This is a genomic window from Rhodococcus yunnanensis NBRC 103083 (assembly GCF_001895005.1).
Lineage (GTDB): Bacteria > Actinomycetota > Actinomycetes > Mycobacteriales > Mycobacteriaceae > Rhodococcoides > Rhodococcoides yunnanense.
Genome location: NZ_BCXH01000012.1, coordinates 56390 through 112787 on the forward strand (window position 1 = coordinate 56390; position 56398 = coordinate 112787).

General features: G+C 64.9%; 56 protein-coding genes (2 of these 56 cut by a window edge). 26 read left to right on the forward strand and 30 right to left on the reverse strand.

Features of this window, described 5'->3' with window-relative positions; genetic code table 11:
* From fdxA to RY1_RS18655, 3 genes are all read right to left on the reverse strand, one after another.
* Positions 1–273: the 5' portion of a ferredoxin gene (gene fdxA, locus RY1_RS18645; RefSeq protein WP_072805526.1), read on the reverse strand. 51 nt of this gene lie to the left of the window's left edge; only the first 273 of its 324 coding nucleotides appear in the window; the start codon lies at positions 271–273; its stop codon lies beyond the left edge, outside the window.
* A gap of 145 nt (positions 274–418) precedes the next feature.
* Positions 419–1195 carry a hypothetical protein gene (locus tag RY1_RS18650; RefSeq protein WP_072805527.1) on the reverse strand — a complete coding sequence of 259 codons (777 nt, stop codon included), beginning with the start codon at positions 1193–1195 and terminating at the stop codon, positions 419–421.
* A 2-nt stretch (positions 1196–1197) separates the two neighbouring features.
* A complete protein-coding gene (locus tag RY1_RS18655) occupies positions 1198–3792 on the reverse strand; it encodes a bifunctional FO biosynthesis protein CofGH (RefSeq protein WP_174565428.1) in 2595 nt (864 codons plus the stop codon).
* Between the two features lie 73 nt (positions 3793–3865).
* Here RY1_RS18655 and RY1_RS18660 point away from each other — a divergent pair, with 73 nt between their 5' ends.
* The 3 genes from RY1_RS18660 to RY1_RS18670 all read left to right on the forward strand — a co-directional run bounded on the left by RY1_RS18660 (position 3866) and on the right by RY1_RS18670 (position 6584).
* Positions 3866–4354, forward strand: coding sequence for a PH domain-containing protein (locus RY1_RS18660; RefSeq protein WP_072805528.1), 489 nt, complete (start codon positions 3866–3868; stop codon positions 4352–4354).
* A gap of 116 nt (positions 4355–4470) precedes the next feature.
* Positions 4471–5901: a PH domain-containing protein gene (locus tag RY1_RS18665; RefSeq protein ID WP_245819761.1), complete on the forward strand. Its 1431-nt coding sequence runs from the start codon at positions 4471–4473 to the stop codon at positions 5899–5901.
* Complete coding sequence (locus RY1_RS18670; protein ID WP_072805529.1) at positions 5889–6584, forward strand: uracil-DNA glycosylase; 696 nt, start codon at positions 5889–5891, stop codon at positions 6582–6584. Before RY1_RS18665 ends, RY1_RS18670 begins: the two co-directional genes overlap by 13 nt.
* On the opposite strand, the gene RY1_RS18675 is transcribed toward RY1_RS18670, so the two are convergent.
* From RY1_RS18675 to typA, 5 genes are all read right to left on the reverse strand, one after another.
* Positions 6511–6963 (reverse strand): hypothetical protein, encoded by a 453-nt coding sequence (locus RY1_RS18675; protein WP_072805530.1) that lies wholly within the window; start codon positions 6961–6963, stop codon positions 6511–6513. The two genes, RY1_RS18670 and RY1_RS18675, sit on opposite strands and share 74 nt — an antisense overlap.
* A 28-nt stretch (positions 6964–6991) precedes the next feature.
* Positions 6992–7150, reverse strand: coding sequence for a hypothetical protein (locus RY1_RS30160; RefSeq protein ID WP_169914754.1), 159 nt, complete (start codon positions 7148–7150; stop codon positions 6992–6994).
* A 51-nt stretch (positions 7151–7201) separates the two neighbouring features.
* Complete coding sequence (gene mshB / locus RY1_RS18680; protein WP_072805531.1) at positions 7202–8086, reverse strand: N-acetyl-1-D-myo-inositol-2-amino-2-deoxy-alpha-D-glucopyranoside deacetylase; 885 nt, start codon at positions 8084–8086, stop codon at positions 7202–7204.
* Positions 8062–9765 (reverse strand): ABC transporter family substrate-binding protein, encoded by a 1704-nt coding sequence (locus tag RY1_RS18685; RefSeq protein WP_072805532.1) that lies wholly within the window; start codon positions 9763–9765, stop codon positions 8062–8064. Before RY1_RS18685 ends, mshB begins: the two co-directional genes overlap by 25 nt.
* Positions 9766–9843: 78 nt before the next feature.
* Complete coding sequence (gene typA, locus RY1_RS18690) at positions 9844–11781, reverse strand: translational GTPase TypA (protein WP_072805533.1); 1938 nt, start codon at positions 11779–11781, stop codon at positions 9844–9846.
* 186 nt (positions 11782–11967) lie between these two features.
* On the opposite strand from typA, the gene RY1_RS30165 reads away from it, so the two are divergent.
* Complete coding sequence (locus RY1_RS30165; protein ID WP_169914756.1) at positions 11968–12144, forward strand: hypothetical protein; 177 nt, start codon at positions 11968–11970, stop codon at positions 12142–12144.
* On the opposite strand, the gene RY1_RS18695 is transcribed toward RY1_RS30165, so the two are convergent.
* Entirely contained in the window at positions 12110–12520 is a 411-nt protein-coding gene (locus RY1_RS18695) for a (deoxy)nucleoside triphosphate pyrophosphohydrolase (protein WP_072805534.1), read from the reverse strand. The genes RY1_RS30165 and RY1_RS18695 overlap by 35 nt on opposite strands.
* Positions 12521–12534: 14 nt before the next feature.
* Here RY1_RS18695 and RY1_RS18700 point away from each other — a divergent pair, with 14 nt between their 5' ends.
* A complete protein-coding gene (locus tag RY1_RS18700; RefSeq protein WP_072805535.1) occupies positions 12535–12828 on the forward strand; it encodes a 4a-hydroxytetrahydrobiopterin dehydratase in 294 nt (97 codons plus the stop codon).
* Here the strand turns inward: RY1_RS18700 and RY1_RS18705 are convergent.
* Positions 12770–13972 carry a mannosyltransferase gene (locus RY1_RS18705; RefSeq protein WP_084727557.1) on the reverse strand — a complete coding sequence of 401 codons (1203 nt, stop codon included), beginning with the start codon at positions 13970–13972 and terminating at the stop codon, positions 12770–12772. The genes RY1_RS18700 and RY1_RS18705 overlap by 59 nt on opposite strands.
* A 291-nt stretch (positions 13973–14263) precedes the next feature.
* Between RY1_RS18705 and RY1_RS18710 the strand changes: the two genes are divergently transcribed.
* Together RY1_RS18710 and RY1_RS18715 are read left to right on the forward strand one after the other, a co-directional pair.
* Complete coding sequence (locus RY1_RS18710) at positions 14264–15088, forward strand: Rv1157c family protein (RefSeq protein WP_072805537.1); 825 nt, start codon at positions 14264–14266, stop codon at positions 15086–15088.
* A 25-nt stretch (positions 15089–15113) separates the two neighbouring features.
* A complete protein-coding gene (locus RY1_RS18715) occupies positions 15114–16313 on the forward strand; it encodes an MFS transporter (protein WP_072805538.1) in 1200 nt (399 codons plus the stop codon).
* Between the two features lie 66 nt (positions 16314–16379).
* Here RY1_RS18715 and RY1_RS18720 read toward each other — a convergent pair whose 3' ends face one another.
* The gene (locus tag RY1_RS18720) at positions 16380–17099 is read right to left on the reverse strand and encodes a DUF1906 domain-containing protein (RefSeq protein WP_072805539.1); all 720 of its coding nucleotides are present in this window, start codon (positions 17097–17099) and stop codon (positions 16380–16382) included.
* Between the two features lie 227 nt (positions 17100–17326).
* Between RY1_RS18720 and RY1_RS18725 the strand changes: the two genes are divergently transcribed.
* A complete protein-coding gene (locus RY1_RS18725) occupies positions 17327–17905 on the forward strand; it encodes a TerD family protein (protein WP_072805540.1) in 579 nt (192 codons plus the stop codon).
* 113 nt (positions 17906–18018) lie between these two features.
* Positions 18019–18837: a hypothetical protein gene (locus RY1_RS18730; protein WP_072805541.1), complete on the forward strand. Its 819-nt coding sequence runs from the start codon at positions 18019–18021 to the stop codon at positions 18835–18837.
* 4 nt (positions 18838–18841) lie between these two features.
* Here RY1_RS18730 and RY1_RS18735 read toward each other — a convergent pair whose 3' ends face one another.
* Both RY1_RS18735 and RY1_RS18740 read right to left on the reverse strand, forming a co-directional pair.
* Positions 18842–19846 carry an NAD-dependent epimerase/dehydratase family protein gene (locus RY1_RS18735; protein WP_072805542.1) on the reverse strand — a complete coding sequence of 335 codons (1005 nt, stop codon included), beginning with the start codon at positions 19844–19846 and terminating at the stop codon, positions 18842–18844.
* Positions 19846–21240, reverse strand: a complete 1395-nt coding sequence (locus RY1_RS18740) for a WS/DGAT/MGAT family O-acyltransferase (protein ID WP_072805651.1) — start codon at positions 21238–21240, stop codon at positions 19846–19848. The genes RY1_RS18735 and RY1_RS18740 overlap by 1 nt, the downstream gene beginning before the upstream one ends.
* 58 nt (positions 21241–21298) lie before the next feature.
* Between RY1_RS18740 and RY1_RS18745 the strand changes: the two genes are divergently transcribed.
* The 3 genes from RY1_RS18745 to RY1_RS18755 all read left to right on the forward strand — a co-directional run bounded on the left by RY1_RS18745 (position 21299) and on the right by RY1_RS18755 (position 24260).
* Positions 21299–22603, forward strand: coding sequence for a WS/DGAT domain-containing protein (locus RY1_RS18745; protein ID WP_072805543.1), 1305 nt, complete (start codon positions 21299–21301; stop codon positions 22601–22603).
* 87 nt (positions 22604–22690) lie between these two features.
* The gene (locus RY1_RS18750; protein ID WP_072805544.1) at positions 22691–23332 is read left to right on the forward strand and encodes a GPR1/FUN34/YaaH family transporter; all 642 of its coding nucleotides are present in this window, start codon (positions 22691–22693) and stop codon (positions 23330–23332) included.
* Positions 23333–23405: 73 nt separating this feature from the next.
* On the forward strand, positions 23406–24260 hold the full coding sequence (locus RY1_RS18755) for a PE-PPE domain-containing protein (protein ID WP_072805652.1): 855 nt from the start codon (positions 23406–23408) through the stop codon (positions 24258–24260).
* Here RY1_RS18755 and RY1_RS18760 read toward each other — a convergent pair.
* The 4 genes from RY1_RS18760 to RY1_RS18775 all read right to left on the reverse strand — a co-directional run bounded on the left by RY1_RS18760 (position 24257) and on the right by RY1_RS18775 (position 27226).
* Positions 24257–24718: an SRPBCC family protein gene (locus RY1_RS18760; protein ID WP_072805545.1), complete on the reverse strand. Its 462-nt coding sequence runs from the start codon at positions 24716–24718 to the stop codon at positions 24257–24259. The two genes, RY1_RS18755 and RY1_RS18760, sit on opposite strands and share 4 nt — an antisense overlap.
* A gap of 13 nt (positions 24719–24731) precedes the next feature.
* The gene (locus RY1_RS18765; RefSeq protein ID WP_072805653.1) at positions 24732–25097 is read right to left on the reverse strand and encodes a VOC family protein; all 366 of its coding nucleotides are present in this window, start codon (positions 25095–25097) and stop codon (positions 24732–24734) included.
* 154 nt (positions 25098–25251) lie between these two features.
* Positions 25252–26163: an alpha/beta hydrolase gene (locus RY1_RS18770; protein WP_174565429.1), complete on the reverse strand. Its 912-nt coding sequence runs from the start codon at positions 26161–26163 to the stop codon at positions 25252–25254.
* 208 nt (positions 26164–26371) lie between these two features.
* Positions 26372–27226, reverse strand: coding sequence for a helix-turn-helix domain-containing protein (locus tag RY1_RS18775; protein ID WP_072805547.1), 855 nt, complete (start codon positions 27224–27226; stop codon positions 26372–26374).
* A 100-nt stretch (positions 27227–27326) separates the two neighbouring features.
* On the opposite strand from RY1_RS18775, the gene RY1_RS18780 reads away from it, so the two are divergent.
* Positions 27327–27920: an NADPH-dependent FMN reductase gene (locus RY1_RS18780; protein ID WP_072805548.1), complete on the forward strand. Its 594-nt coding sequence runs from the start codon at positions 27327–27329 to the stop codon at positions 27918–27920.
* 3 nt (positions 27921–27923) lie between these two features.
* Here RY1_RS18780 and RY1_RS18785 read toward each other — a convergent pair whose 3' ends face one another.
* Positions 27924–29801 (reverse strand): alpha-amylase family protein, encoded by a 1878-nt coding sequence (locus tag RY1_RS18785; RefSeq protein ID WP_072805549.1) that lies wholly within the window; start codon positions 29799–29801, stop codon positions 27924–27926.
* A gap of 96 nt (positions 29802–29897) precedes the next feature.
* Between RY1_RS18785 and RY1_RS18790 the strand changes: the two genes are divergently transcribed.
* Entirely contained in the window at positions 29898–31064 is a 1167-nt protein-coding gene (locus tag RY1_RS18790; RefSeq protein ID WP_072805654.1) for a winged helix DNA-binding domain-containing protein, read from the forward strand.
* A gap of 57 nt (positions 31065–31121) precedes the next feature.
* On the opposite strand, the gene RY1_RS18795 is transcribed toward RY1_RS18790, so the two are convergent.
* On the reverse strand, positions 31122–31775 hold the full coding sequence (locus RY1_RS18795) for an MspA family porin (protein WP_139279916.1): 654 nt from the start codon (positions 31773–31775) through the stop codon (positions 31122–31124).
* A 366-nt stretch (positions 31776–32141) separates the two neighbouring features.
* On the opposite strand from RY1_RS18795, the gene RY1_RS18800 reads away from it, so the two are divergent.
* Positions 32142–32678, forward strand: a complete 537-nt coding sequence (locus tag RY1_RS18800; RefSeq protein WP_072805551.1) for a VOC family protein — start codon at positions 32142–32144, stop codon at positions 32676–32678.
* A 149-nt stretch (positions 32679–32827) separates the two neighbouring features.
* Positions 32828–33082: a hypothetical protein gene (locus RY1_RS18805; RefSeq protein WP_072805552.1), complete on the forward strand. Its 255-nt coding sequence runs from the start codon at positions 32828–32830 to the stop codon at positions 33080–33082.
* An 18-nt stretch (positions 33083–33100) separates the two neighbouring features.
* On the opposite strand, the gene RY1_RS18810 is transcribed toward RY1_RS18805, so the two are convergent.
* From RY1_RS18810 to edd, 8 genes are all read right to left on the reverse strand, one after another.
* Complete coding sequence (locus RY1_RS18810) at positions 33101–33613, reverse strand: hypothetical protein (protein ID WP_139279917.1); 513 nt, start codon at positions 33611–33613, stop codon at positions 33101–33103.
* Entirely contained in the window at positions 33610–35061 is a 1452-nt protein-coding gene (locus RY1_RS18815; protein WP_072805554.1) for a hypothetical protein, read from the reverse strand. Before RY1_RS18815 ends, RY1_RS18810 begins: the two co-directional genes overlap by 4 nt.
* Positions 35062–35084: 23 nt before the next feature.
* A complete protein-coding gene (locus tag RY1_RS18820) occupies positions 35085–35372 on the reverse strand; it encodes a WXG100 family type VII secretion target (protein WP_072805555.1) in 288 nt (95 codons plus the stop codon).
* Entirely contained in the window at positions 35369–35674 is a 306-nt protein-coding gene (locus RY1_RS18825; RefSeq protein WP_072805556.1) for a WXG100 family type VII secretion target, read from the reverse strand. The genes RY1_RS18820 and RY1_RS18825 overlap by 4 nt, the downstream gene beginning before the upstream one ends.
* Positions 35675–35823: 149 nt before the next feature.
* A complete protein-coding gene (ychF, locus tag RY1_RS18830; protein ID WP_072805557.1) occupies positions 35824–36903 on the reverse strand; it encodes a redox-regulated ATPase YchF in 1080 nt (359 codons plus the stop codon).
* Positions 36904–37036: 133 nt separating this feature from the next.
* Positions 37037–37345: a CD225/dispanin family protein gene (locus tag RY1_RS18835; protein WP_072805558.1), complete on the reverse strand. Its 309-nt coding sequence runs from the start codon at positions 37343–37345 to the stop codon at positions 37037–37039.
* Positions 37346–37365: 20 nt separating this feature from the next.
* Entirely contained in the window at positions 37366–37992 is a 627-nt protein-coding gene (eda, locus tag RY1_RS18840; protein ID WP_072805559.1) for a bifunctional 4-hydroxy-2-oxoglutarate aldolase/2-dehydro-3-deoxy-phosphogluconate aldolase, read from the reverse strand.
* 55 nt (positions 37993–38047) lie between these two features.
* Positions 38048–39889: a phosphogluconate dehydratase gene (edd, locus tag RY1_RS18845; protein ID WP_072805560.1), complete on the reverse strand. Its 1842-nt coding sequence runs from the start codon at positions 39887–39889 to the stop codon at positions 38048–38050.
* A 143-nt stretch (positions 39890–40032) separates the two neighbouring features.
* Here edd and RY1_RS18850 point away from each other — a divergent pair, with 143 nt between their 5' ends.
* The 6 genes from RY1_RS18850 (at position 40033) to RY1_RS18875 (ending at position 47093) form a co-directional block, all read left to right on the forward strand.
* Positions 40033–41214 (forward strand): ROK family protein, encoded by a 1182-nt coding sequence (locus RY1_RS18850; protein ID WP_072805561.1) that lies wholly within the window; start codon positions 40033–40035, stop codon positions 41212–41214.
* 137 nt (positions 41215–41351) lie between these two features.
* Entirely contained in the window at positions 41352–43637 is a 2286-nt protein-coding gene (locus RY1_RS18855; protein ID WP_072805562.1) for a carbon starvation CstA family protein, read from the forward strand.
* 1 nt (position 43638) lies between these two features.
* Positions 43639–43809, forward strand: a complete 171-nt coding sequence (locus RY1_RS18860; RefSeq protein WP_072805563.1) for a YbdD/YjiX family protein — start codon at positions 43639–43641, stop codon at positions 43807–43809.
* A 64-nt stretch (positions 43810–43873) separates the two neighbouring features.
* Entirely contained in the window at positions 43874–45319 is a 1446-nt protein-coding gene (locus RY1_RS18865; protein ID WP_072805564.1) for a DNA-3-methyladenine glycosylase 2 family protein, read from the forward strand.
* Positions 45316–45813: a methylated-DNA--[protein]-cysteine S-methyltransferase gene (locus RY1_RS18870; RefSeq protein ID WP_072805565.1), complete on the forward strand. Its 498-nt coding sequence runs from the start codon at positions 45316–45318 to the stop codon at positions 45811–45813. Before RY1_RS18865 ends, RY1_RS18870 begins: the two co-directional genes overlap by 4 nt.
* Before the next feature lie 89 nt (positions 45814–45902).
* Complete coding sequence (locus tag RY1_RS18875) at positions 45903–47093, forward strand: AI-2E family transporter (RefSeq protein WP_072805566.1); 1191 nt, start codon at positions 45903–45905, stop codon at positions 47091–47093.
* Here RY1_RS18875 and RY1_RS18880 read toward each other — a convergent pair.
* Both RY1_RS18880 and RY1_RS18885 read right to left on the reverse strand, forming a co-directional pair.
* Positions 47024–50068 (reverse strand): AAA family ATPase, encoded by a 3045-nt coding sequence (locus RY1_RS18880; protein ID WP_072805567.1) that lies wholly within the window; start codon positions 50066–50068, stop codon positions 47024–47026. The two genes, RY1_RS18875 and RY1_RS18880, sit on opposite strands and share 70 nt — an antisense overlap.
* Entirely contained in the window at positions 50065–51258 is a 1194-nt protein-coding gene (locus RY1_RS18885; RefSeq protein WP_072805655.1) for an exonuclease SbcCD subunit D, read from the reverse strand. Before RY1_RS18885 ends, RY1_RS18880 begins: the two co-directional genes overlap by 4 nt.
* A gap of 91 nt (positions 51259–51349) precedes the next feature.
* Between RY1_RS18885 and RY1_RS18890 the strand changes: the two genes are divergently transcribed.
* Together RY1_RS18890 and RY1_RS30005 are read left to right on the forward strand one after the other, a co-directional pair.
* Complete coding sequence (locus tag RY1_RS18890) at positions 51350–52516, forward strand: DNA recombination protein RmuC (RefSeq protein ID WP_072805656.1); 1167 nt, start codon at positions 51350–51352, stop codon at positions 52514–52516.
* Between the two features lie 17 nt (positions 52517–52533).
* Positions 52534–53538, forward strand: a complete 1005-nt coding sequence (locus tag RY1_RS30005; RefSeq protein WP_308418022.1) for a DUF6542 domain-containing protein — start codon at positions 52534–52536, stop codon at positions 53536–53538.
* On the opposite strand, the gene RY1_RS18900 is transcribed toward RY1_RS30005, so the two are convergent.
* A complete protein-coding gene (locus tag RY1_RS18900) occupies positions 53539–54549 on the reverse strand; it encodes a 4-hydroxy-3-methylbut-2-enyl diphosphate reductase (RefSeq protein ID WP_072805569.1) in 1011 nt (336 codons plus the stop codon).
* Positions 54550–54649: 100 nt separating this feature from the next.
* On the opposite strand from RY1_RS18900, the gene RY1_RS18905 reads away from it, so the two are divergent.
* Positions 54650–55213, forward strand: coding sequence for a lipid droplet-associated protein (locus RY1_RS18905; protein ID WP_072805570.1), 564 nt, complete (start codon positions 54650–54652; stop codon positions 55211–55213).
* An 11-nt stretch (positions 55214–55224) separates the two neighbouring features.
* On the forward strand, positions 55225–56398 hold the 5' portion of the coding sequence (gene xseA, locus RY1_RS18910) for an exodeoxyribonuclease VII large subunit (RefSeq protein ID WP_072805657.1). Its footprint extends 47 nt past the window's final position; 1174 of the gene's 1221 nt are visible here — the first part of the coding sequence; its start codon is at positions 55225–55227; its stop codon lies beyond the right edge, outside the window.

The following is a 56398-nucleotide window of genomic DNA, read 5'->3' on the forward strand; positions in this document are numbered from 1 at the left end:
GGTCTTGCCGAGCTTCGCGGCGCCACCGGGTGAGCCGAGGTCGTCGAAGAAATCGACGTTCGCGCTCACGTATCCGCTCCACTGATCCGGAACGTCGTCCTCGTAGAAGATCGCTTCGACAGGGCAGACCGGTTCGCACGCACCGCAGTCGACGCACTCGTCAGGGTGGATGTACAGCATTCGACCACCCTCGTAGATGCAGTCCACCGGGCATTCTTCTATGCACGCCTTGTCGAGCACATCCACGCACGGTTCCGCAATCGTGTAGGGCACTGCTGCTCTCCCTCCCTTTTTCGACAATCGACGCCGAAGCATTGGTTCCGCCTCGGGCGCCCTGAGCATCCTAGTATCGCGTCGAAGAATTCCGACAATCAGCGCAGGGTGTCCTCACTTGCGCGAACTCGACCAGTCATTCGGGTTACTCCGACACAGCAGAGCCTACGTGTCGCACAGGCCTCGCGTTGTCCGCGACCCATCGTCGACCCTGTTCGGCAGCGCGCGACAAGGCGCCGCGCTCTCCGAAGTAGCTTGCGATGCCGCCGACGAGGGGTACCGCCGCGAGCACCCGGTAGACACCCCGGCTGTGCGGACGTTTCGCCAGCTCGCCGGACAACTCGCGCAGTACCGTCGCGACATCCCACATGGCGTGGAGCAGCGCGAAGGGTCCGCAATCACGACGACTCGTCGGCTTCTCCTCAGGTTCTGGCTCGGGTTCTGGCTCGGGTTCTGGCTCGGGTTCGGAGAGATCGATCTCACGGTTGCACAGCACCGACGCGAGGAGTCGGACGTGGTCGCCTCGCCCGGTCACGCCACTCTCGCGTGCCACGGCGACCAACACCATCGACTGGTTGGCGAACCCGAGCAGATCCTGCAGCGGAAGCCGATTGACCAACACTCCGAAAACGCCGGGAAAGGCGACTGCGACGGTGTTCAGTGCTCCGATCCGGGCCACCCACCATTCCGAGCGCGCGGCGGCGTTGAGCTTCTGCCATGCCTCCGTACCGGGGAAATCGGTGGCGTTCAACGCCGCAGCGAGCGCGTCGAGCACCTTGTCCACGGCCGTATCGGTCTCGGTGGGCCGCCGAAACGTCCGTTTCTTCAGACCGACCGGATCCCGCTCGGACAGTACGTCGAGGACAGGATCGATGATGGCGACGGCCCGGTCGAGAGCCGTCGCCACGGTGCGATCGTCCATGCTCAGACGAGCCCGAGTGCCGGCGCCCGCCGGAGTGGTGGAGCCTGCGTGGACTGATCACTCTCGACAAGCCCGTAGGTGGTGGTGCGTTCGCGGGCGGGGCGGCCGATACCGTTCGCGATCTCGTGGAGTTCGGCGACGGTCTTCTCCGACCCGTTCTGACTGCCTGCCATCCGCGAGATGGTCTCCTCCATCAGGGTGCCGCCGAGGTCGTTCGCGCCGCCGTTCAGCATCGCCTGCGTGCCGGTGATACCGAGCTTGACCCACGAGGTCTGGATGCTGTCGATCCGGCCGTGCAACATGATGCGCGCCAACGCGTGCACCGCACGGTTGTCCCGATTCGTCGGACCGGGACGCGAGGCCCCCGCCAAGTACAGCGGCGAGGACTGATGCACGAACGGCAACGGCACGAACTCGGTGAACCCACCGGTCTTGTCCTGAATCTTCTTGAGCACGTTCATGTGCCCGACCCAGTGCGACGGATTGTCGACGTGGCCGTACATCATCGTCGAGCTCGATCGGAGCCCTACCTCGTGCGCGGTGGTGACCACTTCGATCCACTCGGCGGCGGGCAACTTGCCCTTCGTCAGCACCCACCGGACCTCGTCGTCGAGGATCTCCGCTGCGGTGCCGGGGATGGTGTCCAGACCCGCGGCCCGCAGTTCGGTGAGCCAATCCCTGATGGACTGCCCACCGCGAGAGGCCCCGTTGACGATCTCCATCGGCGAGAACGCGTGCACGTGCATCGACGGCACACGCTCCTTCACCGCGCGCACCAGATCCGCGTAACCGGTGACAGGCAGCTCGGGATCGATACCGCCCTGCATGCACACCTCCGACGCACCGGACACGTGCGCTTCCCATGCCCGGTCGGCGACCTCGGCTGTGGAGAGCGTGAACGCATCCGCATCACCCTTGCGCTGCGCGAACGCACAGAAACGGCACCCGGTGTAGCAGATATTGGTGAAGTTGATGTTCCGGTTCACCACATAGGTGACGGTGTCGCCGTTGACCTGCTTACGCAGATCGTCCGCCAACGCGGCCACCGCGTCCATACCCGGACCCTCGGCCGTCGCAAGTGCCAGATACTGCTCGTCGGACAGACCTGCCGGATCCTTCTCCGCTGCCTTCAGCGCCGCCACCAGGTCCCGATCGACGCGTTCGAGACCGGCCAGATCACGAACCTGCTCACGAATCGATTCCCAGTCACCGAACGCATTCGCCAGATCGCTTCGCGTTTCGGTGTTGCGGCCCTCGGTGTCGATCTCGGTGTTCAGATCCACCCGGCCCGACGACACCCACTCCTCGTCCGGCTCCTGCCACGGCAGACCCACCGGCAGCACGTCCTCGCGCGCCATGCCGGTCTCCGGATCCGCCAACGCCTTCACGTGCGCCGAGATCCGCGGATCGATCCACGGCGCGCCGGCAAGGATGTACTGCGGCTGTGCCGCCGTGCGCTCCACCAACCGGTAGCCCGCGGCCGCGCTGAGCTCGGCCAGGGTGTCCAGGTTCGGCCACGGACGCTCCGGATTGACGTGATCCGGTGTCAGAGGCGAGACGCCACCCCAGTCGTCGACACCGGCGCCGAGCAGCGCGGCGGTCTCCTCTGCTTCGACCAGATTCGGAGGAGCTTGAATCCGCATCGCGGGCCCGACAAGAATGCGGGTGACGGCGATCGTCGCCAGGAATTCCTCCATGCCTGCGTTCGGCGCACTGCGCATCGCAGTGTCCTCCTTGGCGAGGAAGTTCTGCACGATGATCTCCTGGACGTGCCCGAACGCCTTGTGCACCTTGCGGATCGCCATGATCGATTCGGCTCGATCACGGATCGTCTCACCGATCCCGACGAGCACGCCGGTGGTGAACGGAATGTTCAGCCGCCCGGCATCGGTCAGCGTGCGCAGCCGAACCTCCGGATCCTTGTCCGGGCTGCCGTAGTGCGCCTGGCCCTTCTCCTCGAACAGCCGGCGTGAGGTGGTCTCGAGCATCATGCCCATCGACGGCGCCACGGGCTTGAGTCGCGAGAGTTCCTGCCAGGACATCACGCCCGGATTCAGATGCGGCAGCAGCCCGGTCTCCTCGAGCACCCGGATGCTCATCGCCCGCACGTAGTCCAGCGTCGAGTCGTAGCCGCGCGAGTCGAGCCATTCCTTGGCCTCGGGCCACCGCTCCTCCGGTCGGTCACCGAGAGTGAACAAGGCTTCCTTGCACCCGAGTTCGGCGCCCTTGCGCGCGACCTCGATGATCTCGTCCGGATCCATGAACAAACCATGGCCCTCGGCTTTGAGCTTGCCCGGCACCGTCACGAACGTGCAGTAATGACATTTGTCCCGGCACAACCGGGTGATCGGAATGAACACCTTGCGCGAATAACTGACCGTCTTCGGCCGCCCGGCCTCGAGCAAACCCGCGTCACGCACGCGGGACGCCGACGACATCAGATCAACCAAGTCGTCGCCACGTGCGTGGAGCAGCACGGTGGCTTCGTCGACATTGAGACTGACACCGTCACGCGCACGACGCAGCACACGACGCATGGCAGAAGCAGCGGGAGCTTTTTCGGATCGACGGACAGGTGCAGCGGGATCAGGCAGCATGGTCACCAGTCGATCATGCTCCTCCGACACGAGTGCGTGCCACCGGGAGGTCGGTACCACTAGGTTTGTAGCCATGATCACGATGACGGACCCAGCGTGGCGTCCGAGTTCCCGTGCACCTCGGCTGTGGGCCATCAACGCGGCCCTCGTCTGGATTCCGCTGTTCATCGCGCAAATTGTCTGGGCAGTCCTCGACGGCCGGTGGACCACATGGCCGCACACCGTGGTGTTCGCCGCGTCGGTGGTGCTCGCGGCGCTGCACATCATCGTCGTGCCGCTGTGGCGATACCGGGTGCACCGCTGGGAGATCAGCGATACCGCCGTCTACACGTTGACGGGCTGGTTCGACCAGGAGCGACGCATCGCGCCGATCTCGCGGATACAGACGGTCGACACCGAGCGCGGCCCGATCGACCGTCTGCTCGGATTGGCGACGGTCACGGTGACCACGGCCTCGTCCGCTGGAGCGGTGAAGATCACCGCATTGGACAAGGACGTGGCGGACAAGACGGTGGCGCAGCTGACCGAGATCGCCGGACGGACGCAGGGCGATGCAACATGATCGAGAACAGCGACGTGACCGAGAACAGCGCTGTGACCGAGAACAGCGCCGTGGCGGTCGAGACCAAGCTGCTCGTCGAAGAGGAACAGCAGCCGTGGTTGCGCCTGGACAAGCGGATGCTCCTCGTCCATCCGGTCAACGAGGCCGTCAAGGTCCTTCCGGTATTGCTCGTGTCGTTCATCGTGGGAAGCCAGTCCGGTAATCACTTCTGGGGTCTGATCGTTCTCGCGATCGTGGTCGTGTTCGCGGTTCTGCGGTGGTTCACCACGAGCTACCGGATCGGTCCGGTGCACGTACAACTTCGAACGGGTGTCTTCCAGAAGAAGCTGCTCTCGGTGCCCCGCAGCCGCATTCGATCCGTCGACATCGAAGCCGGCGTCCTGCACCGGGTTCTCGGTCTGTCGATTCTGCGTATCGGGACGGGTCAGCAAGCGGGCAAGGGTGAGAAGTTCGAGCTCAACGCGCTGGACGCTTCGATCGTGCCGCACCTGCGGGAGGAACTCCTGCAGCGAGTCACCCGGAGCGCCGCCGAACCGGGCACGCCGCCGCCCGACGAGATCGAGATCGCGCACTGGCAGGCGTCGTGGGTGAAGTACGCGCCGTTCTCGTTCACGGGAGTGGTGACCATCGCAGCCGCCGTCGGCGTGCTCTTCCAGTACGGTCTCGGCCAGCGTCTCGCCGAGTCGTCCGTGGTCACCGACAGCATCGACTCCGCCGAGCGATTCGGACTCGTCGTCGTCATCGTCGTCGGACTGGTGATACTGCTGATCGTGGCGAGCGTGTTCGCCTGCGCTCGCTACCTGATCGCGTACGGCAACCTCACTGTCACCGACGACGGAACCAGGCTGCACGTGGCCCACGGCCTTCTGCGGACCCGGTCGACGACGCTCGATCGCAAGCGGCTTCGCGGCACGTCGCTGTCCGAGCCGTTGCTTCTGCGCAGCGCGCGAGGCGCCAGGCTCGACGCCATCATGACCGGCGTCAGCGCCGAGAAGAAGGAATCGTCGATGCTTCTCCCGCAGGCACCCGCGGACGAGGCCAGGCGGATGATGACCGTCGTTCTCGGCGACGCCGGCTTGCATGCGGACGCGCAGAAGCCGTTGGGATCGCACGGACCGGTTGCACGGCGTCGGCGATACACCAGAGCCGTCGTGCCGGTTCTGCTCGCGGCCGTTGCACTCGCGATCGCGGAGGCGTTCGGCGCCCCGATCCCGCCGCTCGCCTGGGTGGCCGCGGCGATCCTGCTGGCAGGGGCGGTCTTCGTCGCATGGGATCGAAACCGGGGACTCGGTCACGCTGTACTGCCGGGCTGGTTGATCACGCGGCACGGTTCGCTCGATCGCAAACGCCACAGCCTCGAAGCTGCCGGCATCATCGGATGGACCGTCCGCCAGACGTTCTTCCAACGTCGAGCAGGGGTCGCGACGATCGTCGCGGCGACGCCTGCGGGCGTCGGCCACTACGAGGTCATCGACATTCCGATCGAACAGGCCTGGGCGCTCGTCGAGGCGGTGACGCCGGGAGCAGGCGACAAGTGGTCGTCGTAAGAGACATTCACCGACTCGACTCGGCCGTTGCGTCGTGTCGGGCATGTCCTCGGCTGGTGCGCTGGCGCGAGAAGGTCGCAGCCGAGAAGAAGCCGCAGTTCGAGGAGCAGACCTATTGGGGCAAGGCCGTTCCCGGGTTCGGACCGGCTGACGCACCGATGCTGATCGTCGGTCTCGCCCCGGCGGCGCACGGCGCCAATCGGACCGGTCGGATGTTCACCGGTGATCGCAGCGGAGACGTACTCTTCGCTGCCCTCCATGCCGTCGGGCTCGCGAGCCAGCCGACCGCGACGCACATCGATGACGGCCTCACGCTCCGCGGCGTCCGCATCACCGCACCCGTCCACTGCGCTCCCCCGGACAACACACCGACGATCACCGAACGAGACCACTGCCGGAAGTGGCTCGACATCGAACTCGGGTTGTTGAAGCCGACTCTGCGTTCCGTCGTCGTACTCGGTGGTTTCGGGTGGCAGTCACTGCTGCCGGTACTGGCGAGCAACGGCTGGGCGGTACCGCGTCCGCGCCCGAAGTTCGGCCACGGTACCCGAGTGGACATGGGCACCATCCGATTGTTCGGCTGCTTTCACGTCAGCCAGCGGAACACCTTCACCGGGCGGTTGACTCCGACGATGGTCGAGGATGTGCTGCGGGCTGCTGGGTCCCATGCGGGACTGCTGTGAGGGCCTGCAACCGCCACGTGAACAGAAGTATGCCGGGCGGGACCGCTCCACCGATCAGCAGAAGTGCCGTACGCCAGTCGGCGAGCAGAAGCACATCGCCGCCGGGCCCACCGAACATGCACAGCAGTATTCCTGCGCCCCAGCCGATCAGCGGGGACGCGATGGCAGCAGGCCGAACGGCCACCTTGCGCGCGGCGAACAGCAATGCCACGTTCGCGGCGCCCGCGATCAGCGCACTCGCAGGAAACGGAACCGGACCGAGGTAGGCCGGGAGAAACAGGACCGACAGGATTCCGCACAGAAAGCCGTCGAAGACGAGCACCGCGAGCGTTGCCCTCGAGACGAGGACGACGGTATTGGACGCGGCCTTCGAGATCATGCTGCCAATACTGACGTATCGATCGCGATCAGGAGACCGGAGGGTATCCCAACGACGTCAGCAGGTTGCTCAACGCTGTCGCGATATCGGTCAGTCCTGATTGGTAGAGCATTTCCTGACGCGGGAAATCCGGCATCAGCGAGTTCACGAACGCGACGATGGCGTCCTGCACGATCCAGTTGTACATCCCGTGTGATCCACCCTACTCATCAGTATCGAAGTGATGTAGGTCATAGTGTCACACGCCGGAGAACAAATCACGCTCGCGTCCGTGTTCGTCCTGTTCCCCCGGTTCGCCGCGTACGAGAACGTACTGCTCGTCGGCCAGAATGGGCTGCACGATGTTGTTCGACAACGCGTACTCGACCCCCGACGGCGCAACGGTCACCTGAGTCGCGTGTGCCGTCAACGCCGCACGTTTGCGGTCGAAGACGCTGCGCACGTCGATCGACGTCGTCACGATCTCCTCCGCGACACTCGGTAGTTCGCCCGGCTCCGGCAGACGCCACCCCTCGGGGACGTCGGCGATCGCGGCAACACCGTCGCGCAGCTGCTCCGCACCGGTGACGGTCCAGTAGAACTTCGATGGAGTCCACGGCGCCCCGGCGCTCGGATAGCGATCCGACCCCGAGACATCGAATGCTTCGGTCACGAGCGAGTGCACCTGCTGATGATCAGGATGGCCGTACCCGCCCTCGGGGTCGTACCCGACCACTACGTGCGGACGGACGTCGCGAATCACCGACAGCATCGCCGTCAACGCCTCGTCGCGGTCGGCATTGACGAATGCGCGTGGATTCGCGGCAGCAGGCGTGCCCGCCATCCCCGAGTCGCGCCACCGTCCTGCACCACCGAGGAACCTCGGCGCCCGCACACCGAGAACGTCGAGGGCCCTGTGTAATTCGAGAATGCGATAACCGCCGAGCTGATCGGCCTCGTCGGCGATCAGATGCGCCAACTCCTCGCCGATGACCTCACCCTCTTCGCCGAGCGAGCAGGTCAACACCGTCACCTCGACGCCTGCGCGGGCGTAGTGCGCGATCGTTCCGCCGGTCGTGATGGTCTCATCGTCCGGATGTGCATGCACGAGCAGCAATCTCACTTGACCTTGGTCCTCATCCATCCAGCTGCGTCACCGAAGATCCCGGATTCGATCGGGCCCTCCAACGACACACCTTCCACGCCGGTGCCGACGGCAACGACGGACGAATCCTGCATGATCGGAAGAACTGCCGCAAGCGACCACAACTCGGGTTCGGCAACGGCCTTCAGCTCACCGGTCGAGAACTGTCCTGTCAGAGCGCGATTCACCGAATCCGTCAACCCTGGAACGCACAGCCCCGATGTGTTGATCGGAACCGTGGCCGCGTTCTCGGATTCGGGTACAGGTAGCGCCCCCGGGCAACCGAACCGCGACGCCATGACGGTGGCCGCATCGAGTCCGACGCTCGTCCATCCCACGATTGCGTCGACGTCGCCGTCGGTCAGCGCTTTTCCGTAGAGCTCCTCGGGCGCGAGCGGGGTGACGGTCGCGTCGATGCCTGCGCTCGCGAGCTCGTCGGCCGCGGTGTTCGCGACGGCGAGCGCCGTGCTGTCCCCCTCGACCGCGCCGATCACGAATTCGACGGGCACTCCGTCCTTTCCGAGAACACCCTCGGAGATCGGGACGTACCCGGCACGTCCGAGAAGGTCGAGCGCTGCAGGGCGACCGAGGGGTGCGGGCGCAGTCGGTGCGTACCCGGGGTCGGACGGAGACGACAGTTGCGCGCGTGCAGGATGGTCGGCAGAGCCACTCCCCGCCGCCACCGTCGACAGCAATGCCGGATCCAGCAATTCCAGAATGCCTTTTCGCACAGCAGGATCGGTGAGCATGGGGACACGCCCGTTGAGTGTGAGATCGAGAACCCGAGGCTGGAATCTCGCGTCGGTGCGGACCCCGGGGATAGCGGCGAGTTGCGCGGCGGTCGCCGAACTCGCTCGAACCTGAGCTACCTGAGCGTCTTTCGAGCGCAACGAGTCGGCGAGTTGTGCGGCAGTACCACCGCGGCGAAGAAGTATCTGATCGGGCAGAGCGGGCTCGTCCCAGAAGCGGTCGTTGCGCTCGAGGAGAATCTCGTCGCGGCCCTGATCGATGGACTTGATACTGAAGCGTCCACCGGAGACGGGGACGTTCTCGGCCAGTCCGCGTTGGAAGCCGCCGGGTGAATCCTTGAGCAGGTGGCTGGGCACCAGATCGGTGAACAGTCGCTGCCAGTTCGCGTAGGGCTCGCGCAGTCTGACGTCGACGGTCTTGCCGCCCCCCGACGATGCGACGTCGTCGATGAGTGCGTACCCCGCGGGGTCGATGACCCCGGGCTGGGAGATCATCTGCTGCCACAGATAGCGGAAATCCTCGGCGGCGATCGGCGCGCTGTCGGACCACTGCGCCTCGTTGCGGAGTTGGTACCGGATCGTGAAGGGGCTCTGCGAGGTGACCTCGGCCGAGATCAGCACGGAGGAATCCGGCGTCCAGATGGTTCGGGACGGGTCGAGCGCATCGAGAACCGGCCGAAAGGGGCTCGGCAGAACCAGCGTGCTCACCGCGGAGTTCGCGGGCGACTGGTCCGAGAGCAGATGTGGGTTGAAACCGATTCCGACGTCGTCGATGGCCACGACTACGGGATCGCCGGTCTCCACCGGAGCTGCCGGAGTGGTCGTGACAGGTGTTTCGACGCTCTCCACCGGCGGCGGCGGGTTGGCCGTGCACGCTGCGAGGATCAAAGCGAGGATTCCGATACTCACGGTGTGCAGACGCCGCAACATGCTCCTCCTACGTCGAAGCCCGTGCGTGCGCAGTTACGTCGCGACGTAACTGCGCACGCACGGGCGCGCTGGCGAAATTTACAGAGCAGCCTTGTCACGCGACTTGCTCCGCGAACGCTCACGGGCGCGCTCGTTGGAATCCAGGTGCACCTTACGGACGCGGACGACCTCCGGGGTCACTTCCACGCACTCGTCGCCTGCACAGAACTCCATGGCCATTTCGAGGTCGAGCTTCTTCGGCTTGGCCAGGGTCTCCATGACGTCGGCGGAGGACTGACGCATGTTGGTCAGCTTCTTCTCGCGTGTGACGTTGATGTCGAGGTCTTCCTGACGCGGGTTGATGCCCACGACCATGCCCTCGTAGGTGTCCGCACCCGGCTCGACGAAGAACGTGCCGCGGTCGGCCAGCTGGATCATGGCGAACGGCGTGACGCTTCCCTGACGGTCCGAGACGAGCGAGCCGGTGTGGCGCGCGCGGATCTCGCCTGCCCACGGTGCGTAACCGTGGAAGACGGCGTTGGCGATGCCGGTGCCGCGGGTGTCGGTGAGGAAGTCGGTGCGGAAGCCGATCAGGCCACGCGAAGGAACGATGAATTCCATGCGAACCCAGCCTGCGCCGTGGTTCGTCATCTGGACCATCTTGCCCTTGCGCGCGGCAAGCAGCTGGGTGACGCTGCCGAGGAACTCCTCGGGAGTGTCGATGGTGAGCTCTTCGAACGGCTCGTGCAGCTTGCCGTCGACCTGGCGGGTGACCACCTGGGGCTTGCCGACGGTCAGCTCGAAGCCTTCACGACGCATCTGCTCGACGAGGATGGCCAGCGCCAGCTCGCCACGACCCTGGACCTCCCACGCATCGGGGCGGCCGATGTCGAGGACCTTGAGCGAGACGTTACCGATGAGCTCCTGGTCCAGACGGCTCTTGACCATGCGCGAGGTGAGCTTGTGTCCGCTGACGCGTCCGACGAGCGGGCTCGTGTTGGTACCGATCGTGACCGAGATGGCCGGCTGGTCGACGGTGATACGGGGCAGTGCGACCGGGTTCTCGAGGTCGGCGAGGGTGTCACCGATCATGATGTCCGGGAATCCCGCGACGGCCACGATGTCGCCTGCGACACCCTTCTCGCCGGGAACGCGCTCGACGCCGATCGTGTTGAGCAGCTCGGTGATCTTGGTCTTCTGGACGACGGGCTCGCCGTCCACCTCACGCATCCAGCTGACGGTCTGGCCCTTGCTGAGCTGACCGTTGTGGATACGAACGAGTGCGAGACGACCGAGGAAGGCCGACGCGTCGAGGTTGGTGACGTGGGCCTGCAGCGGTGCGTCGACGTTGCCCTTCGGCGCGGGAACGTAGTTGAGCAGGACCTCGAAGAGCTCGTCGAGGTTCTCGGCGTCGGGAGCGTGGCCGTTCTCGGGCTGCTCCTTCGACGCCTTGCCCTCACGGCCGGAGGCGTAGAGAACGGGGAGGTCGAGCGCGAGCTCGGCGGCTTCGGAAGCCTCGTCGTCCAGGTCGGACGCGAGGTCGAGCAGCAGGTCGTGGCTCTCGGAGACGACCTCTTCGATACGCGCGTCCGGGCGGTCGGTCTTGTTGACGACCAGGATGACCGGCAGCGACGCGGCGAGCGCCTTGCGCAGCACGAAGCGTGTCTGAGGCAGCGGGCCCTCGGATGCGTCGACGAGCAGGACGACGCCGTCGACCATCGACAGGCCGCGCTCGACCTCACCACCGAAGTCGGCGTGGCCGGGGGTGTCGATGACGTTGATGACGGTGATCGTGCCGTCGGCGTTTCGTCGGTGAACGGCCGTGTTCTTGGCCAGGATGGTGATGCCCTTTTCTTTCTCCAGGTCACCCGAATCCATCACACGATCGATCGCTTCGGCGCGCTCCTCGAAGGCGCCTGACTGCCGGAGCATGGCGTCGACCAGGGTGGTCTTGCCATGGTCGACGTGTGCAACGATGGCTACGTTGCGGAAAGTGGTGGTGCTGTCGATGTTGTCTGCACTGCTTGGGGCGCTCACGCGAAAAATTCTCCTGGGTCGAATGCGGGCTCTAGTTCGCTAGCGGGCTTATGTCGCTAGAGAAGCGCGCTGCACCGCGAGATTCTCGCGACTGATCGAGTTTACCCGTAGCCGGAGGGTGACCTGCACCACGCAGTACTCTTGGCCAGAAGTTCACCGAGAAGTTCGAGAATCCGGAGCAGGTACATGGGCAAGATCAAGGCCAAGAACGTGTCGGGTCTCAAGCCCAAGAAGAAGTGTTGCCGCAAGAAGACGCGGTGCCTCAAATGCCCTGTCGTCATCATGCGGATGAAGAAGCTCGAGGATCAGGGCGCGTCGGGCAAGGAGCTCAAGAAGGGTCTCGAGAAGGCTCGTGCTGCCTGAGCAGTTCGCTCAGCTCGGGCACCCACGCACGGTCGGCGTCGACCAGGTCCGCCTCGACCAGTCCGCGGGCATCCACCCAGCGTAAGCCTGAATGATCAAGGGGCACCGGCGTTCCCGACACCAGCTCGACGCGATATGCACGCAGCACTCGGCCGACGGAGAGCTCTACATCTCCCGCCAACGGCTCCCCCACCGACGTCTCGACGCCCAGCTCCTCGCGCAGCTCGCGCTCGAGCGCGTCTGCCGGACTCTCACCCGGTTCGACTTTGCCGCCCGGCAGTTCCCACAGCCCTGCCAGCTCGGGCGGTCTCGTCCGCTGAGCCAGAAGAAGCAATCCATTCGAGACGATTGCGCCTGCGACGACGAGTGTGTTCATGCCACCATCGATTCATGAGTGAACGAATTCTGTTGAACTCCGAGATCGACGATGCTCTCACCGGGCTTCCCGAATGGACACTCGACGGGTCGGAGATCAGCCGCACCGTCGAGCTTCCGACGTTTCCAGCGGCCATCGAGTTCGTTTCCCGCGTCGCGGATGCGGCGGAGGCAGCCGATCACCATCCCGACATCGACATTCGTTGGCGAAAACTCACGTTTCGGCTCTCGACGCATTCGGCCGGTGGTCTCACGAAGAAGGATGTGCACCTGGCGCACGCGATAGATGCTCTGCTTCCCGACGACTGAACCCGAGGTAGATGGTCCAGGCGTACACGAGCACCGCACCGAGGACGTCGACGGTTCCCAGCCAGGCGAGAACGGCTGGTCGTGAGACGAGCCAGATGGAGTCCTGGAAGAAGCTGAGTATCCAGGGAACTCCGACGAGGGTCGTCGCGAGCCAGTACCCGGCGACGATCCTGGTGCCGAGCCGATGCCGATCCGGTCCGTGCAGCAGCCACACCAGCAGCGGCATCACCCATACCCAGTGATGCGACCACGAGATCGGCGAGATCAGCAGACCCAGAAGTTGCACGACGAGCAGCGTGCCGAGCCGGTCGCCCGGCCGCAGCGCGCGCCACGCGAAGAACGCGAGCGCGCCGACCACCACGACGCCTGCGATCCAGACGAGTCCGGATCCGACGTCGTGGCCCGCGATCCGGCTCATCGCACCGCGCAGCGATTGGTTCCAGACGGAGCCGACGGGGCCGATGCGGTCCGCGTCGCCCAGCAGCGTCGTGAAATAGGTGCCCGCTTGGTGACCGAGGACGAGGTAGCTGATTCCGACGGTGGCGACGAACGCGACGGCCGAGAACCCGGCGGCCTTCCACCGTCTGGTCGCGAGGAAGTACAGACCGGTGATCGCAGGTGTGAGTTTGATGCCTGCGATGAACCCGACGAGACCGCCTGCCAGCCACCAGCGGGCACTGCGAATCGCGACGAGCGCGCCGAGCGCAAGGAATACGTTGACCTGCCCGTAGTCCAGCGTGGTGCGTACGGGTTCGGTCCACAGCGCCAGTGCCGTCCACGCCATTGCGATGCGAGTCCAGTCCCGATCGGCAGCCACGAGCTGGAGGCTGAACTTGATCAGCAGGAACATCGCCCCGATGGTCGCGAGCTGCCAGCACACGCCCACGAGGGTGAACGGCAGGTAGTGGAGAGGGAAGAACACGAGCGCCGCGAACGGTGGGTACGTGAACGGCAGCGGAAAGTCCGGGGTCTCCTCGGAGTACGTGAAGTCGTAGAGATCGTCTCGGAGCAGCGCGGCCGAACCGTCGACGTAGACGTGCAGGTCGACGAGATTCATGCCGTTCGGGGTCAGGAAGGCCCATGCGAGCCGCGCCACGACGGACAGCAGCAACAGAACGGGGGCAACTCGAACCATCCGGTTCATGTCGTGTCTGCTCCCGTTCGCGTGGTGTCCTCGTGTCGCCTCGGTTCGAGATCGACGCGGCGAGCCTATAGGGAACCCCTGCGTGGTTCACAAAATCACTTCACATATCCAAGGCTCTCGAATGATGCATTGTCACAAATAACATTTGCATCACCTTTAACACCATTCACTCCTGCAACAGGCTAATCTGCCACGGAGCGTAATGGCGGCACCGGCTGTACAAGGGAGGGTCCGATACATAGAGTGACCCCTCGAGCCAGGAACCGCTTAGCCGCGAGCTCGACTATCAGGATGGGGAAACAAGTGCTTCGTTTCGGGGTAAAGCGCAGGGCTGCTGCTCTTGTCGCTGTTGCAGCTGCCGCCGCTCTCGCTATGCCGACCGCCGCGTCGGCCGAGCCGGCGCCGCCCGCAGCCGAGCTGCCACCGCTGATTCTTCCCATTCCCGATCAGCCGCTTCCCGACTACGCACAGATCGAGGCACTCGCGTCCTTCGCTCCGGCAATTCTGGGCGCAGTAGCAGGACCGACCGACGTCGCGGCAGGCCCGCAGGCCGACCTGCTCGGCCAGGCTCGTGCACTTCTGGCCAACTCGGCACTGCCGGACCAGGTGAAGTCCACTCTCGAATCCGTCATCACGTTCCTCGACGGTTCGGGCGGCGGCGGACCGGAACTCCCTCCGGAGGCAGGCCCGGCCATCTCGCAGTTCCTCTACCCCACCATCGGTAAGGGCTGCATCTCGGACACCGCCGATTCGGTCGGCAGTGCACTGGCCGTTCCCGGCCCCGCGACACTGCCACCGCCCGGACCAGGCGCAGGGCAAGCCGGCTTCGTCTTCACCGCACTAGGCACCTCACCGATCGCCGAGACCCAGGAAGCGCCGCTGACCGTCACGTGGCTCAACCTCGACAACCGTCGCACCGGCACGCAGGATCTGACCGGAGCGTCACGGATCAACCCGGACGGCCCGGCCACGATCTCCGCCATCGCCGATACCGGCGCAGGTCGCGTCCTTGCCGTCATCTCCGGCTCCATCACGACGCAGTCGAAGGAAGATCCTTCCGCCGCGCCGCGCACGTGCAGCTTCCTTCCCACTATCGGAACCTTCTACGTCGCCTGAGTTCGTACGTGAGTAGGGTCTGCTCGTGAGCAGACCCGCCGCGTTCGTAGCGATCACCTATGCATTTGCCGTAGTCATGATGGGCACCACGATGCCCACTCCGGTCTACTCGCTGTATCAAGCCGAGTTCGGATTCTCGGTTCTCGTCGTCACTGTCATCTATGCCGCGTACGCGATCGGCGTTCTCACGGCGCTTCTCGCCTTCGGTCGGTGGTCCGACAGTCTCGGGCGACGGCCGATGCTCCTGGCGGGGATCGCTTTCGGCGTCGTGAGCGCGCTTGTCTTCGTCTTCGCGGGTTCTCTCACAGAGCTGTTGATCGGACGCGTTCTGTCCGGGTTGTCCGCAGGCATCTTCGTCGGGACCGCGACGGTGACACTCGTGGAGATGGTGCCGGACAAGTGGCGGGCACACGCTCCCGCGATCGCCACCGCCGCCAACATCGGCGGACTCGGCCTCGGACCGCTCGTTGCCGGTCTGCTCGTGCAGTACCTGCCCCAACCACTGCATCTGACGTTCGTCGTCGACATCGCTCTTCTGCTGGTTGCCGCCGTCGCTGTCGTGCTGGCTCCGGAGACCGTCCGCGTCGCCGCAGGGGCTCGTCCGCACATGCAGCGACTCTCGATCCCCGCCCCTATTCGCGGCACATTCCTTCGCGCGGTGATCGGTGGCTTCGCGGGCTTCGCCGTTCTCGGCCTGTTCACCGCCGTCTCCCCCGGCTTCATGAGCGGGGTGCTCGGTATCGACGACCATGCCGTCAGCGGGACCGTGGTGTTCCTGATGTTCGCGAGTTCGGCTGCGGCACAGATCGTACTGCGGGGTCTCGGCACCTCGTTTGCTCTGCGCGCGGGGTGCGTCGTGTTGGTCGCAGGCGTCGCGGCCTTGTGCGCGTCGCTTCTACTCGCGTCGTTGCCGCTACTGATCGTCAGCGCTGTCGTCTGCGGTATCGGACAGGGCATCACGTTCAGCAAGGGAATGGCGGCCGTGACGGCCGAGCTACCCGCAGATCGACGTGCCGAGGTGACGTCGACGTTCTTCGTCGTCCTCTACATCGCCATTTCGGTGCCGGTCATCGGGGCGGGCGAGGCGGCGAATGCCTGGGGACTCGTCACCGCTGGCGTCGTCTTCTCCGTCGCGGTCGCCGTGCTGGCGGCAATTGCATTCGTGTTGTTGCAGATCGAATCGAGAACTTCTCGTCAGGAACCGAACGAATCCGATATCGCCTGATAGACGTACGCGGCAATTGCATAAATTACATCGATGAGATTCATGGCGCTTTTCTTTCGGAGATGATCAGGCCAACGACCATTGGCCGTAGTCGGGCTTCAGAATTACGTTGATATCGACGTTGATTCCGTCGACTTTTCCTTTGTCGATCTGGACCTGGTGCAGATGCGCTTTCGGGTGCCGAAAGCCTTTCGGAGTTCCCCAGTTGTGCTGCCAGAACCACTGCCCGAGACCGGCGACGGACGCCAGTTCGATGGTCGGCGAATTCGCGTAGATTCCGGTGTTCTCCGGTCCGACGACCGATTCCCAGCCGAGGATGTACGGCGCGATCATCGTCGCGAACTGGACGGCGGTCGGGTTGTCGTCGATGGAGGCGTAAATGGGCCTTCCCTCGGGCCCACCTGCGGCTCGGTGCAGTTCCAACCCACGCGTCGCGTGCTTGACCCCGGCTGCGTACCCGCCCTTCCAATCCGACGTCTCACCCTTGCCGAACTGGTAGTTGGACACCACCTCTAGCCCTGCCTCGGTCAGCGCGTCGGCCTCGTCACGCTCGATCGGCTTGCCGAGCATCCATTCGGCGCCCGGCCTGCGATCGGACACGTACCGGATGGCTCCGAGATGACCTGCGGCACGGATCGATTCCGGCGACGGCACCCCACCCGAGTAGTCGATCAGCGTTCCCAGTCCGTCGGCGTGCGCGGATTGCGCGCTCAAGGCGGCCAAGCCGACAGCGGCGGCCGAACCCACCGCGGCGTATTTGAACAGTTCGCGTCGCGATACGTGCACGATTTCGCCCCCAACATTGTTTTCTTACGGCGTGATTGTTCTCTTACGGCGTGTCGCCGGCTACTTCGGCGCCGACGCTGATATTTTCCGTGGTTTGCGTATTCCACCACAATCACTCCCGTACCGCTAGTCACACCTGCCTCGGGAGCCGCATACGTACTCGATGAGAACACCCTTCACCTACTGTGGATGACACACGTCGGCACAAGCGAAGGAGAGTTGAGAACATGGGCGTCACCCTTGCGAAGGGCGGAAATGTCTCGCTGTCGAAACAAGCACCGAATCTCACCGCAGTCTCGATCGGACTCGGCTGGGATGTACGCAGCACCACCGGTGGAGATTTCGACCTCGATGCCAGCGCCATCGGACTCGACGTGAACAAGAAGTCCGTCAACGACCTCTTCTTCGTCTTCTACAACAACCTCCGTTCACCGGACGGCGCCATCGAGCACACCGGCGACAACCGGACCGGCGAAGGAGAGGGCGACGACGAGAGCATCGACATCGACCTGGTGGCGCTCTCCCCCGACGTCGACTCCATCGTCTTCCCCGTCTCGATCCACGACGCCGACGCACTGGGACAGAACTTCGGCCAGGTCGTCAATGCATTCATACGGGTGGTGGACAGAGCCGACAATCGCGAGCTCGCTCGATTCGATCTGTCCGAGGACGCATCGACCGAAACCGCGATGGTGTTCGGTGAGCTGTACCGCCGTGGTCAGGAATGGAAATTCCGCGCGATCGGCCAGGGATATGCGTCCGGGCTCGAAGGAATTGTTCGCGACTACGGCATCAATATCGGATAGCGCATTGCGTATCGATTGAATAACCGAGGACTTCTCGACTTGAGAATGTAACGGAACATGTGGTCGGATCACCTCATTCGTAACATTCGCCTCATGAGTCACAGGAGTCACACATGTCTCGTCGGTTCAGCCGCGTAGCGGGAACAGTCGCACTGTCCTGCGCAGCTCTGCTCGCTCTGCCGGCAACGGCGACAGCAGATCCGGCGCCACTCGATCCACTGTCGACGGCATTGTCGACTCTGCAGGCTCAGGGCACTGCCGCAGCGGACCCCGCACTGGCAGCAGCAACCGCCATTGCAGATACGCGCACCGACGTCGCCGAGACCACGGATTCCAATCCGCTCGCCGCGCTCGACGCTGCGAACGAGGTCCTCACCAGCCTCGGTATCACTCCGTTCTTCTACCCGACGGCGTCGATCAACTGCGCTGCCGTGCCTGGCCTCCCGCTCGATATCGCTCCGGCCGTCGCAGGCGCGGCGGGTGGGCCGTGGCCGAACGTGAAGCTCCCCGCGCTTCCCGCGCCGCTGCCTCAGCTGCCCGCATTGAACGCCGTCGAGAAGGGCGAGACGATGTTCGCGTTCGTCCCGGCCGGAATCGTCGACGACTCGGCGAACAAGTCCGGAATGCAGGTCGCGTGGTTCAACGTCAACACGCTGAAGGGCGGATTCGCCGACATGGGCGGAGCGACAACCACTCTCGTGGAGTCGATCATCTCCAACAGTGGTCTGACGGGGATACCTGCAGATCTCGCCCGCCAGGCGCTGGGCAACTTCGTCGCCGGCCTTCCCGCTGCCGGTGCGCGCCTCGCCCCGGTCGAAACCGGTTCCGGCACAGTGCTCGCCGCGGTCTTCGGCAACGTCACGCACAACACGCCTGCAGGCGAGAAGAGCTGCTTCTTCTTCCCGACGGTCGGTCTCGTGAACGTGGCCTGACTCTTCACAGCCTCCCGACATCTCGAAGACCCGCCACCGTCGCAGCGAATGTATCGTTCGGTTCTCGAAACCGAACGTTCAATTCGCGGGCGGTGGCGGTGTCGTCCGAGCACGGCATCTGCGTGTAGTACTGCATGGCCGCCTCCGATATCGGTGACCGAGACACCGGAGTATCGAACGGCAGCACGGCATCGATGGCATCGGACGCCTTACCGAGGATGCGAAGTGTCATGTCGGGCACCGGAATCGGCACCACTACCGAATCCGACGCGCCGCGCAGAAGCTCGGCGATGGTGGCCGTCGACAGCCGCGTTCCCCCGACCATGTAGCGGCGGGGTCCGAGTCCCGGTTCCAGCGCGGCGGCATGCACCGCCGCGAGATCACGGACGTCGACGACGGTCCACGCCGCACTCCGCCCCGGAAGGACCCGCATCTTCAGTGCGGCTTCGACACCTTCGGCAGCCTCGCCGAACTGATTGCCTGCCGGCGGCCCGAGAACCATGCCGGGATACGTGATCACCACCGGGGCACCGCCGTCCTGCATGCCGCGCGCATAGAGGTCGACCTGCGCCTTCGATCGACCGTATGCATCGGTTCCGCCGACCACCGGCAGATCCGCCGTCAGCATGTCCAGACCGGGGTGAAACAGCGCCGTGAAGCTGGAGACGTGGACGATCGGGTCGAGTCCCATCGACGCCGCAGTACCCAGAACGTTCTCTGCGCCTGCAAGATTGGTCGTCAGCATCTCCTGTGCCCGGCCGGGATCGGTGGCGACGACGGCAGCCGCGTGCACCACACTGTCGCACCCACCCATGGCACGTTCGATCGATTCCTTGTCGGTGATGTCGCCGAGGCGAAAGTCGCCGATCGCGACACCGATCGAGGTGGCACTCGTCTCGAGCCTGGCAGGATCGCGTACCAGGAACCTGACATCGTGGCCTGCGTCGGCGACGGCTTTGGCCGTCCAGGCGCCGACGAACCCGGTGCCGCCCGTGATCAGAACGCGCATCAGATCTCCCCCGCTCGTGTCCGTGCCGCTTCCAGCAGTTCGTTCAACGACGTCTCCATGGCATCGGCCAGCGACTGCAGGTCCGGGGCCTGCTCCCGGCACGCGATCAGCCCGACGTCGAGACGGCCGTCACCGGACATCACCGTGATGTTCAGCCCCGCGCCGTGCATGATCGGCCCGAGCGGATACAGACCGGTCACCCGCGCACCGAGGAAGTACAGGGGCATCGGCGGACCCGGCACGTTCGAGACGACGAGATTGTGGACGACGGGATGCCGCTCGGCCAGATCGAGCGCCGCATATGCCCGCATTGCGACGGCGAACGTTGCAGGAGAAGCGAACTGGGCCCAATCCTGCAACAGCGTGGCACCGATTTCCCTGTTGTGATCCTTGCCGACCTCGTGACTTTTCGAGATGGCCCGCAGTCGCTCGACGGGATCTGCGATATCGGTGGCCAGTGACGCGAACATGGCGGAGACCTGATTGGTACCGGGTCTTCCGCTCGTGTCGTGCACCGACACCGGAACGACGCCGATGAGCGAGTCGTCCGGCAGCTCGCCGATACCGTCGAGATAGATCCGGAGCGCTCCGGCGCACATCGCCAACACGACATCGTTGACCTTGGCGCCGAACGCGTTCTTGATCTCTTTGACATCTGCGAGCCGAAGTTGCGCGAATGCGACGACGCGATGCGACGTCAGCGTCCCGTTGAACGGCGTTCGCGGCGCGGCGAACGGCGCGGGCATCGCCTCACCCCGACGTGCGCGCCCGATCCATCCGGTCAGAATCCGCGTGGTAGCGGGCAGGATCGTGGCCAAGTGCAGTGGCCGACTCGCGAACGAAATCAGGCTTCCCACAGCGAGATCGAAGGTGTTGACCGAACCGACCCCGTCGACAGGAGCAGGCGCAGGTGCGCCGGGATCGAGACTGCACAGCTGCGAGATGATGTTCGCGCCGGATACGCCGTCGACGGTGGAGTGGTGCATTTTCAGGAAGATCGCCGTACTGCCGTCCGCCGTACCGTCGAGCACCCACAACTCCCACAGCGGCCGCGAACGATCGAGGGCCTGCGCGGCGAAATGTGCGCATGCAGAGGCGATCTCGGTGCGTCCTCCGGGTGCAGGCACCGTCATGTGATGGAAGTGTCGATCGATGTCGAAGTCTTCGTCCTCGATCCACACGGGATGCTCCAGGTTGAAGACACTGTCGTACAGCTTCTTACGGAGCGCGGGAATGGCTTCGATACGCCTGCCGAGTTCTGCTTTCAGCGACTCGGCGTCGTACCGGACGTCGCCACCCACGGGCTCGAGTACGACGACGCCGCACACGTTGAGCGGCTGGGTGGTGGTCTCCAGATACAGAAAGCTTGCGTCGAGTCCGCTCAGCCGCTCCATCCGCACAATATTAGAACCTGTTGCAGTTGAGCGCTGTCGATTCGGCTATCCTGAACCGATGCCAGGACGTCTGCATCCGACCGACGCACAGACCTACTGGATGTCCTCCGTCATCCCGAACGACCAATTCGCGCTGTTCTGCTTCGAGACGTCCAGTTCGGCCACCAGCGTCTCCGCGGACCTGATCGGCAGAGCCCGCGGCATCGCCGACCTCGGTCTGCGTATCCAGGACTCGCACTTCGGCTACCCGCGCACCGCCCCGGCGCCGGTCGGCCTGGACCGCGTCGTCGATCATGGATGTCCCGGCGAGTGGAGATCATGTCTGACCGCGGTGGCTGCGCTGTTCGCGGACCAGGTCGATCCCCGCGAACAGCCGTGGCGGATTCATCTCTTCGAACAGGTGACCGGCGCTCCTCGCTGCACCGAGCCTGCCCTCGTCGTCGTACTGCAGTTCTCGCACGCCCTCGGCGACGGACAGCTCGTGTCGGCTCTGGCCCGAAGTATCCTCGGGGACCACGACCAGCGCGCACCCTCGATCGCGCCGCATCGGCGGCCGAACCCTGCGGAATTCGTGACCCGGGCGCGCCGAGCCCGCGAGTTCGACCATCTTCTTCGCGACGACACCGCCGCAGGCCGCGTGCCACCGCAAGCCCCGGGTCGACCGAGAACGCGTGTCAACATCGCGCCCCGCGGTACCACGTCGGTCAGAACCATCGTTCGAGATCGGACCGAGTTGGCGCGCGGTGCGACGACGGTGACCGTCGGCGCGCTGACGGCAGTATCCAGTGCACTCTCGCGCTACCTCGTACAGCACGGCGACACGGTTCCAGGCGAGCTCGGTGCCGAGGTCACGATGGCCATGGGCGGTGATCGCCGCGCGCGCAATCACTTTCGCAATGCCGGAGTGGATCTCCATCCAGAGATCGACGACCTTCGGATACGAGCGTCGCGTATCTCCGCATCCCTCGACGCTCGCCGTACACGCGCCGACCATCCCGCGATGGAGGCCCAGGCTCGTGCCGCGGAGATGGTGCCGGCACTTCTCCTGCGCTGGGGAATCCGCCAGTTCGACGCGACCGCGATACCCGAGACCGTCACCGGAAACACCGTCGTGTCCTCCGTCGCGCGAGGCCCCGCCGATCTGACGCTCGGCGGTGGGCCCGTGCGGTTCACCGCAGGATTCCCAGCGCTCTCGCCCGTCATGAGCCTGACCCACGGCGTCCACGGCATCGGCGACGTCGTCACCATCGCCATCACATCGGCGAGCTCCGCAGTGCCGGACCCGGACGTCTACGAGCAGCTGATGCACGACGCCGTCGACGACGTCGCCCGCGCGCTGCGCAGGACAGCGCGCTCCGGTTAGCTCTCCCCTGCCCGTTCGGGCTGTTTACGGCGAGCTGCGGCCTGGAAACCGCGCCGGGGGCGGAAGCGAGTTCGTAGCTTTGCGGCCATGACAACCACAGACGCACCCACGAACGCACCCCTCGCAGAATCGCCTGCCCCTGCCGGTCCCGGATCACCGGTAGCCGATCCGGCGTTGATCGGGGTACCCACGTTCCTGGTCGGTTCGATCGCACTGGGACTCGTGCTCACCGGCTACGTGCCCGCCGCCGCTACCGGCGCGTCGATCCCGATCATTCTGGCTGCCACGGCAATCGGCCAACTCGTCGCTGCCGTGTGGGCGGCGAGCCGGGACCAGAACGCCGTCGCCAGTGTGTTCGGCATCTTCACCGGATTCTGGCTGAGCTATGCCCTGCTCGTCCTCGGTCTGACGAACGACTGGTTCGGCATCGTGGCCGACGACGCCGTGGCAACGCAGAAACTCTTCCTGCTCACGTGGCTCGTCGTCATCGTGCTGCTGACCGTCGCGAGTCTGCGCTTGCCGCTCGCATTCACGGTGCTGTTCGCGCTGATCGACCTCGCCCTGCTCTTCGTTTTTCTCGGCACCTCGAACGCCAGCACGTCGCAGACGTCGATCGGCGGATATTTCGTCTTCTCGTTCGTCGTGGTCGGCGCGTACCTGTTCCTCGACGCGATGAGCCGCTCGACGGGTGGGCGCGGGCTGCCCCTCGGCCGCGCGATCGTCCGGTAGTCACCGGACTTGCCAGAGTCTTCTCAGGGTCGGGCAGGCGTCCGTCTCAGCTTTCCCGGCCATGATGGTGTCCATGACACAGGTGACGGTTCTGGCAGTGGGTGGCACCGGGGAATCGCATCCCGCCGATCACCGCACTGCCGTCACCGGACTTCTGAGCCGCGTGACCGGGCCTCTGGACAGTCGATTCACTGCACGGTGGGTCGGTTATCCGGCGTCGTACGGGCCTGTCGCGATCGGCGGGTTGAGCTATTGCCAGAGCACCCGAGTCGGGGTGAGGCGGCTGATCGCCGCCATCGATTCGACCGACGGCCCCGTCGCACTGATCGGCTATTCGCAGGGGTGTTCGGTCATTCGCGAGGTGCTGGGCCGAATGGCATCGGGCGAGGTGAGGCTGCCGTCGGTCGTCGCGGCCGGACTGATCTCGGATCCACAGCAACCTGCAGGGTCGGTGCCCGGGTGCGAGGGCAGCGGCGTCGCAGGCGTCGGGCCGAAGATTCCCGACGACGTATCGGTGATGTGGATCGGCCATCCGCAGGACATGATCTGCAACGCCAGCGAGGACAGCTACATCCGCGACATCGCCGATCTGACCCGGTTCATGTCCTTTCGGACCACGAAACTGTGGATCCGTCAGCTGTGGACGCTGCTGCGCAGCAATGAATTTCAGAACGCCAGGAAGACCCGGTTCACTCCCCGGCAGTGGCGCCGAGACTGTCGGCGTGTGCGCATCGCGACGGCAGAACTCAAAGGCTACCTGCCCCGCACGTTGGCATGGCGCAACGTGCGGGTGTCGAACCCTGCAGGTGACCGTCACATCGCTTATGCGACCGAGCCTCTCGACGCGAGCGGCTTGACCGGCTGCCAGATCCTTGCCCAGTGGCTGCAGGTGCAGGCCACCTTCGGGCAGTACGAACTGGCCGCCTAGCTCTTCTCCGCCTGCGTCTTCAGCTGTGCGAGGCCCTTCTCGAAGTCCTTCCCGACGACCTTGTCCATCGGGAAGATCTTGCCCACCAGGCTGAAGAGCAGGTTGTTTTTTCCCGTCATCGCCCAGGTGACCTCACTGCCCGAGGCGCCGGGGTCGATGGTGAAGGTAGTGACGTTGGTGGCCTTGAACGGCTTGGTGAACACGAGGGTCAACTGCACGAGCTGACCGGGCTTCGATTCGGTGATGGTCATGTTGCCCGCACCGGCCTTGCGGTTACCGGACCACGAGTACGCTGCGCCGACACCCGCGTCGGGACCGGTGTAGGTGCGCTTCAGATCCGGGTCGGCGTCCTCCCACGGTGACCAACTGCGCCAGTGGTGGAAGTTGTCCAGCAGTTCGTGAATCTTGTCGGGAGATGCGGAAATCACGGTCTTACGTTCGACGAGGAAGCTGCTCATGCGCGAATAGTAATCAGTGGCACCGACACAGGCAGAAGATGTGCCCGACGGGATCGCGAAACACCGTGAACCCTGGGTGGTTCTCGTTGCCTTCGAGCTTCGTCGCGCCGAGCCCGAGCACATGTTTCTCGCTCGCCTCCATGTCGTCGACGACAAAATCGAGGTGAATCTTGATCCCGTCCGACGGCCAGTCCAGCGGGGTGAAGTCCGGTGCCTGCTGGAAGGCGAGCCGCAGCTCACCCGGGCCTTGCAGCACAGTCCAACTCGTGTCGGTGTCGGCGAGCTTCCAGCCGAGCACCTTGCCGTAGAACGTAGCGAGCGCTTCGGTGTCCGGGCAATCGAGGACGGTGTAGTCGACGTCGATCTTGGGTGCGGTCATGACCTCCACCCTGACGGCATCGCGAGTCCGTGGCAACCGTTGGACACGTTCGACGCGCCATCGATGCGGGACTGACGGCCGACCCCGAACGCATGAATGGCGCATTCAAGCTGTCTGTCAGCTTGAATGCGCCATCGATGCGAAAGAGGGGTGCTTACTGACCCAACGCCGGAGCGAATGTGGTGAACCACGCCTCGTGCAAGTGCTGTTCCCAGAAGTTCCACCAGTGCGTGCCGGTGCCGGTGATGCGCACCTCCGGGGCGATGCCTGCCGCACGCAGCGCCGCGACGTAGGCGCGGCTGCTGATACCGGATGCAGTCTCGAGTGGAACCATCTGCGCGAACTTGACGGGGTCGAAGCTTGCGCTGACGGGATTGACCGTGGGGTCGGTCAGTGGCGATCCGGTGCCCGCCGAAACGAACACCGACGTGTTACGCAGCGCGCCGACGTTGAGCAGCGGGTCGTTGGCGAGCCACGTCGCCGACGGCCATGCACCCCACATGTTGCGTGCGTTGCCGCCCATTTCGCCGACCGAGACCTGAATACCCTGGGCGTAACCGGGGCTGCTCGCCGACGGGTAACCGCTGAACGACGCGACCGCCTTGTAGAAGTCCGGGTGGTGGGCGGCGAGGTTGAGTGCGGAGGTGCCGCTCATCGACAGGCCTGCGACTGCGTTGTTGACGCCGTCGCTGCCGAACTGGTCGGCAATGACCGGGGGCAGCTCCTGCGTCAGGAAGGTCTCCCACTTGACGACACCCAGCTTGGGGTCTGGCTTCTCCCAGTCGGTGTAGAACGTTCCGCCGCCGCCGAACGGGATGACGACGTTGACGTGCTTGTCGGCGAAGAATTGCTCCACGTCGGTCTCGATGAGCCAGCCGTTGTTGTCGTCGGGTGCGCGCAGGCCGTCGAGCAGGTAGATCGTCGGAGCGGGTCCGTCGCCGGCAGCTTTGAGGACCTTGACCGGAATGTCCTTGTTCATCGCATTGGAGTGGACGTAGACGAGCGCGGATTCCGCCTGCGCTATGCCCGTGCCGACGAATGTGGCGGCGAATGCCGTGATCAACATGGTCACCACTCCCAGCACGAGGCTGGAGCGCAGCCTGCGGAGTGACCCGGTTGGGCTGGAGCGCAGCCTGCGGAGTGACCCAACTGAGCTGCGGGCACGAGAAAGCATGTGAAATCCCCATCGTCCGAATCCGACCGACCGTCGGGTGGCAGGGTAACAGGGAAGTAACGCCTGCGCCTATCCGTCGGTGCTCGGGACGGCAGCGAAGTCAGTTCACAGCACGAAGCGGCAACGACGCCTGCGCACGCAGGGTACGTATTGCCTCAGCGGATCGGTCGTCGGCGGGAAGCAGTACGACGAGCTGTTGATTGTCGGCAGCGGGTAGCTCCAGCACCTCACGATCCAGATGCAACGGGCCGACATCGGGATGTGTCCACGTCAATCGCCCTCGTTCCGGCACGCTGTTGCCGTTGAGCCTGCGCGTCAGCTCGTCCCCCGCTTCGGCGGACAGCTCTTCCAGCAGCGAAGCTGATGGTTCGGACAACTGGACGAGTGACGCGGATCGATCCGTCCACAGATCGAATGCGCACTCGTCGGCGAGCGAATTCCACTCGGGAAAGACCGTTCGGGCGCGCTCGTCGACGAACACGAACCGGGTCAGGTTCGGCCGGCTGTTGTCGAGAAGGCCGCAGGGGCCCGCGACGAGATCGAACGTGTCCGTCCAGGCGAGCAGGTCGCCGATTCTGTTGGTCAAGAACGCGATTCCCGGTTCGAGAAGCCGGATCATCGATGCAACCGCAGGCCGAACCGTGAGCAGTGGATCGACGGCGCGGCCGCCTGAGCATGCACCGGCGGTGATCTTCGTCAGATTCCTGAGGTGTTCACGCTCACCTGCATCGAGATCGAGCGAATCGGCAAGTGCCCGAACGATCTGCGGCGACGGGTTGCGATCACGCCCCTGTTCGATGCGGATGAGGTATTCGACGCTGATCCCGGCAAGTGCCGCCAACTCGGATCGGCGCACCCCGGGGACGCGTCGCCTACCTCCACCGGTCAAGCCCAACGACTGGGGCGACGTGCTGTCTCTTCGGGCGCGCAGGAAGTCGCCCAGCGGCGTACTCATCCCCCTACGTTACGACGCACGACCGCCGAGTGGGTAGCCCTCGCGGTACTACCCAATCCGCGGTCTTCCTGTGCGTCGTTCCGAAGCCCACGATGACGATATGACAGAAGAATTGAGACTCGTGATCGTCATCGGCAGCGTTCGCGACGGCCGGTTCGGACCCGTCGTCGCCGAATGGATCGCCGAACAATCGAACGCACACGGCGCCTTCGCCGTCACGGTCGTCGATCTCGCCGAGTTCGACATCCCGCTCGCGCTGCCCGACAGCTCGCCGAAGCTGGAGGGTGACTCGTACCCGAGGCCGGACGCGATGGCGGGGCTGACTGCGCTTCTCGAGTCCGCAGACGCGTTCTTATTGGTGACGCCCGAGTACAACCACAGTTTCCCTGCCTCGCTGAAAGCTGCGATCGACTGGCATTTCACACAGTGGGCAGCCAAACCCGTCGGGCTGATCAGTTACGGCGGAGCCGCAGGAGGCAGGCATGCGTCGGCGCACCTCGAGAACGTACTCAGCGAACTGGGCGCAGTGACGATCCAGCAGGGTTTGACGTTCGCCAACTACTACACCGCCTGGAAGGACGGTAGTCCTGTCGATTCCGAATCCGCCGGATACGCCAAGGCGATGCTCGATCAACTGACTTGGTGGGCGCGGGCCCTCAGCCGTGCACGGGCAGAGAGCGCGTACCCGTTCTGAGGCTCAGACGATCCACCAGGCCGCATACGGCGGGAGCCAGGTGAGACCGTCCTCGTCGGCTACGAGTTCGTGTTGGGACAGGACCTCGCGGGGCGCAAGGCCCGATTCCACCAGCCGCGAGTACGGAAACGAACGATAGCTGCCCGTGACGTTGAAGATCCCGACGAGGGTGCCGCTGGGGTGCCGCCTGGCGACGACGAGGAGACCGTCGTCGACGTCGGGCAGTACCTCCACGGGGGCTTCGGCGTGCAGCATCGGCAGACCTGCACGGACTCGCGCGATGCGGGCGATTCCGTCGAACACCCGCTGCGCGTCGCTCCCCTGCTCGAAGCGTCGGGCCCGGTCGGCGTCGGTGACGCGAGGACGGTGCACCCACCTGTTGTCGTCTTCGTGGCCCGGTTCCGCGGCCCAGTCCGGGTCGCCGGGCGATCCCAGTTCGTCACCGCTCCACACGACGGGAATGCCGCCCCACACCGCGACGATCGCATGTGCCAGGAAGATTCGCGCGAATCCGCCGTCCGGATCTCGGCGCGAGTGCCCCAGGCCGCTCAACGCTGCAGTAGTGCCGCTGATTCGGCGATCACCGGTGTCCCTGTTGTACTGGAAGACCACGCCCTCGGCCCACGATCCGTCGAATTCGCCTGAGTACCAGTCGGACAGAAAGCGTCGATGGCCTTCGCCGGTGATGCCGCGGTCGGACGCGTCACCGTCGTCGATGGCCCATCCGATGTCGTCGTGACACCGAATGTAGGTGACCCACGTTCCATTGGGCGGCGTCGGCGGCAGTGAACCGAGCGCGTGGCGCGCCAAAGCCGCACTGCCGGAGGCCAACATCGACCAGACATGAACCATCAGGCTGTTGTGGTACGCGATGTCCGACACTCGCCCGGTGTGCCGGCCGAGCCCGAGATAGGGCAACAGATCACGAGGCCCGACGATGGCCTCTGCCTTGAACAGCGTCGCCGGAGCCGCCATACGAGCCGTGGCGCGCAGCGCCTGGGTGATGGCGTGTACCTCGGGTTGGTTCTGGCAGTTGGTGCCGAGCCGCTTCCACAGGAATGCGATCGCGTCGAGCCTCAACACCTCGATGCCCAGGTTCGCCAGATGCAGCACGATATCGGCGAATTCGAGCAACACCTCGGGATTGGCCCAGTTCAGATCCCACTGCCATTCGTTGAACGTCGTCCAGACCCATTCTCCGAGTTCGGAATCGAACGTGAAGCTGCCAGGCGCGAAATCGGGAAAGACCTCGGGCAGTGTGCGCTCGTACGCGTCCGGGGTGTCGCGATCGGCGAAGATGTGAAAGTAGTTCCGGTACCGGGGATCTCCCGCGCGCGCACGCGTCGCCCACTCGTGTTCGCGGGCAACATGATTGAGGACGAGGTCGACGACGGGGCTGATACCGCGTTCGCGAAGCGTTGTCGCAAGATCACGCAGATCGTCGTTCGTGCCGAGATCCGGCCGTACCGCGCGATAGTCCATGACGGCATATCCGCCGTCGTTGTCGCCGGGGCGCGGTCTCAGAAGCGGCATGAGATGCAGGTAGGTGACCCCCAGATCGCCGAGGTGGTCGAGCCTGTGGGCCAGGCCCTTCAGCGTCGAGGAGTACCGATCCACGTAGCAGGCGTACCCGAACATCTCCGGACGCTGAAACCAGTCGGGCTGCAGCAGGCGGCGCTCGTCCAGCCGGTGCAGTTCCTCGGAGCGTGCGACGAAGCCTCGGGCAGCGACGTCGACGAGCGCCGCGGCAACCGCGTCGGGATCGGGGTAGAGCGCGGTGACCGCGTCGTGTAGATCCGGCCACCAGCGTTCGAGACGCAGCTCGAACGTCTCCCGGCGATGGGCAGGCAGATCCCGCAGAATCTCACGCGGCGTATGCATGAGTGCATCATGGCACGGGCAGGTGCAGTGTGGTCGTGACCTTCGCGGCGAGCATCGAAAGTGCGCGGCTGCTCACGCACCGGGCACAATGGCCCCGTGAAGATCACCGATGCGCAGCGGCGAGCCCGTCTCGTCGGACGTCATTTCGCCGACGCCTCGTCCCCCGAGGACGTCACGGCCTCCGTACTGGCGTTGCATGCGACCGATCCGGCGACCGTCTACCTGTCGGTGCTCGCACGCGCACGATCACTGTCGTTCGAGGATGTTCGGGCTGCGATGTACGACCGGCGATCGCTCGTGCGGTTGATGGCGATGCGTCGGACGTTGTTCGTGCTGGCACACGACGACGTTCCCGTCGTGCATGCGGCGGCCAGCCTCGGCGTCGCGCGGACGATGCGAGCCCGGTTGATCAAGGAGGTCTCCACTCTTCCGACCGAGCCTGTTCTCGACGACGTCCACTCCTGGCTCGCGGAGGTGGAGAAGGAGACCGAGGCCCGGCTGCGGTCCGTCGGATCGGCCACCGGCGCAGAACTTTCCGCCGCTGTCCCCTTGCTCAAGACGGCCATTCTGCCGACGACCGACAAGGCCTACGACGTCAGGCGGTACGTCACCTCGCAGGTCCTGGTGATGATGGCCGCCGAGGGAAAGATGATTCGCGTCGAACCTCGGGGAGCCTGGACTTCCCGCCGCCACGCGTGGGCGCCGATCCAGGAGTGGTGGCCGGATGGAATCCCGCAGGTCGACGAAGCCGACGCGCGCCGAGAATTGGCACACCGGTGGCTCGAAGTGTTCGGACCCGCCACGTTCGACGACCTCCAGTGGTGGACGGGGTGGAACAAGACGCAGACCAGGGCCGCACTGGCCGGGCTCGACACCGTCGATGTGGATCTGTCGGTCGGTGACGGAATCATGTTGGCAGAAAGCTCTTTCGACACCGAAGTATCGGGTGTGATGCTGCTGCCCGCGCTCGATCCGACGCCGATGGGCTGGAAGCATCGCCACTGGTACCTCGGCGAGCACAAGGCGCCTTTGTTCGACACCTTCGGCAACATCGGCCCCACCATCTGGTCCGACGGCCGCATCGTCGGCGGATGGGCCGTCACCCCGGCCGGCGAAGTGGCCACAGAGTTGTTCGAGGACATCGGGCCTCAGCGCGACGAGGTCGCCGCCGAGGCCGGGCGGATCACCGATCTGCTCGGCGGCACACCTGTCGTACCGTCCTTTCCGACGCCGTTGGAGAAGCGGTTACGCGGCAAGAAGTAGATGTGTACCCCTCCGTTGTCGTACAACGAAGGGGTACAACTCGATGCTATGACCAGATCAGATGACCACCGGAGCGCCGTAGGTGACGGTGATGTCGTCGGACGATGCCGTGGACGTCGTCAACTTCGCGTACGGACGCACGGTCACGATGCCTGCTGCACCGTTGATCTGCAGGTGGACATTGTTGAGGTTGACGTCGGCGTCCTTGCCGGTGAACTCCTTCTTCTGAATGGCGACCTCGGTGACCGGACCCGGCTTGATCGGGATGGACGCGGTGCCGCCGAGGCCCGGGGTCACGCCGACGGTAGGCGCACCGGTCAGCAGATTCTCCGACAGCGGGAACGACAGGCTCGGAGTGATCCCCAGCGTCAGACCGCTGGAAATGTCGAACTGAAATCCGAACTCGTACCCCACCTCGAGGGTGCTCTTGGTGATCTTGTCGTCTCCGGAGCCCGAGATTTCGGCGTGGTTGAGTCCGCTGACGAAGAGGTCCTTGTCCCACGGCGTCGAGTTCAGTGGCACAACACTGTTCACGACCGTGTCGGATTGGGTGACCGTCAGGTTCCAGCCGTTTCCGCTGACTCCGGTGTTCGAACTGTCCACTGCTGCTGCCGCAGGACCAGCACCCAGAAGGGCCGCTGCTGCGACCGCGACGGACGATGCGACCACCGTACGCGCGAGGTGTCGTGATGAGAGAGTCTTCGATGACATGGAACAGATCTCCTTGATCGCGACGAAACCGACCTTGTAGAAGGATGTTTCGTCGTGCGGGCATGAGGGATCCACGAAGAGAATCGTGGAATCGAAATGGCTGGAGTTTCGAGAGGACCCTCCTGACCGAGCACATCCAATCACGCACCGAACAGGGGCGACAATATTTTGATTCACGATGATTTGGATGACGCGTTCTTTTGCCCCGCTTGACTTTCGAGCGAATCTCTCGGCGGCGAGTGCCCGGAAAATCGTGCAGAAATCAACTTCTGGGCTGCGCGATTCAACCGCGGATTCAGGACCGAAGTCGACCTGAATCCGATCTACCGTGGCCACAAACGAGAGTCGACCGCGAAAGGACCGCACATGCCCTCCGAGAACAACGCCGCTCCGACCGGCTACACGAGCGTCGCCCCCTGGGTCGTCACCGACGACACCGGTGCATTCCTCGACTTCGTCACGCAGGTGTTCGACGGCGAGGAACTCGGCCGCGTCGCCACCGAGGGTGGCGCGATCGGTCACGGGGAGATCAGAATCGGCGACACCATCGTGCTGGCATTCGACCGAGCTCCGGACTGGCCCGTCATGCCGAGCTTGCTTCGCGTATGGGTACCCGACGCGGCCGCCACCGTCGACAAGGCTGTCGCGTCGGGCGGGCGTGTCGTCACCGAGGTCGCCGACAGCGCTTTCGGCCAACGCGGCGGACGAATCAAAGATCCGTTCGGCAACATCTGGTGGATCGTGACCCACGTCGAGGACGTCCCGGAGAATGTGATGTGGGAGCGTCTGCAGGAACCCGTGTACGCCCGGCAGATGCGCATCGCACAGGAGACATTCGATGCCGAGATGACCGGGCGGAACGAGGGGCGGAGCAGCGCACCGATGCCGAGCGTCAGACGTTGAAGCGGGGGCTCATCGCGGCAAGCAGACAGCAGCGAGTCTGCGGACCTCTGCTCTATGTACCTCTTCGGCTTCCGGGCTGGGATGGACGTCCGCGAAGTCGTCCGTGAGATCCGCGCCCTCAACCCGTCGATCGCGCAACCGTCGAAGCCGTGCCCCTCATCGTCGATGTGGACACACGGAGCGCCATCGGCAACCTCGAGGTCACGTTCCACACGCTCGACTCACTCCTGCAAGAGATGTACACCCAGGTGTTGTCTTCCAGGCGGTTCACGATTGGATCCGACAGTCAGGCCAGCGAATACCTCGCCGGGCTGAGGTCTCTCCTCGGACATGTCATCGAGGTGGGCCGAATCAACGTCGCGCGCCTTCCACCTTTGAATCCCGATCCACTCGAACGAGATTGACGTTTCTCCCCGGTCCGTTCAGGTCCGCGCAGGTCGACCGGCGTCGACCCACTCTTGCTCTGCCCGGAGGGCGTGATCGAAGACCCTCACGATCTTGTCGCCGGTTCGCTGCGCAAGCGCCACCTGAAGGAGCTCAGTGGGGACGTAGAAGCCCGATCTGAACGGGGCGTCGATCGCCTGTATCGCGCCCGATTTCGGCGGGAGTTGAGGAAGCGCAACCCATTGCCCACCGGTGTGTCTGCGAATTGTCTCGCCAATGAAGTAGACGAATCTCATCGCGAGCGTCAAATTGTCGGAGTTGAACGCTTCGCGCCATCCCGGAAACCGTTCCAGCGCAGCACTTTCTGCGATCACGATTCCCTCGCGGGTATAAAGATGCGGCTTCAGCTCCGGCACGTCGGACACGATGAATTCGAGCTCGATCGCCGCATCCTGCATCTTCAACCAGGAAATGAACCGGGGATCGGACTGTGCGTCTCGATACTCCGGCGTCTCCCTGATCGGGCCGTTCTTCGAACTCGCCACTGTCATCCCCCTCCACCGAGATATTGATACGTGAATTGACCAGGATACTTCGCCGCGAGCGCGTCGAGCCGCGCAATCTGAGCCGGTGAGATCGGATCGCGAAGGTTGTACTGGACGTTCCAGCCGTTGAGGAGCGCTTCTTCGTCCTTCTCGAGCTGAACGTAATCGATCCGCCCGGACTTGTTCTCGACGAGCAGCTGCACCGCTGGATCCGTGTTTGCATAGTCCCAGACACGGTCTTCAGCGATCGACGGATCCCGATACTGCGCGACAAAGCCGTTCTCCTCGTTGTACCCGAGCAGCTCACCGACCTCGATGTCCCACTCGGAGCCGTTCCCGACGTTCGCCATCAGCTGGTCGTACTTCTTGCTCCATTCCTCCATGGAGAGGTCGCCGCCGTTGGCGAGGTATCTCTCCCAGGCATCCTGCTTCCACTTCGGAAAGACCGGCGACGTCTTGATCGTGCCGTCCTCGTCGATCTCGAAAGAGGCGAGTGGCTTCTCGATCGTCTCCGACAGCCGCGCAGCCAGCCCCCCTGCAGCTCTGATCTCGGTCATCGCCGAGGTCGTCACCACGACATCCGATTCAAGCGCGCGGACCACGTTGTAGATCCGCCGACCTGTCGACGCAATCCGCGCAGCAGTGACCCCCGCGGCGGCGAGATCCGACCCGCCGGCGGTGACGAGGGTAGCTGCAACGCCGACAGACAGAGTCACCACCATGGACACGCCGAGTTCGTCGATCGCAGAGACGATCTCGTTCCGCCGGTTCACCACCGCAACACCGAACGATGTCGCTGCGGAGGCGAGAGTGGCACCCTCCTCCTGAAGATGGCCGGCCGGCGCGATCAAGTTGCTCAGGATCTCTTCGTGGAGCGCGAACGCATCCGGCCCGGACCCAGCCGGCGGAGAGCCTGTCGCGGTCAGGACATCGTCGGCTTTGTCCCTCACCAGAGCCTGGAGGGTGTCGAGCGCTTCCCCCGCGGCCGTGAGCCTGGTCGGGTCTGCGTTAGGCACGGACACGCCCACCGCTGCGACCAGCCCTGGGATATCGGAGTTCAGCCCGGGCCCGTTCTCACCGACAGCTGACGGAGGCGGAGAGAAAGGCACTCTCTGATCCGCTGACCGTGGCTGCGCAGGAGGAGCCGGGGCGGGTCCCTGCTTACCGCCCGCGACATACTCCGCGTTGAGATGATTGAGACCGGCGAGGTACGCGCGAGACGCGATCGCGCCGTACGCATCCGCGAGCTGGCAGACCTGGCGGATATGATCGCCGATCGCGCCGTCGTACGCCTTCCCCCACTCGGTGCCGACCTGGTCGTTCCCCGCCATCGTGACGCTGATGTCGAGCGCGATAGAGGCTGACGTGATCGCCTCGCGGACAGTGAAGCTCGCGTTGTCTGCCGCGGCGGCGACAGCAAAGAACCAGTCCGGGTCGTTCGTCACAGCCGGCATCGATCCCCCAATCGATTCATCGACTACCCGAACATCTTCGAGTTCGCCGCAAGCGCATCGCGGTACGCGTCCCGCGCTGTCCCCGCGCGCTGTTGGATCGCGACCAGGTGCTCGCGCATCGACGCTGCCGATCTCACCCAGTCGGAGTGGCGGGACTCGTACGCCGACGCACCCTCACCGGTCCAGCGGAGGTGGTTCGAGCCGACGATCCCCTCCACTCGACGGAGCTGCTCCGCGCAGTGATCAGCGAAGTCCGACAGTCGACGCTCCGCGTCCGCGAGCATCTCGGCATCGACCGCGTAGACGCTCACAGGTTGAGGGAGGAGATCGTCGACGCGGAGCCGGTGTCGGTGCGGTCGTAGCCTGCAATCGCCTCCGGGACCAGCTTCGCGATCGCGTCGGCATCCTCCACGATCTCCGCCGCGTGTCGACTGAAATCCTCGAAGTGCTCGGAGAAAAAGCTCGCCGACGAACCAGACCAGCCCGACCCGAGTAGACCGGCTACCTCGTCCCGAACCACTCGCAGACCCGTGTGGAGTGATTCGTTGATCTCGTCCAACTCAGCCACGGCAGCGCGAACAGCAGCGCTGTCCACGAACATCTCCCCCGTCATAGACCCCCCAGTCTCGAAGGCGGGCCCCACCCCGCCGACACGCAGACTATCGCAGACTTCGGGGACAGTGCGGCCCTCCGACCGTGGAGAAGCTGCTTCAGGAAGCTACTGCGGACCGGAGGGGTGTGAGGCGCGTGTCAGCTGGGGTTTCAGACGTTGAACCTGAACTCCACGACATCCCCGTCGACCATGACGTAGTCCTTGCCTTCGATGCGGACTTTGCCAGCGGCCTTGGCGGCGGCCATGGAGCCGGCGTCGATGAGGTCGTCGTAGCTGACGATTTCGGCTTTGATGAATCCGCGTTCGAAGTCGGTGTGGATGACCCCTGCCGCCTGGGGTGCGGTGTCGCCCTTGTGGATGGTCCAGGCGCGTGCTTCCTTCGGACCTGCCGTGAGGTAGGTCTGCAGGCCGAGGGTGTGGAAGCCGGCGCGGGCCAAGGCGTCGAGACCCGGTTCTGTCTGTCCGACGCTCTCCAACAATTCGGCCGCCGATTCGGCGTCGAGCTCCAACAGTTCCGACTCGATCTTGGCGTCGAGGAACACCGCATCCGCCGGCGCGACGGAACGAGCGAGCTCGCCGACCTTCGCGTCGTCGGTGAGGACGGACTCGTCGGCGTTGAAGACGTACAGGAACGGCTTGGTAGTCAGGAGCTGAAATTCCTTGAGCAGCTCGAAGTCCAACTTGCCGCGCTGCGAGAACAACGTCTTGCCCTCGTTGAGGACGGCCTGGGCAGCGATGGCGGCGTCGAGCGCAGGCTTGCGGTCCTTCTTGATCCGCGCTTCCTTCTCGACGCGCGGGATGGCCTTCTCCAACGTCTGCAGGTCTGCGATCGCGAGTTCGGTCTCGATGACCTCGATGTCGGCGGAGGGGTCGACCCGGCCGTCGACGTGCACGACGTCGTCGTCGGCGAAGACGCGAACGACCTGGCAGATGGCGTCGGCCTCACGGATGTTGGCGAGGAACTTGTTGCCGAGGCCTGCGCCCTCGGATGCACCCTTGACGATGCCCGCGATGTCGACGAACGACACCAGCGCGGGCACGAGCTTCTCCGAGGAGAACACCTCGGCGAGCTTGCCGAGCCTCGGATCGGGAAGCGGAACGACGCCGACGTTGGGCTCGATGGTGGCGAACGGGTAGTTCGCGGCCAGCACATCGTTCTTGGTCAGCGCGTTGAAGAGGGTGGACTTGCCGACGTTGGGCAGTCCGACGATTCCGAGGGTGAGGCTCACGGTCTATGGAGTCTACTTTGGCGTCATCACCAGGTCCGACAGTGCCCGTCACCAACTCGCGAGGATCGGAAAGCACGCGCTCGGTCGAGGAACCGGGTTCCACCGTGTAGACGATGAGGCATATGTAATTCGCCTACACCGAATTCCAGTCGTTCGAGTTGATGAGCAACGCGAACAAGAGGATGTAGAAGGCGATGAACACGACAATGAAGATCACCCAGATCCACAGCGCGATCTGACCCAACTTCTTCGCGCGGTCCGACGCGTACTGCGCGCCGTGGAAGTCGCCCATCGCCCACTTCGGGTACACGTTGGACGAGTGGGTGAACGCCGAGAAGGCGAGCGGCCAGAAGAAGATGGCCGCCGCCACCGCCCAACCCGCATTGGGCGGGGGCGGCGGAGGCGGCGAGTACTGCTGATACGGCTGGTTCGGGTCCGTCATGCACGCACTGTATTACGTGATTACGCCGTTGTCTTCAGCTCCGACGCAGCAGAGGCGAGCGCGGAGACGGCATCCCAGTTCTCGTCGGCGAGAACGGCTGCCGGGGTGATCCACGATCCACCGACGCAGCCGACGTTCGGCAGCGACAGGTAGGTCGACGCGTTGGCGGTGGAGATTCCGCCCGTCGGGCAGAAGCGTGCGGCAGGCACCGGTGAGTGGATCGATTTCAGGAAGTTCGCACCACCGGACGCCTCGGCGGGGAAGAACTTCAGTTCCGAGTAGCCGGCCTCGAGGAGTGCGAGCACCTCCGAGACGGTCGCTGCTCCCGGCAGGTGCGGAAGCCCGGTGTCCCGCATCGCTGCCGTGAGGTTCGGAGTGCTGCCGGGTGAGACGAGGAACTGAGCGCCGGCATCGAAGGCCTGTTTCGCCTGACCTGGAGTGACGATCGTGCCCGCGCCAACGAGGATGTCGGGGACCTCCGCGGCGATGCGTTCGATCGCGTCGAGCGCCACCGGAGTTCGGAGCGTCAACTCGATGACGGGCAGTCCGCCCTTCACCAGCGCGCGGGCGATCGGTACGGCGTGGTCGATGTTCTCGACGACGACGACCGGGATGACGGGTACGCGATCGAGCAGGGATTCGGTCATGAGATTTCCTTTTCTGGCGCTACGCGCCCAGTGAGTGAACAGGTACCGCCGGCGCTCAGTTCGCGCGCACGAGCGGCGGAGCCGCAAACCTCGCACCCTCGTCGGCCGGTCCGACGAGCGCTCGCATACCGGCGAACAGATCGCGGCCGGTGCCTACCCATTCGTCGGCAGTGGGTGCACGCCCGGTGACCGGCCTGGCTTCGAACTCGGCCAGGGGTACGTCGATGTCGAGAGTGCCCGCGAGCGAGTCGAGGGTGATCGTGTCACCGTCGAGGATTTTGGCGATCGGTCCGCCGCTTGCCGCTTCGGGCGTCAGATGGATTGCGGCAGGCACCTTTCCGGATGCACCGGACATCCGGCCGTCGGTGATCAACGCGACGCGGTATCCGCGATCCTGCAGGATTCCGAGGGCAGGAGTGAGTTTGTGCAACTCCGGCATCCCGTTGGCCTGCGGACCTTGGTAGCGCAGCACCGCGACGAAATCACCTTCGAGCTCGCCTGCCTCGAACGCGGCGAGGAAGTCCGCTTGGTCGTCGAACACTCGTGCGGGCCCGGTGACCACCCGATGCTCGGCCGCGACGGCAGAAGTCTTGATGACGCACTTTCCTATCGGTCCGGTCAGCATCTTGAGACCGCCATCTGCGCTGAACGGCTCGTCCGCACCTCGAAGTACGCTGTCGTCGTGGCTCATTCGCGTTCCGTCGAGCCACATGACCCCGTCACCGTCGAGCTTCGGTTCCTGGGTGTATCGCCGGAGGCCCTGCCCGGCAATAGTTTTGACATCCTCGTGCATCAGGCCCTCGTCGAGGAGCGAGCCGATGACGAATCCCAGGCCGCCCGCGGCGTGGAAGTGGTTCACATCGGCCTTGCCGTTGGGATAGATACGCGCCATGAGCGGAACGACGGCGGACAGGTCGGACAGATCCTGCCAGGTCAAGGTGATCCCCGCGGCACGAGCGATGGCCACGAGGTGCATCGTGTGATTGGTCGAGCCCCCGGTCGCGAGCAACGCGACGCAGCCGTTGACGATCACCTTCTCGTCGACCAACTCCCCCACCGGCGTGTACTGGTCACCGAGTGCAGTCAGTCCGGTGACGACGTGGCCGGCTTCGCGGGTCAGCGCCTCACGCATCGGCGTTCCTGGATTGACGAACGACGAGCCGGGCAGGTGCAGGCCCATGACCTCCATCAGCAGCTGATTGGAGTTCGCAGTGCCGAAGAAGGTGCACGTGCCACTGCCGTGGTACGACGCGGCCTCGGCGTCGAGCAGAGCTTCTCGGCCCACCTTGCCCTCGGCGTAGAGCTGCCGCGCTTTTGCCTTCTCCCCGTTGGGAAGTCCCGAGGTCATCGGGCCCGCGGGCACGAAGACGGCGGGTAGGTGCCCGAAGCTCAGTGCGCCGATGAGCATTCCAGGCACGATCTTGTCGCAGACGCCGAGCATCAGGGTGGCGTCGAACATGTCGTGGGACAACGCGATTGCAGTGGACATCGCGATGATGTCTCGACTGAACAGCGAGAGCTGCATGCCGTCTCGGCCCTGGGTGATGCCGTCGCACATGGCGGGGACGCCACCGGCGAACTGGGCGATGCCGCCTGCTTCCATGACGGCGGCCTTGAGCTCGGCCGGGTAGGTCTCGAACGGCTTGTGCGCCGAGAGCATGTCGTTGTAGGCGGACACGATGGCGATGTTCGGCTTGACCATGCCCCGCAGGGCTGCCTTGTCGACCGTGCCCGACGCCGCGAAGCCGTGGGCGATATTGGCGCACGCAAGGCGGCCACGGGCTGGACCACGGCTACCGGCGGCGGAAATTCGATCGAGGTAGGCGGCCCGTTCGGACTGGCTGCGGGCTGCGATGCGGTCGGTGACCTGACGCAGGACCGGGTGGATTCTGTCCATGAGGCTCTCTCCCTGTTCGGTCTTTCACGATTCAGACTAGAGCCACTTACGTAGAACGACAACTCAACTTATGCTTTTCAAAGTTGTAAGTCCGGATTCTTAGGCTGTTGCCGCAAAAGTTGCCACTTGGTTGAATGGCATATATGCGACCGTCACGTCCGAGTGCTCCACCTGCGACGTCAGGTGAGATTTTCGCTCTCGTTCGCGACGGCGCAGCCGACACCCGCGCAGAGCTCGGCCGCATCACCGGGCTGTCCCGATCGGCAGTCGCCTCACGCGTCGCGGCACTGACGGCGCTGGGCCTGGTCCTCGAGGCAGAGGACACGCAGTCGACCGGGGGAAGACCGCCCGCTCGGCTGTCCTTCGACGTCGACGCGGGCATCGTCCTCGCCGCTGCGATCGGTCGCAGTCGCTCACAACTGGGCGTGTTCACCCTCGGCGGTGAGTTCCTCGCCAGCGATACCGTCGACCAGGAGATCGGCATCGGTCCGGACGAGTTGATGCCACAGATCACCAAGCGTCTCGAGGTCCTGATTCACGACGTTGGTCGCGCCGACTCCCGCATCCTCGGTGTCGGGCTGTCCATTCCGGGTACCGCGGACACGGCGAGGGGCTGCAGCCTCGATTCGCCGATCATGCACGGATGGGACGGCGTACCGCTCGCCCCGTATTTTCTGGACACGACATCGGCGCCCGTCTTTCTCGACAACGACGCCAATGCGATGGTCCTCGCCGAACGGCGTGACGACCGCGCGCATTTCCAGAACGCATTACTGGTCAAGGCATCGACGGGCCTCGGCGCAGGCATCGTCGCCGGCGGCGTGCTGCAGCGCGGATCATTGGGTGCAGCAGGAGAATTCGGGCACACGAAAACAGCCGCCGCGGTCGGCGTCGCCTGCAGGTGCGGGGACAGTGGATGCCTCGAAGCCATCGCGGGCGGCTGGGCGCTCGTGCGTGCGCTGCAGGAGCAGGGCCGCGAAGTAGGCCACATACGCGGCGTCGTCGATCTCGCCGTCAGCGGCGACCCGGAAGCTCGACGCCTCATCCGCGACAGCGGCAGGCAGATCGGTGAAACCCTGGCTGGAGCAGTCAATCTGCTCAATCCCGAGGTGCTGATCGTCGGCGGTGACATGGCGAAGGCGTACGACATCTTCGTCGCAGGACTTCGCGAGACCGTCTACGGAAACGCCACCGCCCTCGCCACCCGCGCGTTGACGATTCAAGCTACGACGCACGGCGACCACTCCGGCGTGATCGGCAGCGCGGCAATGGTATTGGACCACGTACTGAGCGCCCGAGCCATCGACGACGCCCTCGGCGGCTGAGGATTCGTTTCCTTTTCAAACCATTCGGCGCACAGTCACGACCTTTGATCGCACATGCGTCGATTCTTCTCGAAACGTGTCATCTCGTGGGTCTACAGTGAGCTCGATCACATGTACGTCTGCGAGGAGCGTTCCACATGACAGCAAGCGCGACCGAGAGTCCGCACATCGAACTGGTGAAGACGGACCCCGACCTCCCCCCGGTAGGTGTCGTCGACAAATCCCCGATGACTCCGGCCAAGAGATTGTTCTTCGTCGCGGTCGGCCTCCTCGGCGGTGTGGCGTGGACGGTCGTGGCCATCATCCGCGGCGAGAACATCAATGCGGTGTGGTTCGTGATCGCCGCGGTCTGCACCTACATCATCGCGTTCCGGTTCTACGCCCGGTTGATCGAGAACAAGATCGTGCACCCCAGGGACAACCGCGCAACCCCAGCCGAGATCCTCGAGAACGGTAAGGACTACATGCCGACGGATCGTCGGGTGTTGTTCGGCCATCACTTCGCCGCGATCGCCGGCGCAGGCCCACTCGTCGGCCCCGTCCTCGCAGCTCAGATGGGCTACCTGCCGGGCACGATGTGGATCATCATCGGAGTCGTCTTCGCCGGTGCCGTGCAGGACTTCCTGGTGCTGTGGATCTCGACGCGTCGCCGCGGCCGCAGCCTCGGTCAGATGGCTCGCGACGAGCTCGGGGTCGTCGGCGGCACCGCCGCATTGATCGGCGTCTTCGTCATCATGATCATCATCATCGCGGTGCTCGCACTCGTGGTGGTCAACGCGCTCGCCGAAAGCCCCTGGGGTGTCTTCTCGATCGCACTCACCATTCCGATCGCGTTGTTCATGGGCGTCTACCTCCGCTTCCTTCGCCCCGGCAAGGTGTCCGAGGTCTCGCTCATCGGCGTCGTGCTGCTGCTCCTGGCCATCGTGTCCGGCGGCTGGGTCGCCGAAACCGAGTGGGGCACCGATTGGTTCACCCTCTCGAAGGTCACCGTCGCCTGGCTGCTCATCGGATACGGCCTCGCCGCATCGATCCTTCCGGTGTGGCTGCTGCTCGCCCCTCGTGACTACCTGTCGACGTTCATGAAGGTCGGCACCATCGCGCTACTCGCCATCGGCATTCTCATCGCTCGACCCGAGATCCAGATGCCTGCGATGACGTCGTTCGCGACCGAGGGCAACGGGCCGGCATTCTCCGGTTCGCTGTTCCCATTCCTGTTCATCACCATCGCCTGCGGCGCTCTGTCCGGATTCCATGCGCTGATCTGCTCCGGCACCACCCCCAAACTGCTGGAGAAGGAAAAGCAGATGCGGATGATCGGCTACGGCGGCATGCTCACCGAGTCCTTCGTCGCCATCATGGCGCTCGTCACCGCGTGCATCCTCGACCAGCACCTGTACTTCGCGCTCAACGCGCCGACCACACTGACCGGCGGTACACCGGAGAGCGCCGCGACGTATCTCAACGGTCTCGGGCTCGGCGGCGCGGACATCACCCCGAACCAACTCACCGAAGCAGCCGAAGCAGTAGGCGAGGAATCGATCATCTCCCGCACCGGCGGTGCACCGACGCTGGCGTTCGGCATGTCCGAAGTCCTGCATCAAGTGTTCGGCGGAGAAAGCCTGAAAGCATTCTGGTACCACTTCGCGATCATGTTCGAGGCGCTCTTCATCCTCACCACGGTCGACGCCGGAACCCGCGTCGCGCGCTTCATGCTCTCCGACAGCATCGGCAACCTGCCCGGCTCGTCGGCGAAGAAGTTCAAGGATCCGTCGTGGCGTCCCGGTGCGTGGCTGTGCTCGTTCATCGTCGTCGCAGCATGGGGTGCAATCCTGCTCATGGGCGTCACCGACCCCCTCGGTGGCATCAACACCCTCTTCCCGCTCTTCGGCATCGCGAACCAGTTGCTCGCCGCGATCGCGCTGACCGTCGTCCTGACGATCGTCGTCAAGCGCGGACTCTTCAAATGGGCGTGGATACCGGGCATTCCACTGGTGTGGGACCTCATCGTCACGATGACGGCGTCGTATCAGAAGATCTTCTCCGACATCCCCGCCATCGGATACTGGAAACAGCACAGCATCTTCGCCGACGCGAAAGCGCAGGGCCTCACCGAATTCCAGACAGCCAAGAGCGCCGAAGCCATCGACGCCGTCATCCGAAACACGTTCATCCAGGGCACACTGTCGATCGTCTTCGCCGTACTGGTACTCGTCGTCGCCGTCGCCGGACTGCTCGTGTGCATCAAAGCGGTTCGCGCAGGCGGACTTCCGGACAACGAGGACCCCGAGGTGCCGTCGAAGATCTTCGGACCGAGCGGCTTCGTGCCGACTCCTGCCGAGAAGGAGATCCAGAAGGACTGGGACAAACTCATCGCCGACGGCGTCGTCCGTGCACCGGGCGCCGCGCACACAGGGCATCACTGACATGCGCGGGCTGTGGTGGTGGATCACTTCGGTGATGGGCGACCGTGACTACGAGCGGTACGTGGCGCACATGCGTCGAACACACCCCGGTGAGCCCGTCCCGTCGGAACGACAGTTCTGGCGGGACAGGTACGCCGAGGCCGACGCCAATCCCGGTGCCCGCTGCTGCTGACGCCGATACGGTGATGGCCGATTTCCGCTAGCGGTGGGTGCGACCCGGTGACACAGTAGAGCCCATGGATTTGGACTTCGGGCGGTGTTACCGGGCCGTCTCAGCACGCGACACCCGTTTCGACGGGCAGTTCTTCACCGCGGTCCGCACGACGGGCATCTACTGCCGCCCGTCGTGCCCCGCCGTCACACCCAAACCGAAGAACGTGCAGTTCGTCCCGACGGCCGCGGCCGCGCAACAGGCCGGGTTCCGCGCCTGCCGACGCTGCATGCCCGACGCCACCCCCGGATCACCGCACTGGAACATCCATTCGGACCTGTCGTCGCGGGCCATGCGGCTGATCTCCGACGGAGCCGTCGAGCGCGGAGGCGTCGACGCGGTAGCCGACACTCTCGGCTACTCGACGCGGCAGCTCACGCGGGTGCTCACCGCCGAGATGGGTGCCGGGCCGTTGGCTCTCGCGCGTGCCCACCGAGCTCACACGGCACGGACTCTGATCCAGACGACTGCGATGTCGATGACCGACATCGCGTTCGCCGCTGGATTCTCGAGCGTCCGCCAGTTCAACGACACCGTCCGCGAAGTGTTCGCGGTCAACCCGACGACACTGCGGTCCGAAGCCGCACGACGGGGGCCGGTACCGACCAACGGCACAGTGGCGCTTCGACTTCCGTATCGTGCGCCGCTCGACAAGACCTGGCTCGACTGGTTCCTGAAGGGACACATCGTCGCCGGTATCGAATCCTGGGACGACGGTCTGTACCGCCGCTCGCTCCGGCTACCGCACGGATACGCCGTCGTCGGTCTCCGTATCGAGGACGGTTACGTCGACACGACACTCGGACTGCAGGACATGCGCGATCTCGCGCCCGCCGTGGCTCGGATCCGGCATCTACTCGATCTCGACGCCGATCCGGTGGCTGTCGACACCGCGCTCGCCGAGGATCCCCACCTGGCGCCCCACGTTGCCGCGCACCCCGGCATCCGTGTGCCCGGCAGCCCCGACGGCCAGGAACTACTCCTGCGCACGATGATCGGCCAGCAGATCTCACTGCGCGCCGCCGCGACCCACACCGCCCGGCTCGTCGACGCACTGGGAACCCCGATCGAGGACCCGGTTTCTGGGACCATCACACGGCTGTTTCCCGGTTCCGGTGCCGTCGCCGAGCGGGGGCACGAAGTGCTCACGGGCCCGAAATCCCGGGTGGCGGCCGTCATCGGAGTGGCCGACGTATTGGCGTCGGGCAAGCTGGTACTGCATTCGGCCAGAGAGGCCGGAGAACTCGAACGAGACCTGCTCGCACTCAAAGGCATCGGGCCGTGGACGGCGCGCTACGTCGTCATGCGTCTACTGGCCGATCCCGATGTACTGCTCGACACCGACCTCGTCGTACGGCAAGGCGCCGAAGCGGTCGGTGTGCCCCTGAAGGATTCGGAGCGCTGGGCGCCGTGGCGATCGTACGTATCGATGCATCTGTGGAACATCGCACTGGAAAGAAGAGGCCAATGAACGCAATCTCTGCCGTCACCGACACGCCGATCGGCCCGTTCACGACGATCGTCGACAGCCACGGATCGGTACTAGCGTCCGGGTGGACCGATCGGATCGACGATCTCGCCCCGCTGATCCACCGGTCGCTGCGGCCGACCGACATCCGATCGGCCACCGACCTCGGGAGTGTCAGCAAGGCCGTCGACGACTATCACCGCGGCGATCTCACGGCCATCGACGACGTTCCCGTCGCGCAGCAGTCCGGCGAATTCCTGGTACACGCATGGAAGATACTGCGGACCGTTCCTGCGGGATCCCCGGTCACGTACTCCGAGTTCGCGGCCATGTCCGGGCGCCCGGCTGCCATTCGCGGCGCGGCCTCTGCCTGTGCCCGCAACGCTGCCGCACTGTTCGTGCCGTGTCACCGAGTGTTCCGAATCGGCGGCGCGCTCGGCGGGTTTCGGTGGGGACTGCCTGCCAAGAAATGGCTGCTGGCGCACGAGCAGGGTTGACCACGCCGCACGATGGGTAGTTCGCTGACCGATTAGAGTCTCTCGGGTACCGACCAGAGACTGCGGACCGGCGAAAAGGACTTACCGAAGTGACGGAACAGGCAGTACCCGGAGGCAAGTCCGGACCCGACCGCGGCGACCTCATCGGCGTCGGCGGCATGTGGTTGGCGAAGTGGTCGTTGATCCTCGTCTCGGTCGCCGCGGGGGCATGGGTTCTCGGTTGGCTGGTCTCGGCACTGTGGGTTGTCATATTGCCTGCGCTGCTGGCCATCATCGTCGCCACGGTTCTGTGGCCGCCGACCAAGTGGATGATGCGCATCGGATCGCCGCCTGCGCTGGCCGCAACCCTGTCGCTGATCGTCTTCTTCCTCGTCATCGGCGGCATCATCACGCTGATCGTGCCGTCCGTCGTCGACTCGGCACCGGAACTGGTCGACAAGGCATCGACCGGTGTGTCCCAGGTGCAGGACTGGTTGAAGGGCCCGCCCATCAACCTGCAGGACGATCAGATCGACAACGCCGTCTCCGCGATCACCTCACGGCTGCAGGACAGTGGCACCGCCATCGCGTCGGGTGTGTTCAGCGGCGTGTCGGCTGCCGGCTCGATCCTCGTCACGCTGGCGCTGGTTCTGGTCCTGACGTTCTTCTTCGTCAAGGACGGCCTCAAATTCATTCCATGGCTGCACGGATTCGCAGGCGGTCGCGCCGGACGGCACCTCGCGGAAATCCTCGCTCGTATGTGGGCGACGCTCGGCGGCTTCATCCGCACCCAGGCGATCGTCAGTCTGATCGACGCGTTCTTCATCGGTCTCGGCCTGGTGATCCTCGGGGTTCCCTTGGCTCTTGTGCTCGCCACGATCACGTTCCTCGGCGGCTTCATTCCGATCGTCGGTGCGTTCGTGGCCGGTGCACTGGCGGTGCTGGTGGCGCTCGTGGCCAACGGACCTACGACGGCTCTGATCGTGCTGATCATCATCCTCGCGGTGCAGCAACTCGAGGGCAACGTCCTGCAGCCCATTCTGCAGAGCCGCAGCATGAATCTGCACCCGGCGATCGTCTTGCTCGCGGTCACCGGAGGCGGCTCGGTATTCGGCATCATCGGTGCCTTCCTCGCCGTTCCTGCGGCGGCGGTGGCGGCGGTCCTGATTCGCTACGTCTCCGAGCAGATCGACAAGCGCTCGGTCGAGGCGGACCAGGACGAGCTCGAAGATCAGGCGCCGGACCCCGAGGAGCTCGTGACCGACGAGGACGGCAACAACAAGGATGCGGCGAAGAGCTGAAGTGTCGATCCGTTTCGTTCGCGGACGACGTGCAGTCTGCTCGGAATCCGTTGACGCATCTCGTCGACGTGACTGACGATCCCGACGACGCGTCCTCCTGCACGGAGTTCGTCGAGCACGCCCATGACCGATTCGAGTGTGTCTGCATCGAGGGTGCCGAAGCCTTCGTCGATGAACATCGTGTCCAGCACGACGCCTCCCGACTCGGCTGCCACGACATCGGCCAGGCCGAGAGCAAGAGCAAGCGAAGCCAGGAACGACTCTCCGCCGGACAGCGTTTTCGCCGAACGCACCACACCGGTGTAGTCGTCGCGGATGTCGAGCCCCAATCCGCCTCGCCTGCCACGGGACTCGGCCTCGTCGGAGTGGACGAACTCGTACCGCCCGCTCGACATTCGGTGTAGTCGAATCGACGCCGACTCGGCGACGTCCTCCAGCCTCGACGCCAGCACGTAGGACCGCAGGGACATCTTTCGCGAGTTCTGACCACGGCCCGCGACGACATCGGCGAGCGCGGCGAGTTCGTCGTGCTTGGCGCGCATCGGCGCGGCACGATCGACGGCGGCCCACAGCTGCGCGGTCAGTTCCTCGACCTGCTCGGTGCTGCGTGTGCAGTGCGCGTGCGCGGCCACCGCTGAATCCAACTCGGCCGCAGCACGTGCGAGGGCATCACGTGCAGGTTCTGCGTCGACGGGTTCGACGCCGATGAGTGCGGCGATCGCCGGTTCGGCGAGCACCTGCTCGGCGTGTGCACGCACATCGTTGGCGGCAGCGAGATCTTCGACGATCTTCTCGGCTCGATCATTCGGGATCACCGCATTCGCGGCCTCCTCTGCGGATGCGAATCCCGACGCGTTCACCTGTTGGTCGAGCCGTTCGGTGAGCGTCCGTACCGCCGCGGCCGCATTCGAGGCCTCGGTGCGGCCGTCGTGCACTGCCGTCGTCCGTGCGATCAGCTCGTTCAGCCGCCGCGTTCGCTGATCGATGTTCTCACCGCCGCGAACGGCGGCGGCCACGCGCTCTCGCATCTGTTCGACGTCTCGCAGGATATGCTCGCGGCGAGCCGACAGTGCGGCGCACGCCGATTGGTGTTCGGAGAATTCACCGGCGATTCGCTGGTCCTCCGCACGCAACGAACCGAGCCGAGCGCGTCGCGTGTCGAGCTCGTCGGCATCTGCGCGTGCGGCGGTCAACGCTGCTGTCGCGGCATCGAGTTCGGATATCAGGGCAGCGCTGTCGCGATCGCCCGACGCCTGCACCAATCCGTCGACGGTGCGCACCAGCGCCGCACGCTCGGCGGCGCGAGTGTCGGCGATCGATCCGGCGGCTTTCTCGGCGAGCGCCGCCGCATCCTCGTCGGCTTCGGTCACCGTGGCATGACCGGGCCGAGCCGGATCCGGATGCGTCACGGACCCACACACACCGCATGCTTCGCCGTCGACGAGGGCTACGGCAAGTTCTGCAGCCATACCGGCAAGTCGCTGTTCCCGTAGGTCGAGCAGTCGCTCCCGAGAATCGTTGTGCGCAACTCGCGATGCTTCGAACGCCTTCTCCGCCGCTGCGAGCGCGCGCCGCTTCGTGGCCAGTTCGACGGCAGCACGAACCGCATCGCTGATCCGCGCCGATTCCTTCTCCAGCGCCGGGACCTCTGCCGAGGCACGCAGCGCCGTGCCCACGGCGAGCTCCGCCGCCGCGATGGCGGCAGGCAGTTTCTCGCGGGCAGACGTCAGCGACAGGATCTTCCGTTCGACGGCGCCGATTTCTTTCGCCACTGCCCGTGCTGCTGCGTCCTCGGCGTCCGCACGACGCTGAACGGCACGCAGCTCGTCGAGAACGGTCAGTTCCGTTGTCCATCCACGGATGGCCGACGCGACGAGTGCGCGCTCGGCGACGAGGTCAGCGGACTCGATCGGTGAATCGAGTTGCGCGAGAATGCTGTCCGCGCCGTCGACCTGTGCGAGCGATCGGCGAGTTGCAGCGACCGAACGCACTGCGGCCTGATGCGAGGCGATCGCGGCGCTGCAGTCCTGCGCTATCGACGCGATCGGGCCTGCCCCGCGGGACCTGTCGAGCTCGCGGGTGAGTGACGCACGATCCGCAGCGGCCGCACGAAACTCCGACAGCTGCCGTTCGGCGATGTCTCGGCGAGCCTGCAGCGCCCCGGTGGCCTCCAGCCTCGCCAAGGCACTCTTCGCGGTCTCCGCACCTGTGCGTGCGGCCGCGAGTACCTCGGTGGCCGAACACTGTGCGCGCCTGCTGCTCTCGAGAATGTCCGTCGCCCAGTCGACCGGGGGAATGTCGAGTTGTTCCGGTTCACCGGATGCCGTCGATATCTTGCCCAGTAGCTTGTCGATCGCGATGGACGAGGATTCGAGATCGGCGGCACTGATGCGGCGGCGATCGGCGAACCATTGCTCGACGTCCCCGAACCGGGCTGTGTCGAACAGACGCTCGAGCAGGTTGCCTCGCTCTTCGCTGTCCGCCCGCAGGAAGCGCGCGAATTCGCCCTGCGGCAACAGCACGACTTGAAAGAACTGGTCGGCGCTCATCCCGAGCGCGGCCCCCACTGCATCGCCGATCTCGTCGAGTCGCGTGAGGTTCTGACCGTCGCCGTCGAGCCACGTCAACGACGCCTTCGCGTTCTGCTTGGTGGTGCCTGCCCCGCGCTTCTTCGGCCGGAAGTACTCGGGACTGCGAACGATGCGCACACGCCGCCCACCGAGGGTCGCTTCGAGTGTCACCGAGGGGGCGACGCCGGGGTCCGCGTGATCGGACAACAGCCGCTTGCCTTCTCGGCGCGCCCCGGGCACGGTGCCGTACAGCGCGAACGCGACGGCATCGAGCACGGTCGTCTTGCCTGCTCCCGTTCGGCCGTGCAGCAGGAACAATCCGTCGGCGCCGAGCGCGTCGAAGTCGACACGTTCGGTCTTGCCGAACGGACCGAATGCCGTGAGCTCCAGGTGATGCAGTCTCATGCCGTGCGGCCGAACACTTTTTCGTGGTCGTGGTGTGTTTCGTCGCCTGCCACGTCGTCGCGGTGCACGCTGGCCAGCGCTCGCTCGAGCAGCGCGATCTCCCTGGCTGTCGGGGCGCTACGCATATCGGTCACGAACGACGTCGCGATGTCGAGGTCGGTGCGGCCGCGTACACGATCGCGGTAGGTGAACTCCGAACTGTCCACGGGGCGAATCCATTCCAGATGAATTGCATGCGGAAACCGGGTCTGCAACGTACGCATCGCGTCGACGGGGCGTACCGGGTCGGTCAGCACCGCGGACACGTAATGGCCTTCGGCATCGGCGAATTGCTCGCTGTCGAGCAGCTCGTCGACCGTGCCCCGCAGCTGACTGAGACCACGCACGACCGGCAGGTCGACGCGTTCGACCGAACCGAGGCCGTCCGCGTCCAGTTCGACGATCCACACGGCCTTGCGGTGACTACGCTCGCCGAAGGAATACGGAAGAGGCGAGCCCGAGTACCGCACTCTCTCGCTGAGCGTCTGCGGAGAATGCAAGTGCCCCAATGCGACGTAGTCGACACCGTCGAACGCCGAAGCAGGAGCCGTCTCGACGCCGCCCGCCGATATTGTCCGCTCGGACCCCGTCGCCTCCCCTCCCACGATGAACGCGTGCGCGAGCACCACGGACCGCGTCCGGTCCGCGAGACGGGCTTCCACGTCTGCGGTGACACGCGCCATGGCGGCGTCCAACACCTCCGCATGCGTGCGCGCGGTCGGAACGTCGAGCTCGATGCGCGTGGTTTCCGGCTCCAGATAAGGAATTCCGTAGAACGCAACAGGACCGAACTCGTCGTTCAACACCACGGGCGTGCCCACGTCACCCACCCGCGTCATCATGTGCAGGCCCCCTGCCGCGGCGAACGCTGCACCTGCTCCGAGCCGCGCAGGTGAATCGTGGTTGCCCGACGTCGCGACGATGACGGCTCCGGCAGCACGGATGGCTTCGAGTCCTTTGTTGCACACCAGGACGGCGTCGGCGCTCGGCACGGCGCGGTCGTAGATGTCACCCGGTACGACGACGACATCGATGCCATGCGCTGCAACGAGATCCGCGATGGCCGCCAGTGCGGCAGCCTGATCGGCAAGCAGATCGACGCCGTGGAAGGTGCGTCCGATGTGCCAGTCCGAGGTGTGCAGGATCTTCATACCGACGACGCTAACGGCTGCCACCGACAAACTCGGCGATCTGCATCGGGGCTCGCCGAACGTGTCGGTGCTCCGGTGCATCATGATCGACATGAACGCACTTTCCGCTCTGGGCATGGCATTCGCCTTCGCACTCGGCGGCACGATCGGCTGGTTGCTGCACTCGCAGCGCTTCGGCGACCGCGCCGTTCGCGCCGAGGCTCAGCTCGCAGCACTTCGCGACAACGAGGCCCTGCTTCGCCGGTCTCTGTCCGCCGTGAACGAGGACTCCGCTCGTCGCCATTCCGGCGCCATCGGCCAGCAGGTCTCGCATCTCGTCGAGCCGCTGCACGACGCCGTCGACGCGCTCACCGAGCATGTTCGGCAGGTGGAACACAACCGTATTCGTGCATACGCGGGACTGACGGAGCAGGTCAACGGAATGCACCGCGCATCGGTCGACCTGTCGACGCAGACGTCGCAGTTGGTGACGGCCCTTCGTGCACCGCAGATTCGCGGACGGTGGGGCGAGATGCAGCTCGAGCGAGTCGTCGAGCTGGCAGGGATGGTCAAGCACTGCGACTTCGACACGCAGGTGACGCGCGGGGGCATCAGACCGGACATGATCGTCCGCCTCGCCGGGGGCAGGCAGATCGTCGTCGACGCCAAGGTTCCGTTCGCCGCGTACCTCGATGCCGCGCAGGAACAGGATCCAAGCACGCGCGACAAGCAGTTGATCCGTCATGCTCGCCATCTCCGGACGCACGTCGACCAGTTGGCAGCCAAGGAATACTGGCGATCGTTCGAACCGACTCCTGAGTTCGTCGTCCTCTTCGTACCGGGAGACCCGTTTCTCGACGCCGCACTCACATCCGATTCCACGCTCCTCGAATACGCTTTCACCAGAAACGTGATTCTTGCCACCCCCACTACTTTGGTGGCTCTCCTTCGAACTGTTGCCTACACGTGGAAACAGGAATCGCTCGCCGAGGACGCTGCCCGCATCCAACAGCTCGGCCGCGAGCTCTACACCCGACTCGGAGTCGTGTCCTCGCATCTCGACAAGCTGGGAGGGCATATCGACAAGGCCGTCGAGTCGTTCAACTCCACGGTGTCCTCGGTCGACTCCCGCGTGGGTGTCACCGCACGCAAGCTCCACGAACTCGAACTCTTCGACGCCGAGGTCGTCGAGGTCCGGCGGGTCGATTCGCGCCCCAGATCGTCCGATTCGACGCTTCGAAGTCACCACTTCGGTCATGTCGACGACGCTGTGGGCTGATCAGCCGCTAACCTCGAATGGTGTCTACCTCCCAACGCGCCCGTTCCGGGGTGCCGCTGGATCAACGTTCAGCCTTCGCGACCGTGCCCGGAGTCCCTGCTTGGGGGGCAGTGGCAATCGCCGGCGGCGCGAGTTTCCTCGGTTTCGTCATCGACGCCGCCCGAGGGACCGAGCTGACGTCTGCCTTCTCCAGCCTCTACATCATCGGTGTCGTCGCCTCGGTCGTGCTGGTTCGCTACCGCGGACTGTTCACGGCGATGGTGCAGGCTCCGCTGATCATGTTCGTCGCGGTCCCGTTGTCGTACCAGTACTTCACCGACAATCCTGGGACCAGCCTCAAGGACATCCTGCTCAACGTCGCCATCCCGCTCGTCAACCGCTTCCCGGTCATGTTGCTGGGCACGGTGTTGGCGCTGGCGATCGGCGGGGTCAGGGTATTTCTGAAGAAGCAGTCCAGTCATGCGCCTGCCGGGGCGACCAGTCGTTCCGTGCGTGACCGTGCGAGGGAAACCCGCGATCGCGCCAGGGAGAATCGAGCTCGGGCCGCCGAATCGCGGCAGCGCAGTGCAGCGCCCGTAGCCGAAGGTCGCCCAGAAGGTCGTGCAGAGGGCCGCGCAGAAGGACGCCGAGCAACGAGCCGCCGTGCGGACACCCGAAAAGCAGAGGGCCGTAGTACAGAAGGCCGCCGCGCAGAAGATCGTCGGGCAGAGCGGGGACGCCGGGTGGATCCCCGCGTCACCGAGTCCCGGGGTGCGGACCGGGATCCGGCCGAGGGTCGGCGTGTTCGGCGGGAGCGCGTTGCGCCTCAATTCGATCGGCCGGCGGCGGATCCCTACCGTCCGGAGACGGAATACGCGTCCGAACCTCCCAGGAGGGCCGCTCCGCGACCGCAACAGCCGCGGGTACCCCGGCCTCCCGAGGTCGACCCGTACTCGGCTCCTCGGGCCGCCACGCAGGCTGCAGCGCACATTCCCCCGCACCCGGTACCGCAGGTGCGCTACCGGGATCGCCGCGAGCCCTGATCAGGCCTTCGCGGGACGCAATTCGCGGGGCAGCGAGAATACGAGAGTCTCGTTCGCGGTGGTGACCGGTTGCACGTCGGCGAATCCGTGCTCGGACAGTAGATCGATGACTCCCTGAACCAGGATTTCGGGAACCGAGGCACCCGAGGTGATTCCCACGGTCCGCGCCCCCTCCAGCCAGGCGATATCGACCTCTTTGGCGTAGTCGACGAGGTAGCTGGCCCGCGCACCTGCGGTGAGCGCGACCTCTACCAGTCGCACCGAGTTCGACGAGTTCTGCGATCCGACGACGATCACCAGGTCACATTCGGGTGCCATCGCCTTCACGGCGACCTGGCGGTTCTGGGTGGCATAGCAGATGTCGTCGCTCGGCGGATCCTGCAGAGTCGGGAACTTCTCACGCAAGCGTGCGACCGTTGTCATGGTCTCGTCGACACTGAGCGTCGTCTGCGACAGCCAGATCACCTTGCTGGCGTCACGGACGGTGACGTTGTCCACCGCGTCGGGTCCGTCGACCAGCTGAACATGGTCGGGCGCCTCGCCTGCGGTGCCTTCGACCTCCTCGTGGCCTTCGTGGCCGATCAGCAGGATGTCGTAGTCGTCACGCGCGAATCGCTTGGCCTCCTGGTGCACCTTGGTGACCAGCGGGCAGGTGGCGTCGATGGTGCGCAGCTGCCGCTCGGCCGCGGACGCGTGGACGGCCGGGGAGACCCCGTGTGCGGAGAACACGAGCAGCGAGCCCTCGGGCACCTGATCGGTCTCGTCGACGAAGATCGCGCCGCGATCTGCCAGAGTTTCCACGACGTGCCGGTTGTGCACGATTTCCTTGCGCACATACACCGGCGCGCCGTGCTTCTCCAGTGCCTTCTCGACCGTCTCGACGGCGCGGTCCACCCCTGCGCAATAGCCACGCGGCTCCGCGAGGAGTACTCGTTTCTCGCCGGAGTACGAGGAAGCTCCCTCTCCCGACGGACGCGCGATACCAAGGTTCAGTGGAACTGCCGAAGACATGCCTACAGGATACGGGTCCGCACCGACCGTCCCCGGCCGAGCGGGCCGCGCTCCGCCTGTCGGCTACCCAAAAGCTCGTGCATCGGGCAGGCTGTCGATCATGACCCGTGTCCCTTTTGCTGCACGTGTGGCCGCCGGAGTGGCTGTGACAGTCGTCGAAGAGGCGCGCAAGCTCCCGAGCACCGCAGTGACATTCCCGATGACCGTCATCAGTGAGGTCCTTGCCGGTTCCATGCGTTTCCAGCAGCAGGTCACCGCGCTCGCGATCAAGGGTGACCAGGCCATTGCGTCGCTGCCGCTCGTCGGAACTCCCGACGAAGTGCAACCGTCGTGGGCGGTGTTCGACGACGACACCGACGGTGAGGTCGACATCCCCGACCACGAGCCTCCCGCCGCGACCGGCCGCTTCGCGCTGTACTCGACGCCGCCGGTCGACACCGCCGACACTGTTGCCGACACCGCGACGGCCCCGGCAACCGCGCGTCCCGACATCGTCGAGCTCGTGGACTACGACACTCTCGCCCTGGCCCAGTTGCGAGCACGATTGCGCACGTTGTCCCTGGACGATCTGGAGACTCTGCTGACCTACGAGGGCTCCACCCGTTCTCGCGCGCCGTTCCTGACGATGCTCGAGAACCGAATCACCACCGCGAAAGCCAAGTGACTGCACGCCACGTGACATCGAGCACAGCCGAGGAGCCATGGCCGGTACGCACCGTCGCGATGAAGGTCGCGGGGTGGATCGACCGGCTCGGCAGCATCTGGGTCGAGGGGCAGCTCACTCAGATCAACGCGAGGCCTGGAACCAGAACTGCGTTTCTCGTTCTACGTGACCCGTCGGCGGACATGTCACTGTCGGTGACCTGCTCGCCGCAGTTGCTCGACCGCTCCCCTGTTCCGTTGACCGAGGGCGCGCAGGTCATTCTGTACGGCAAACTGTCGTTCTACACCGGTCGCGGCACAATTTCGTTGCGCGCCACGGATATTCGGGCGGTGGGCGTCGGCGAGCTGTTGGCACGGATCGAGAAGCTTCGCAGCCTGCTCGCAGCCGAGGGCTTGTTCGATCCTCGTCTGAAACGACCGCTGCCGTTCCTACCGCACAGGATCGGGCTGATCACCGCGCGCGCCTCCGCGGCCGAGAAGGACGTTCTCACCGTCGCTCAGAGGCGTTGGCCCGCAGTACAATTCGATGTTCGGCACACCCCCGTTCAAGGCCCGACGGCGGTGCCCGCGATCCTCGACGCGTTGAAGGACCTCGAAGGAAGTGTCGACGTCATCATCCTGGCGCGCGGCGGCGGAAGCGTCGAAGACCTGCTGCCGTTCTCCGACGAGGCTCTCTGCCGAGCGATCTCACGGGCCACCACGCCGATCGTCAGCGCGATCGGACACGAACCCGACAGTCCGCTCAGCGATCACGTCGCCGACCTCCGCGCAGCCACCCCGACCGACGCCGCCAAGCTGGTGGTTCCCGACGCCGTCGCCGAACTGAATCTCGTCGCCGATCTCCGAGCCAGAACTGCTGCAGCACTGCGCAATTGGGTCGCACGCGAGGCACGCGGCCTGGAAATGATCCGGCACCGACCGGTTCTGGCCGACCCCATTGCGGGCATCGACCTACGCAGTCAGGACATCACCAGACTCGTCGACGCTGCCAGACGTGACGTTCTGCGGGAGCTGGCGAAGCAGGACACCCTCGTCGAGCATCTTCGGGCGAGACTGCAGACCCTGGGGCCGGCGGCCACACTGGCTCGCGGCTACGCCGTCGTGCAACGCATGGTCGCCGGCAGCGATCCGGAGGTGCTGCGATCGGTCGACGACGCCCCACCCGGCACGCAGATTCGAGTACGAG

Bases quoted from the DNA above. Each gene is read 5' to 3' on its own strand.
- mshB (WP_072805531.1), bottom strand. From the start codon at position 8,086: ATGGATGAGGACCAAGGTCAAGTGAGATTGCTGCTCGTGCATGCACAT.
- RY1_RS18870 (WP_072805565.1), top strand. From the start codon at position 45,316: ATGAACGCAATCTCTGCCGTCACCGACACGCCGATCGGCCCGTTCACG.
- RY1_RS18795 (WP_139279916.1), bottom strand. From the start codon at position 31,775: ATGTCATCGAAGACTCTCTCATCACGACACCTCGCGCGTACGGTGGTC.
- RY1_RS18785 (WP_072805549.1), bottom strand. From the start codon at position 29,801: ATGCATACGCCGCGTGAGATTCTGCGGGATCTGCCTGCCCATCGCCGG.
- RY1_RS18705 (WP_084727557.1), bottom strand. From the start codon at position 13,972: ATGAACCGGATGGTTCGAGTTGCCCCCGTTCTGTTGCTGCTGTCCGTC.
- RY1_RS18755 (WP_072805652.1), top strand. From the start codon at position 23,406: ATGACACAGGTGACGGTTCTGGCAGTGGGTGGCACCGGGGAATCGCAT.
- RY1_RS18700 (WP_072805535.1), top strand. From the start codon at position 12,535: ATGAGTGAACGAATTCTGTTGAACTCCGAGATCGACGATGCTCTCACC.
- RY1_RS18770 (WP_174565429.1), bottom strand. From the start codon at position 26,163: ATGTTGATCACGGCATTCGCCGCCACATTCGTCGGCACGGGCATAGCG.
- RY1_RS18760 (WP_072805545.1), bottom strand. From the start codon at position 24,718: ATGAGCAGCTTCCTCGTCGAACGTAAGACCGTGATTTCCGCATCTCCC.
- RY1_RS18825 (WP_072805556.1), bottom strand. From the start codon at position 35,674: ATGACGGGGGAGATGTTCGTGGACAGCGCTGCTGTTCGCGCTGCCGTG.
- RY1_RS18685 (WP_072805532.1), bottom strand. From the start codon at position 9,765: ATGTTGCGGCGTCTGCACACCGTGAGTATCGGAATCCTCGCTTTGATC.
- RY1_RS18695 (WP_072805534.1), bottom strand. From the start codon at position 12,520: ATGAACACACTCGTCGTCGCAGGCGCAATCGTCTCGAATGGATTGCTT.
- RY1_RS18850 (WP_072805561.1), top strand. From the start codon at position 40,033: ATGCGACCGTCACGTCCGAGTGCTCCACCTGCGACGTCAGGTGAGATT.
- RY1_RS18675 (WP_072805530.1), bottom strand. From the start codon at position 6,963: ATGATCTCGAAGGCCGCGTCCAATACCGTCGTCCTCGTCTCGAGGGCA.
- RY1_RS18740 (WP_072805651.1), bottom strand. From the start codon at position 21,240: ATGGAGCGGCTGAGCGGACTCGACGCAAGCTTTCTGTATCTGGAGACC.
- RY1_RS18665 (WP_245819761.1), top strand. From the start codon at position 4,471: ATGCTCCTCGTCCATCCGGTCAACGAGGCCGTCAAGGTCCTTCCGGTA.
- RY1_RS30165 (WP_169914756.1), top strand. From the start codon at position 11,968: ATGGGCAAGATCAAGGCCAAGAACGTGTCGGGTCTCAAGCCCAAGAAG.
- RY1_RS30005 (WP_308418022.1), top strand. From the start codon at position 52,534: ATGGTGTCTACCTCCCAACGCGCCCGTTCCGGGGTGCCGCTGGATCAA.
- RY1_RS18765 (WP_072805653.1), bottom strand. From the start codon at position 25,097: ATGACCGCACCCAAGATCGACGTCGACTACACCGTCCTCGATTGCCCG.
- RY1_RS18880 (WP_072805567.1), bottom strand. From the start codon at position 50,068: ATGAGACTGCATCACCTGGAGCTCACGGCATTCGGTCCGTTCGGCAAG.
- RY1_RS18865 (WP_072805564.1), top strand. From the start codon at position 43,874: ATGGATTTGGACTTCGGGCGGTGTTACCGGGCCGTCTCAGCACGCGAC.
- RY1_RS18710 (WP_072805537.1), top strand. From the start codon at position 14,264: ATGGGGAAACAAGTGCTTCGTTTCGGGGTAAAGCGCAGGGCTGCTGCT.
- RY1_RS18650 (WP_072805527.1), bottom strand. From the start codon at position 1,195: ATGGACGATCGCACCGTGGCGACGGCTCTCGACCGGGCCGTCGCCATC.
- RY1_RS18800 (WP_072805551.1), top strand. From the start codon at position 32,142: ATGCCCTCCGAGAACAACGCCGCTCCGACCGGCTACACGAGCGTCGCC.
- RY1_RS18905 (WP_072805570.1), top strand. From the start codon at position 54,650: ATGACCCGTGTCCCTTTTGCTGCACGTGTGGCCGCCGGAGTGGCTGTG.
- RY1_RS18745 (WP_072805543.1), top strand. From the start codon at position 21,299: ATGCCAGGACGTCTGCATCCGACCGACGCACAGACCTACTGGATGTCC.
- RY1_RS18750 (WP_072805544.1), top strand. From the start codon at position 22,691: ATGACAACCACAGACGCACCCACGAACGCACCCCTCGCAGAATCGCCT.
- RY1_RS18655 (WP_174565428.1), bottom strand. From the start codon at position 3,792: ATGCTGCCTGATCCCGCTGCACCTGTCCGTCGATCCGAAAAAGCTCCC.
- RY1_RS18835 (WP_072805558.1), bottom strand. From the start codon at position 37,345: ATGACGGACCCGAACCAGCCGTATCAGCAGTACTCGCCGCCTCCGCCG.
- RY1_RS18890 (WP_072805656.1), top strand. From the start codon at position 51,350: ATGAACGCACTTTCCGCTCTGGGCATGGCATTCGCCTTCGCACTCGGC.
- RY1_RS18815 (WP_072805554.1), bottom strand. From the start codon at position 35,061: ATGCCGGCTGTGACGAACGACCCGGACTGGTTCTTTGCTGTCGCCGCC.
- RY1_RS18855 (WP_072805562.1), top strand. From the start codon at position 41,352: ATGACAGCAAGCGCGACCGAGAGTCCGCACATCGAACTGGTGAAGACG.
- RY1_RS30160 (WP_169914754.1), bottom strand. From the start codon at position 7,150: ATGTACAACTGGATCGTGCAGGACGCCATCGTCGCGTTCGTGAACTCG.
- eda (WP_072805559.1), bottom strand. From the start codon at position 37,992: ATGACCGAATCCCTGCTCGATCGCGTACCCGTCATCCCGGTCGTCGTC.
- RY1_RS18860 (WP_072805563.1), top strand. From the start codon at position 43,639: ATGCGCGGGCTGTGGTGGTGGATCACTTCGGTGATGGGCGACCGTGAC.
- RY1_RS18885 (WP_072805655.1), bottom strand. From the start codon at position 51,258: ATGAAGATCCTGCACACCTCGGACTGGCACATCGGACGCACCTTCCAC.
- RY1_RS18900 (WP_072805569.1), bottom strand. From the start codon at position 54,549: ATGTCTTCGGCAGTTCCACTGAACCTTGGTATCGCGCGTCCGTCGGGA.
- RY1_RS18735 (WP_072805542.1), bottom strand. From the start codon at position 19,846: ATGCGCGTTCTGATCACGGGCGGCACCGGGTTCGTCGGCGCCTGGACG.
- RY1_RS18775 (WP_072805547.1), bottom strand. From the start codon at position 27,226: ATGAGTACGCCGCTGGGCGACTTCCTGCGCGCCCGAAGAGACAGCACG.
- RY1_RS18780 (WP_072805548.1), top strand. From the start codon at position 27,327: ATGACAGAAGAATTGAGACTCGTGATCGTCATCGGCAGCGTTCGCGAC.
- RY1_RS18810 (WP_139279917.1), bottom strand. From the start codon at position 33,613: ATGACAGTGGCGAGTTCGAAGAACGGCCCGATCAGGGAGACGCCGGAG.
- RY1_RS18730 (WP_072805541.1), top strand. From the start codon at position 18,019: ATGTCTCGTCGGTTCAGCCGCGTAGCGGGAACAGTCGCACTGTCCTGC.
- RY1_RS18660 (WP_072805528.1), top strand. From the start codon at position 3,866: ATGATCACGATGACGGACCCAGCGTGGCGTCCGAGTTCCCGTGCACCT.
- RY1_RS18725 (WP_072805540.1), top strand. From the start codon at position 17,327: ATGGGCGTCACCCTTGCGAAGGGCGGAAATGTCTCGCTGTCGAAACAA.
- edd (WP_072805560.1), bottom strand. From the start codon at position 39,889: ATGGACAGAATCCACCCGGTCCTGCGTCAGGTCACCGACCGCATCGCA.